The sequence below is a fragment of the uncultured Shewanella sp. genome (assembly GCF_947501665.1).
Taxonomy (GTDB): domain Bacteria; phylum Pseudomonadota; class Gammaproteobacteria; order Enterobacterales; family Shewanellaceae; genus Shewanella.
Genome location: NZ_CANMWS010000004.1, coordinates 115,344 through 173,014, shown reverse-complemented (window position 1 = coordinate 173,014; position 57,671 = coordinate 115,344). Strand labels below are relative to the sequence as shown.

Genomic DNA, 57,671 nt, shown 5'->3' with positions numbered 1-57,671 from the left:
ATCGAGTGGAGTAGAGCTTTAGAATCGACCTCATTTTCTTTGTCGAATAAAAACCAGCGAACTCAAAATTTTGCTGCGGATTTTGTTAATGAGGGGAACACAGGTGCTGGCGTAGTCGTTTATATGAAAGATGATGAAAACTTGGTGTATTACCGAGTGAAAACGTGGAATAGTATTAACCATCCCAATAGTGATAATGATGAAAATACTGATTTGAGTGAGGCTGACAACCTCTATACTGCTGCTTGGGGGCCTGAAAAATTCATAACAGGTAGTCAAAAAAGTTTACAAGCATTATCAATGGCTATTGCGCCTCACAGTATTGATGGTCAACATACGGTCATACTCACTGGTACGGGGAATGAAAATAAGCCAAAGTTATATTCTCAAGTGGGTTTATTAGATATCGCCAGTGGCATTGTAACTTGGTCAGGTCATTATATTGAGTTGGATGATAAAGAAAGTAATTTGAAGAAATACCCTAGTGTGACTATTTCTCCCTCGGGTCGACATGTTGCGTTAACTTATCGTACCAATGGCTATACGCGAGTAATATTAGGTAATATAAGTAGAGATGGTAATAGTCAGCCTAGTGTTAAGTGGTTTGATAGAAGCAAGGTGGGTTTTGGGAATACTTACAATGTGAATACGCGCTTTGTTTCTAATCAGCATGTTATCTCTGTGGGTACTGATAGTAAAGAGAGCAGTTCTTTATTTAAATTAAAGGTTGGATATATCAGAGAGGAGGACAATGACATCGATTATCAAGACAATACGATTGAGCAGGATAATATTAACGGACGCATACCGCATATTATTGCTGACAGAGTGAATCAGGTTGATGAAAGCTCAGGAGATAATTACACTCTTGGTAAGCTTATCTATACTGATATGGATTATACAACTGACAAAACATTTTCATTTAATGTCGGTTATGTTAGCCATTTATCAATGAAGCTTAATCAAAATCAGGTGAGCGATGCTTTTAGAGAGGTTGAAAGTGAATTAGTTATAAGAACCGAGCAAGCTCCTGAATTATGGCAAGAACCCAATGATACAGATATGATGCAAACAGTGAGTAATATTTCCTACTTTAATAAAAAAGGCGTTGAGTCAACTAGGCTTATTGTATTAAAGAAGGATTTGGAAAATATTATTAGGACCTATATTGGAGATTATGAATACTAATATTGGCAATAGGATGTTTGAGTTAGATGAATATGTGCCCTTTTTAATTGGCATTGATTAAATTAGTCAATGCCAATTTTTATGTAGAATCAACCTAAGCAGGCTCTATTCGTTAATTCATTAATATTATTTGCGCCCACTTGTTGCATGATTTGTGTGAGCTGGGCTTTGAGCATCGCAATGGCATGTTGACCGCCTTCATCGCCAAGGGCACAGACACTGTACATGAAAAGCCGACCGAGAAAGGTAAATTGCGCACCTAATGCGAGGCTTCCTGCAATGTCACTACCTAATTTAATGGCTTGCTGTAAATCATGTTCACTCATCACTCCTTTAATAATTAACTTTCCAGGCCAGCTATCTCGAATGGCTTTCAGGCTATCAAAATCGAGTCCACCCATAGTGGCTGTATTCATCAGTTCAGTGAGTTCTTGTTTTCGATTGCTAGTTTCCATATAAGGGCTTAAATTTTTAAATTGGGGAATGCCTTGTTTGAGAGTGTTGATGCTCCACATGGGCTTGATGGCGGCTTGATAGACATTTTTTAACGTCAGCTTGGGAGGCATAGCAAGGCCGTTATTAAAATCTCTAGGGCGAAAACCAAAAGTGGGCACATCAATGGTTACGACTAAGGTTTTGTATTGCATGACTTTGAGTCTATCAATGATGTCATCACGAATATGTGGTTCTGTGGGGTTATATAATTGATACCAAGCTTGGCCATGTGTGGCTTCGGCGATTTGTTCTAATGATTCCGATGACACCGTACTTAAAATATAAGGGATATTATGTTTGTATGCGGCTTTGGCAAGAATAATCGGTGCATTAGGCCACATTAGGCCTTGTAAACCAATTGGGGCGATTCCGAAGGGAGCGCTATAGGTATGGCCAAATAATGAGACTTGGGTATTAACGGTTTGATGAGGTGCAGAACTTGAAGTGATATAAGCAGGGGTAAAATGAATGTTTTTCATGACTTGTCGATTGCGCTTTAGCCCAATATCATCCACACAACCTTCGGTTAAATAATCATAGGCAAATTTCGGAATGCGTTGTTGTGTTTTTTGTTTCAGTTGTTTACTACTGGCGTAATGACGATTAAAACGTAAATCTATGGTTGATTTTGGCATTGCGCAACTCTCCCTGTAGACGACTAATTAGAGCAAAGGGTAGCACGGATTAATAGCGTTGATTGAAATCCTTCAGTGCAATATGTGGAAGGCGATTTAGAGGAGAGACACTCAGTATCGTTTTTTTTTGAGTTTTTCATGTTATATTATTGTTTCATAAGTTAATTTTTTAGGGTGTGGTTGATGTTAAGGTTTTTTGCGTTAGTTGCTGGTGTTGTTTGTTCTATGAATGGCTATGCGGGTTGGAAATCATCTGAGTATGTTAACATTCTTCGTCTTTATCCTGTTGATACTGGATTAGCATTTATTACGGAGCATGTGGATAAAGAGTTGTCACTTTGTGATTCTGGAACACGTTTTTTATTAGCGAAAGAAGATGAAAATTATCAAGTCAAAGTGAGTGCGATGATGGCTGCTTTCATGGCAAAAAAGCAAATCTTAATAAGATATGATGAGAACCAAGAGCCTGCTTGTGAAGCTAAGGTGAATCGCTTTCTCATTAAATAAGTATTGAGCGAACAATGAAGGGGTTGAGCCTTTTCATTGTTCGCTTGAGGATTCTGCGTTCATTATTTATTTACGCAATGAAATACTAGCTATTTATTTCATTGCGTAAATAAAGGCTAAACTCTTTAGCGGCTTTGGATTCATTGACATCAGGGTTTTTGGCGAGTTCTTTATGAGTTTGACGAACAAGTTGCCTGAGTTTTTGTCTCTCAAGTTGAGGATGCAGCTCAATTAATGATTGAATGGCTATGTCACCTTCAGCCAGTAATTGGTTACGGGTTTTATCGGCAACGTTTGTTTTAGCACTTTCGTTATGATTCTGGTTGAGAACATTTTTAAGTGCAATTTGCAATGCATCAATATCTTCATTGCGCATAATTTTACCAATAAATTGTAATTGGCGACGATGGGCTTCAGTATTGATTTTGATGGTTTTGGCTTTGAGTACATTATCGAATAATAGCTCATCTAGATCTAGCTTTTCTATTTGGCTTTTACTCAATGATACTAGGCGTTTACCTAGATCTTGATAAATGGTTATTTCACGCTTGGTTTCTGCGCGGCTGACATAATCGTCATTTTGATCATAAGGTTGTTTAAAGTGTTCGGAATCACCAACAATGTTCATAAAAAAAAATCTCTAGCTAAATCTACTTCCATTCTAGCATTTTTCCCTTGTTCAAACCAGTTGGCACGGGGAGTGTAAAAAATGAAAATGGGATTAATGAATGGGGTTTGTTATGCTAAAGGTATTTTCGCTAACTTATAGAGTACGTTTGTGTCTTCATCTAGCATTGATATTGAATTAGCCCCCCTGAAAAATGCCGTGTCTATGGCACTTGAATTTGCTGCCAGTTTAGGCACGAATGCCGCCGAAGTGGCGATCAGTAAACAACAAGGTTTATCGGTTTCGACTCGATTAAAAGAAGTCGAAACTGTTGAGTTTAATAAAGATGGTGCCTTAGGGATCACTTTGTATAGAGGCGGCTGTAAAGGCAGTTCGTCCACATCTGACTTAAGCCCTGAGGCGATAAAAGAAGCGGTGAAAGCGGCCGATGGTATTGCGCGTTTTACTTCTGAAGATGCGTTTAGTGGTTTAGCTGATGCCGATAGAATGGCCACCGAGTTTCATGATTTACAATTATATTACCCTGAAGATATAACACCTGAAGCATTAACTGAATTAGCCATTCGAGCAGAAGCGGCGGCTTTGGATGCTGATGAGCAAGTGAAAACCTCAGATGGTGCGAACGTCAATGCACATACGGGGTTTAAAGTGTATGGTAATAGCCATGGATTTTTGCAGGGAGAGGCGAGCTCACGATATAGTTTAAGTTGTGTCGCCATTGCTGAATCAGAAGGTAAAATGCAGCGTGATTATGATTATACCGTTGCAAGACAACTGAATGCTTTAGCTTCCCCTGAAACCGTAGGGCTGAAAGCGGCGCAAAAAACAGTTGATCGTCTAAATGCTCGAAAAATTGCCACCACGCAATTGCCTGTTTTATTTTCCCCAGAAATTGCGACCGGTTTAATGGGCCATTTAGTGAGTGCTATCAGTGGTGGAAGCCTGTACCGAAATTCCAGTTTTTTACAAGATGCAATCGATACTGATATTTTTCCTGATTGGTTTAGTATTGCTGAGCAACCTCATTTACAAGGGGGATTAGCGAGTGCTAATTATGATTCTGAAGGGGTTGCGACGGTTGAGAGACAGATTATTGATAATGGACGACTCGCCAGTTATTTGCTGACAAGTTATTCTGCTCGAAAACTCGGTATGACAAATACAGGTCATGCGGGGGGGATTTATAATTGGACCTTATCGAATACTGGCCAAACATTTACTCAATTAATTAAAGAAATGAATACCGGTTTATTGGTTACTGAGGTGATGGGCCAAGGAGTGAATGGCGTGACCGGTGACTACTCTCGTGGCGCTGCAGGTTTTTATGTCGAAAATGGTGTTATTTTATATCCGGTGGAAGAAATTACTATTGCGGGTAATTTAAAAGATATGTATAGCAATATGGTCGGTGTCGCAAAGGATCAAGATTTGCGTTCATCAATTCGGACCGGAGGAATATTATTAAGCGATATGAAAGTTGCCGGAAATTAAAATAATACTATTTTCTTATTAATATAATAAATACACTTATAAACTAGACTTTAGTGTGGCCATTTTTAATGGCCACTGTTGTTTATATATAATGTTATTTATTTTTTGTCATGTTTTAATAATGCTAATTAATAAAATTAAACTCTTTCTTTATTATAGGGTTACCGTTTTGTTTTTTATCTGTTATTAGTGAGGGTTATTATCATAAACTCAGTGTTTGTTATTCTATTTTATGTGTTTTTTTGTAATTAAATTCATGTCGTTAATTATTTTTCGTTCTTACTTTTAACTCGTTAGATAATTATTTTCTGATTATTTAATGATTGTATTTTCTTTTTCTTAAGTTTAAAGTCTTGGATTAGTGAGCGCTAAATAAGTCGGTTAGCTCCTCTTATATTATATTGATTTAGCGATATCTGTAATAAATAAACTTGCTCATTAGCGAGGTTGACTTGCTGTACCCTCATTTTAAATAGGTAAAATAAAATGAATCGAAGAGACTTTATTAAAAGTGCTTGTGCACTTTCAGCTTTACCTACTATTGGCTTTTCCAGTGAAATAAAGCCAATGGATAGTTCAACTTTCCCCACTTCAATAATGAATGCCAGTTTGTCAGCTCAATCGGGTGAGTTAGATATTTTATTCGGTCAATTACCCAGTGATCTTTATGGTCATATTTTTATGTGTGAAGGGATCCCTTTAGAAGTCGATCAGTTAACGCCTAATGGTAGAGGTGCATTGACTCGTATCGATTTTATTCAAGAGAATAATAGTGGCGTGTCTTTTACTCGAAAAATGATAGATACCCCGTCAGCGATTATGCAGCAGCATGTTACAGGGCTATTTGATAAGTTCTCTTTGTTAGGAGGGACGGTCTATTTTAGTATGAATTTAGGGTTTATGAATTATTGTAATACCGCGCCTAACTACATGGGAAATAATCGTTTTGCATTGAGTTATGAAGGCGGTATGCCATTTGAATTTGATGCAACAACCTTAGAGCTGGTCACCCCTATAGGTGAAATTTCAGAGTGGCGTACTAGTCTACCGCCTTTTGCCGATCTATTGGCACCTGATAAGTGGTTATTCCCACAAATTAGAACCACTGGGCACCCGTATTTTGATTTAAATAATCAAGAGTGCTTTACCATCAATTATGGGGGAAATACTGGGGATACGGGGACACGAAATGGTTTTATTCAGCTTATTCGCTGGGATGAGGTTGGCCCTTTTGAATCATGGCAAGTTAAACTGAGAAATGGTGATAACGCGTATATTTCTGCAACGTCACATTCATTAAGCGTGACTCGTCAATTCATTTTGATTTTTGAAACGGCTGCGCGAGTTGAGAATTCTCGTATTTTAGGGATTCGAAGTGTGACCCCACAAAAACATCGTACACCGGTATGGATTATTCGAAAAGCGGATTTAATTGCTGGGCAAAACGATGTATTGGCAGATTATCTTGAGCTTGACTTTGATACCTCTGACATCATGTGTAATTACAATGATGATGGCAATGTGGTGACATTATATGGCCAATACTTAGGAGCGATGGATAAATCTGAGCCACAGTTTGATTGGGAACAATTGTATTTTGGTGGACGAGTGGATGATGATATTGCAGGTTATCCGGCGGCACCAATGGATGTGGGGGGGCTCGTACGTGCACGTATTCAAGTGAATACATTAAGTGCGATGGAGATTAAAGCGGATTTCTCAGTGATCCGTGATGAGCAACTGTGTTGGGATATGAACGATCCGGCTTATCGTGGGCATTTTCAATTCCCTGAGACCTTTGAGCATATTTATTGGTCAGCCATTGGTTATCGCCCAGAACATTTGGTGAAAAGAGTGGCAAAAGCCTATGAAGATTATCCTAACCGCTATTATACCAATGATAGCTTACCGCAAGTGGCTATTCCGTCAGCACTAATCCATATGGATTGCAATAGTATGACCATCAGCGATAGTTATCAATTTCCTGAAGACTGCGTCATGCGAACGCCACAATTTATGTCTGCAATGGGGTCTAGTCAGCAAGATGAAGGATACGTGCTGACCTTTGTGGTCAGGAAACATCCAACACAAGTAGAAAATAATGGTAAAGAGCTGTGGATTTTTGATGCGAAAAATTTAAGCCAAGGCGCTATCTGTATTTTAGGGAGTCGAGATTTAAGTTTTGCAACAACTAACCATGCCCTATGGGTGCCCAGTATTGGTCCGCGTCCTGTTACGGCATATAAATCTAATATTGGTCAGCATTATTTAGATAAAATTTCCTGCCATTCTAATGAAGTGCAAGAAATATTGAATACTTATATTCTGCCTAAATTCACCTAATAGATAAATCATAAAAAGCGTGAAACGTTAAACATCAGCTCAAGGGAGATGAAAATGAAGTTGAACAAAAGTGTGTTGGGGATCCTTGGATTAGCCAGTGTGATAGGTTTATCTTTTGGTTTGTATTCCACAGAGGATCCAACTGAAACGCTATCAAATTATCAAAATACCTATGAATGTCATCCTGCTGTTATTCATGCTCCTCATTCTATTGAAGAAGTGCAGCAAGTGGTGATAAATGCACTCAATGATGGAAAAAAGGTTATGACAGGTAACCGAAAGTTTGCCAGTCAAATCGATGCGGCTTGTGCTGGGGATGGTCAGGTACAGATCACGTTAGAAAATATGAATAATCTCGTGGCGTTTGATGCCAGTAATCAAACGGTGACAGTACAAGGTGGAATGCGATTTAATGATTTGAATGACTTCCTTCGCAGTCAAGAACTCAGCGTGAATATGGTCACTGAACTGGGGATTTTTACCATTGGCGGTATGTTAGGCAGTGGCACGCATGGTTCAACATTAACCAAGAAAAGTAATATGTTGGCTGATTATATTACTGAGATGAAAATAGTCGATGGATTGGGGCAACTCAGAACATTGACTGGTGAGGAGTTGAACGCGGCTAGAGTGAATCTGGGGGTATTAGGGGTTGTGGTTGAAGCGACCATTCAACTTGAGTCTGGCTTTAAGGTGTCTGCTGATGTACAAGGTTATATGAGTGATGATGGCCTAGAAGACATTATTTTGGATCTTGCACGAGATAACTACTCGGCCAATATTGCTTGGTTCCCTGGCATTGGTCGATACGCAACGACTTTATATAATGAAGTGCCATTAGATACGCCCGGTAATGCTTACAATGCTCAAGCAGATGTGTCGGATATACAGGAATATTTCTTTGGTTTATTGTTTGATGCACTGCATGAGGTTCCTGGCTCTGGTTTACAATGTCTTGCAGCAAAAATTCGTTATGGTGCAAGGGATGAGTCGTATTTTAGGGATGTAGATTCTGGAAACGTATTATCCAGTCCTGTGGGCGAATCAGATCTCATGCAATATTTTGAGTGTAAGGAAACGGATGCTTGTGTATGGGATAAGTTGCCGATTGCGCTTCAAGAAATCGCCATTCCGTTAGAAGATTTACCCAATTGGATCCGTGATGTCAGAGAAGTGCTGGCCGCTCATGAAAGAACGTGTTTTCCACTTAACGGCATTTACTTTCGTTTTGGTAAAGCATCATCAAGCTATTTGGGGATGAGTGCGGGACGTGATACAGCCTATTTAGGTATTGAATATACGTTAAGGCAAGAAGGGAATGCGGTGCCTAAAAATTATTTTGTGAACCTTGAAATTGAGCAAATGTCTATTCGTAAATATGGAGGAAGGCCGCATTGGGGGAAAAACTCTGTGGCGATATTTGAGAATATGCCTGCAAAATTCGAAAAATGGGGTGACTTTTTAGCATTTAAAAATCAAATGGACCCGCATAATATATTTACTAATCCGTTTTGGGAGCGAGCGAAAGGAGAAGATGGGTTGGAGAATTATTTAACTCCAGGGTGTAATGCTAGAGGAGAGTGTTATTGCGAAACAGATGAGCATTGTGAAGCAGGCACAAGTTGTCAAATCGGTGCTTGGTATACACAAGCAAAAATTTGTCAGTAATGCGTTTGCTGTTAACGCTCTCTTGCTAAGAGAGCGTTAACAATATTAGATCGTTAATTGTGTTACGTACTTGTTGTTATTGGTGTTTATTCTGTATGGTTATAAATTATTCTATAAAATTGTGGCTTCTTTACAAAAGCTGACAGAGTGATATTTTATGGAAAGTTGAAGACGTTACCTAATGAGGTATTTGTTAATTTTTTCAATGTGTTAACTTTGTTTTTTGGCAGGAATATCTTGTGTTTGTGTGTGTCTTATCATGATGCTTTTTCTTTTTTTGTTTGTTTATAGTCCATAAGTAGGATTGTGTGGTGGATCTTGCCTAAAGTAGTATGCTGTGAATTCTTCTATTGAGTGATGATGTGCAGCCATGAAAATATCTTACATTTTAAGTGCTTTGTTTGGTTTATCATTATCTTCAGATCCTGTTTTGTCCAGTGAAGTTGAAGTTTACACATTGAATAATGGTTGTAATGCCTCTGCAGCGTTAGAGATGAGTTACAAAGGGACGTTAGAACTGCCCGCCAGTATTGAGGATGTGAATTTAAATGATGAAAAAGTAAAAAAAGGCAGTGCTTACGGTATTGACTGGTATGAAAATTTACCAATGTCACTTGAAGCTGGAAATCAATTAAGTATTCGTTGGCTTATGTCAAAAGATAAACGGACTCGTGCGAATAAAGTCGAGGTCAGTACGGCTTACTTTGAGGCTTATTGTGCCAATACCAATGAAAAGTTAGGTGAGTTTGAAATAGATATGGAAATGACTTATAACCCATTGGGAAAATTAGAGTCTAAAAATACTCGTTTTAGACATGTCAATTTTTATGGTAAGCAATGTGGTCTTTATAAGGTAACGGCGAGAAGTTATTCACCAAAAGCCTTACAAATTGCGTGTTTTTCCTCAAAATAGTTTCTTCCTTGTTTTATCAAAATATTGCACTTTTATCTTGAAGTATCACGGGGATAATACCACTTGTCATTCCTAACAACTTGAATAATAATTGCTTCTTCAATAAAGTATTGTTATTAATCAATAAGAAAAGGACGTCTGATGCTTGTGAGCTAATCTACCCGTTTAAGTTACTGTTTAATGGATGATACCGATGCTGAATTTTTATATCAATTAGATCTCGATCCTGAAGTGATGCGTTATATCAATGGTGGTAATAAAACCTGCCGTGAGGATATACAAAACATTATGCTACCTCGAATGAATCGCTATAAAAATAGCGTCAAAGGTTGGGGGATGTGGAAAGTGACGGTTATCGAAACACAGCAAGAGATTGGCTGGATTATTGTTAGGCCAATGGACTTTTTTTCAAAGGCCCCTCAATGGAATAACTTGGAATTAGGTTGGCGATTTTTTCAGTCAGCTTGGGGAAAAGGCTATGCAAGTGAAGCCGCAAAACATCTCATGCATGTGTTACTGCAGCAAGAGCCCAGCTTGAATTTTAGCGCCATAGCAAATGAATACAATGATGCTTCAATTAATATCATGAAGAAGCTGGGTATGACTTATGTGAAAACCTATTTACATCAAGATCCCTTAGGTGATGTTGATGTCGTGCTCTATCAGTTAGCGAGTTAATTTGTCAATGAGCGACTTAAAGCCAAATCAACAGCAGCTTGCACATGTTGTTGAGTCGTATCATATAATGGTACTTTTGTGTCGTTTGAATTGATGAGCAAGCCAATTTCAGTACACCCAAGAATAATGGCTTGTGCACCTTGCTGATGTAACTTGTCGATAATATTGATATAGTGCTGTCTGGCAGTATTATTTAGGATCCCTAAGCAAAGTTCTTGATAAATAATATTATGTACGGTTTGTCTGTCTGCGGAATTCGGTGTGATAACTTCAATAGCAAATTTTTCTGCTAGGCGTCCTTTATAGAAACGGTCTTCCATTGTGAATTGTGTGCCGAGTAGCCCCACTGTTGTGATGTTATCTTTAATGAGCTGCTTAGCGGTGGGATCGGCAATATGTAACAGAGGGATATCAATCGCGGCTTCTATTTGCGAGGCGACCTTATGCATGGTATTAGTGCAGATCAGTAAGAAATCTGCGCCGCTTGCTTCAACTTGCTGTGCAGCTTTAATAAGGATATTGGCTGCTTTGTCCCATTCCCCTAAACGTTGATGTGTTTCTATTTCGGCAAAATTAACGCTCCATAAAGCTATTTTTGCCGAATTTAATCCTCCCAACCTAGTTTTAATACCTTGATTGAGCCCTTGATAATAGCTCATGGTGGACTCCCAGCTCATACCGCCTAATAAACCGATGGTTTTCATTTTGGTGTATTTCCTTGATGGATTTTCTTTATATTAAGTAACCTGAACTCGGGATAAGCAGCGCCGCTTAATAGCGCTATTTTTGCCCCTATCTATGTTGTGTTTTCTACTAATAGTCCACTATTAGACACGAAATCCCGCCTTGATATAGACAAAAACAGCGGTATTTAGCCAAATTAAATAATAAAGAATAACGGGACTGATTTTAACCTATTGACTTTTAATGGATTACCAATGTTCTTTGACACTCATTATTCCGAGTTCAGGTTAAGTATCCAATAAAATAGGTTATACAGTATTGTATAATATTGACATCGTATTTTTTTGTGAGGGATATTATCTTGAAGGGGCTGTGAGGAGTATGACAGAAATTAATTTGAAAGAAATTGATGGGATATTAGTACCTGGGTATCAGGTCGCTTCTGGGTTGGCTACAGATAGCCCCTATACAGAAGGAACCATTGCGATACAAAGCCCTTATTTTTTGAAGGAAGGTTTAGATTTATCTTTTTGTTATTCAGGCACTTTAAATATTGATATTGAATATGAATTTTCGTTATCTTTTCCTGATTTTGAGTTTAAAGATATAAAATGGGCTGAGTACTTTCCTTCGGAGTCATTTTCTTTTTTTAAGTGCTTCGTTTTTAATGGTAATACATGGCAAATTGGATATATTTATTATCCTCATCCAGACACAAAATTAGGCCACTTTCAAAAAAGAACTGTGATTGAAATTGTAACGGCCAAGATTGAACATATTCATTATGGGGATCCGTTAACAATTAAAGTCGAATCTTCAACACTCACTTGGGTATAAAAGGTAGCATTATGACATCATCAGCTGATTTCGTCTCAAAACAGGATCAATATGATTATGTAGTGATTGGTGCTGGAATTATTGGCATGGCCACGGCATGTGAATTACAACAGCGTCAACCACAAGCCAATATTGTCGTGTTAGAAAAAGAAGCGGCAGTTGCTTTGCATCAGACAGGGCGTAATTCAGGGGTTATCCATGCTGGGGTCTATTATTCTCCTGGTAGCTTAAAGGCGAAATTTTGCACTCAGGGCAACCGAGAAACAAAAGCATTTTGCCGGCAACATGCTATTCCATTTGAAGAATGTGGCAAATTAATTGTTGCCACGAAAATGGAGGAACTCAGTCAACTGGATACGCTTAAGCAGCGCTGCGAGGCGAATGGCATTGCGGTTGATAAATTGGATGCTAAAAGCCTGAAGCAAAGAGAGCCGAATATATCGGGACTGGCTGCTTTATGGGTTGCTGACTCCGCTATTGTCAATTATCAACAAATCGTACAAGTCATGGCAAAAGAGTTTATATCTCGAGGAGGAGAGATACGTTTTGAAGCGAATATTTTGTCGATTAAAGAAGATAAGCGCGTACACGTACAATGGGAAGCTGGAAAAATTGAAGCTAAGCAATTGATCAGTTGTGCGGGGTTGATGGCGGATAACTTGGTTGCCATGAGTGGTATTAAAGCTGACTTTCGAATTTTACCTTTTAAAGGTGAATATTTTGTATTAAATGAAAAATATAATCAGGTGGTTAATCATTTAATTTATCCTGTTCCTGATCCTAGTATGCCATTTTTAGGTGTCCATTTGACTAAAATGATTGATGGCACTGTTACTGTGGGACCTAATGCTGTTTTGAGCTTGAAACGAGAGGGCTATGAAAAATGGGATTGGGAGTTCCAGGAATGCCTTAAAATAATGGGTTATGCAGGTTTTTGGCGTGTAATTGGTCGATATTGGCGATCTGTATTCAGTGAGGTAAAAAATTCAATATGGGCTAGAGGCTACTTAAAGCGAGTGAATCAGTATTGTCCCAGTATTACATTGAGCGATTTACAACCTTATCCTTGTGGTATTCGAGCGCAGGCCATTTCATTAAAGGGGGAGTTATTGTCAGATTTTCACTTTCAATCCAGCCAGCATACTTTTCATGTGTGTAATGCGCCTTCTCCTGCAGCAACATCAGCATTACCTATTGCGCGTTATATCGTCGATAAAGTTATGGATAAAGATTGAGTTTTGATTTTTTCAAATCTTTTTAGTATCGATAATTCATTAAATATATGGATATCCGTATATCCATATTGTATACTTTTTTATTCTCAGGTGTTCCTACCACTGTCATCAAAAGGTGAAATTAAGTGTCCCCAGTGTCTTTTTTTAAGGCGTTAAGCGATGAAACTCGTTTGCAGATTATTATGCTTATCGCGACGGAGAATGAATTATGTGTGTGCGAATTGATGGCGGCATTAAATCTTAGTCAACCCAAAATCTCACGCCATTTGGCCTTATTACGTCAACAAGGTGTGTTATTAGATAGGCGGCAAGGTCAGTGGGTTTTTTATCATATGGATCCTCAGTTACCTTCCTGGGCAAGCGAGACGATACAATCGATTTGTGCTGCACAATTGTCGAGTTCTAAAGAGAATATAAAACGGTTAGCTCAAATGGGGAGTCGCCCTGAACGCCAACTTGATTGTTGTTAATTTATTGATAATAAAAAGAAGAGTGGATTAAATTATGGCAATAAAAATAGGTATTAATGGTTTTGGCCGTATGGGGCGCTTGGCCTTGAGAGCAGGATGGGATTGGCCAGAGTTTGAATTTGTACACATCAACGATCCGGCTGGTGATGCCAAGACGTTAGCTCATTTATTAAATTTTGACTCTATCCATGGAACTTGGCAGCATCAGGCTGAAGGAATGGATAATCACATTTATATTGGCGATACGCAGCTTAAAGTAAGCCATCAGCAGAGTATTGCTGAAACAGATTGGTCAGAGTGTGATGTCGTGATTGAGGCATCGGGTAAAATGAAGACGCAATCATTATTAAGTGCTTATTTAAAACAAGGCGTGAAGCGAGTTGTTGTAACAGCCCCTGTCAAAGAGGAGGGAATACTGAATATTGTCATGGGCGTGAATGAATCTTTATATGATCCCAGCAAACATCCTATTGTGACGGCGGCATCGTGTACAACTAATTGTTTAGCACCTGTTGTGAAAGTTATTCATGAAGCTTTAGGTATCAAACATGGCTCGATGACGACAATCCACGATATTACCAACACTCAAACTATTTTAGATGCTCCCCATAAGGACTTACGTCGTGCTAGAGCATGTGGTCAAAGCTTGATCCCCACGACGACAGGCAGTGCCACGGCGATCACTCATATTTTTCCTGAGTTGAAAGGAAAACTTAATGGCCATGCTGTGCGAGTACCTTTAGCCAATGCCTCTTTGACAGATTGTGTATTTGAGCTTGAACAAAGTACGACCGAAAGCGAAGTGAATGTGTTATTTAAAGAGGCTGCTGCAAATGCTCTACAAGGGATCTTAGGTTTTGAAACGCGGCCTTTAGTATCCGTTGATTATAAAACGGATCCTCGTTCATGTGTTGTTGATGCACCTTCGACCATGGTGGTGAATGGCACTCAACTTAAGCTCTATGTGTGGTATGACAATGAATGGGGTTATATTAATCGCACCATTGAATTGGTTCGTATGATAGGACGGTTAGACCCTTGTTAGCTTATGTCAGAGGCTTGCCAGTAACGGTTAGGCAGTATTTGCTTATCACAGGCAATTATTGGTGTTTTACGTTGACTGACGGTGCATTGAGAATGCTGGTGGTGCTGCATTTTTACCAGTTAGGTTATGATGCATTGTCTATTGCTATGTTATTTGTATTTTATGAATTATTTGGCGTGATCACTAACTTAATGGGGGGCTGGTTAGGGGCACGAATTGGGCTCAATCGTACTATGAATATCGGGTTAGGCTTGCAAGTTGTTGCTTTATCGATGTTGTTGGTTCCATTAGATTGGCTTATTGTACCTTGGGTCATGGCGGTGCAGGCCCTATCGGGAGTCGCTAAGGATTTAAATAAAATGAGCGCTAAAAGCGCCATTAAAACCTTAGTGCCTAAAAATAGTAGTGGAGCGCTTTATCAGTGGGTGGCCTGGTTAACAGGATCGAAAAATACCCTAAAAGGTGTGGGCTTTTTTCTTGGTGGGTTATTGCTTTCTATCTTAGGGTTTACAGGTGCGGTTATTGTCATGGTCGTTACGTTGGCTTTTATCTGGGCATTGAGTATACGACTATTAAAAGAAGAGTTAGGTAAAACAAAAACAAAGCCTAAATTTAATGACGTCTTTTCCACCAGTCATTCGGTTAATTTATTATCCGTGGCGCGTTTATGTTTATTTGCCTCTCGAGATGTGTGGTTTGTCGTGGCTTTGCCTGTGTTTTTGTCGAGCCAATTAGGCTGGGCTCAAGTTGATGTCGGTACCTTTTTAGCAGTATGGGTGATAGTGTATGGCATAGTGCAATCTCAAGCCCCTAAGATTACTCAAGGAAAAAGAAAAGTAACCGATGGATTAACAGCTTTATTATGGGCATTGCTATTGGTCATCATCATGGCATTTATCGCGATTTCGATGGCATTACCGGCTTTGCCAACAGAATGGGTGATTGTTTCTGGGTTGGTTGTTTTTGGTATTGCTTTTGCTGTCAATTCATCTCTTCATAGTTATTTAATTGTAAGTTACGCCAAAGAGGAAGGGGCCTCTTTGGATATTGGTTTTTATTATATGGCTAATGCGGTAGGGCGATTGGTGGGAACAGTACTATCGGGTTGGCTTTATCAGATATCAGGTTTACAAGCATGCCTTTATATGGCTGTGTTTTTTTTAGTCTTGACGGTTATTTTGTCATTGTTCTTGCCGCGTGCAACACATTCTTCAACATAAATAAAGATGTTAACAAGTTAAAAATTTTTTATTAATGCGTTATTTATCAGCTTTGTTTTTCAATTTGACTTCATTCCATGTAATCTGTGTGGATTAGTGACACCTGTCGCGTAGCCCTTAAACAGATTGAAGATGCTAGCTTTAGCTGTTTTGGGGAGAATAATAAAAATGAATATCCATATTATCTGACTAAGTCGGTTATTCCTTCTATTTATGAAAACTCAAGGCTTCAAAGCACTGATATACAAAATACGTGAGATTTTTAGCTGTTTTTTACTGTTTTTGCTATGTCATTGTTGGCTGTGGGGTTGGATCTGAAGGGATGTAGTAACTTGGCAGAATATAACAACAAATTGAGAGGGTACAATGGAAAGGCTGAGCGAATTAATAAGTGCGATAAACGCCGTTGTCTGGGGAACGCCTATGCTTATTATGATTTTAGGCGTGGGATTGTTTTTATCTTTGGGCTTACGCCTAATGCCTATTTTAAAAATAGGCACTGGCTTTAAATTATTATGGTCTGGAAGAGCGTTAAGCAAAGACAGTAATGTTAAAGGTGAGATAAGCCCCTTTAATGCCTTAATGACATCATTATCGGCAACCATAGGGACTGGTAATATAGCGGGAGTGGCAACGGCTATTTTTATTGGTGGTCCTGGGGCGCTTTTTTGGATGTGGTGTACGGCATTAGTTGGCATGGCGACTAAATTCGCAGAGGCCGTTTTAGCCGTAAAGTATCGAGAAGTCGATGCTGAGGGCCACAGTGTGGGTGGTCCTATGTACTACATAAAAAATGGGTTAGGGAAAAAGTGGGCTTGGTTAGGCACCGCTTTTGCTTTATTTGGGTCTATTGCGGGCTTTGGTATTGGTAATACAGTACAAGCCAATTCTGTTGCTGATGCATTAACGACGAATTTTGGTATTCCTAGTTGGGTAACGGGCTTAGTATTAATGTTATTAGTCGGTGCGGTACTTATTGGGGGCATTAAACGTATTGCTGAAGTGGCAGGTAAATTAGTCCCTTTAATGACCATTTTTTATATTGGTGCGGGTCTTGCCGTGTTGGTGATGAACTTTTCTCAAATTCCAGCTGCTTTTACGTTAATCGTACAAAGTGCGTTTAGCCCCGTTGCGGCTCAAGGTGGGTTTGCGGGGGCGGCGGTATGGGCTGCTATTCGTTTTGGTGTAGCACGGGGAGTGTTCTCCAATGAGGCTGGTCTTGGAAGCGCGCCGATTGCTCATGGTGCTGCTAAAACCAATAATCCGGTTAAGCAAGGTTTAGTGGCTATGCTGGGCACCTTCATTGATACATTAATTGTTTGTACCATTACTGGATTGGCGATTGTGGTTTCCGGTGCATGGACGTCTGGTGAAACTGGAGCGTCTCTCACATCTTTAGCATTTTCTTCTGCTCTACCCGTTGGTCATTATGTGGTGGCTATTGCATTAAGTGTTTTTGCTTTCACGACTATTCTCGGTTGGAGCTTTTATTGTGAGCGGTGTGTGCAATATTTATTTGGTGTTAAAGCTGTTAAGCCTTTTAGAATTTTATGGATTGTTGTTGTACCTCTTGGGGCGATGAGTTCACTCGAATTTGTTTGGTTACTGGCCGATACGTTAAATGCCATGATGGCATTACCTAATTTAATCGCATTGGGTTTACTTAGTCCTGTGGTGTTTAAATTAACTCGAGAGTATTTTGATAATAAAGACAATACAGAAGTGGTTGATGGAGTGAATGAACCGCTATAGGTGGTAAAGCCATGACATAAAAAAACCTCCAAATTATTGGAGGTTTTTTATATCATAAAGACAACTTAGCTGTTAACGCTATCTTTTAATGTTTTACCGGCTTTAAACTTAGGAACGATTGCCGCTGGGATTTGAATTTCTTTACCCGTTTGTGGATTACGTCCTGTACGAGCAGCGCGGCTTGAAGTTTCAAAAGAACCAAAACCAACGATGGAAATTTTATCCCCGCTTTTCATCGCTTCTGCGACGGTTTCTTCGAAAGATTTAAGTGCACGCGCAGCTTCAGCTTTAGTGAGATCCGCTGATTCAGCCATTTTTGCAACAAGTTCAGTTTTATTCATTTGAATTGTCTCTTCTTTCCGTAGATTTAATAATTGCACTATGTAACATGCCATAAGCTCAAGCATATTAAAAGCAATTTACTTGATGAATTAACGATAAAAGTTAAAAATAGGCGGTAAAACGACATTTTGCTAATTTTATTCAAGTAATTGATAGATAATATTCTTAACAAGCCTAGGTTCAAAGGGCTTATCGCATAATGCATCGACCCCCGCTTGATGTACATTATTTAAGTTAGCATCATTTGCTTGAGATGACACCATTAGGATCGGAATATAAGGTTGTGGGCTCTGTAAACGGATAAATTGGGCGAGTGCTAAGCCATCGATAGAGGGCATATTGTAATCTGTGATGACTAAATCAAACATTTGTTGTTGCATGAAATGGATTGCTTCTTTGCCATCTTTCGCTTCGGTTATTTTGCTAATCCCTAAATTGTTTATGGTGCGCTTTATCATTTTTCGAGCTAAGTGGCTATCATCAACAAGTAATACTCTGATGTGATGTACATCGAAATGCGCTAACTCGATTTCATCATAGCTTAGTAGGTCAATTGTGGCGTTAATCGCTTTGCCTAAATGTAAGGAAGTAAAAGGTTTTGGTAAAATAGCGACCACACCTGATTGACGATAAATATCCAATTGTTCTTTTCTATTTTCACTTGAAACGAGCATAAACTGGATATTTTTCCATTGTGGAGTCGTGTTTATTTTAGTGAGCAAATCAAGGGCAGTTCCATCATTAAAATGCATGGCACTGACAATTAAATCAGGTGGGTGGCGTTCAATGATATGCAATGCTTGAGTCATGTTTTTTGCTGTTTGGAGCTGCTGTATATTTTCTTTATTTAAGTAACGGCTAATAATTTTTCTTTGTAGATCAGAGGCCTCAATGAGTAGTATTGATAAGTCACTGGGCAATAATTCATTCATGACATTTTCTCGTAATTTATTTTTGTTGTTTTATATTTTTGGGACTGTTGTTCTTTGGTGATTAAATTATGTTCGAGATAAACGTGTTCTATTCGCGGCGAAAGGTGTGATGCTTAGTCATTCTAAGCCCCTTTTTTAAATACAAGGGCTCTCAACAAAGAGTAAAACACGAGCGTTTATGGTGCTTTTTTACGGTGCTATTGTAGAATAACTTCACAGTATCAGCTCTGCCTTGTATAAATACGCCACAAATTGCTGCAGAAACAATTCCCAAAGATCAATATCCCCTAGTGTATTAAGTATTTTTTGGTTTGTCTTGAAAAAGCGACCCAATATTGAAAGGTTAATGCGCAAAAAATGGCGGGAATTAAATATTGCATGGGGATCAAACGATCATTAAAAATGACTTTGACATCTTCAGGCGTAACTTGATAGGCAACCAGAGCCGTAATACCGAAGGCGATAAAACCAAGCGTCTGAATAGCTAAGTAAAGTTTAAAAATAATACTGGCCCATGGTGTGCGTAATACTAACCCCACAATGACGGGGATAACTCCTAATGTGAATAAATCTACAGCCTGTATATTGATACTCCTAATAATCGCAAAAATGGCGACAATCAAATAGAGCGTGAGTAATAGCAATAAAGGCAGAGGAGGCTTTTTAAATGTGATATTCATGAGTTTATTTTTATAATTTAAAGGGAGTATAGTGCAAAGCCATAGTGTAAGAAATTGCATGGGTAAGATCTAGGGCTGATTTGTTTTGCGTATTACATAAAGAGTTAGATAAAATACATGGGTACCCACCTGATAGAGACTGACATGATAGAAGCTGATTTTTGGGCGATTGTAACGCGCACGACTGCTAACCAGACACAGGAGGATTTAGCTGAAGAATTGAAAAAAAAGCTATCCTTATTATCTGATCTAGAATTAAAAGCATTTGATAAGATTTTTGGGCAACAGATGCGCCGCAGCTATACTTGGACTATTTGGGGGGCTGCTTATGTTATTACTGGTTGTGATTCTGAGTATGCTTTTTCAGAGTTTCGTTGTTTTCTTATTTCTTTGGGTAAAGAATGGTATGAGAAAGTATTGAAAAATGCTGATGATTTGGGATTGCTTGAGCACTGGCCGATGAAAGATGGTTATGCTTATCCCTTTCTTGATGAGTATGACTTAATTGCAGGGCAAATTTATGAAGCACGAAATGATGATGAACTGCCTTTTATACCTTCAGGGTTAAGCCAACCTGATGGGAAGAAGTTTTCTCACAAAAAGAAGCACTTAAAATCTAATTACCCTTGTTTAAGTGCAATGTTCCCTTTTTAATGTTGTTTGAATGAGTGAATTAATCAGTATTTTTTGGCTCTAAATAGGGTTATTCAATAAACAGTAAGGATTATCTTATGAAATATAAGCATCTATTATGTTTAGTCTTGTTCTCGTTTATGCCATTTTCAATTTGGGCAATAGATGGTGTTGGAGCAGATTTAGTGACAAAGTCAGGGAATGTGACAATAGAGTGGGATAGTCCTCAAGACTATACAGATGTAAAATCAGTGAGTGGGAAGCAAGCGGCGTATGAGAAAAGGGTGTTTAAAGCACTGACTGATAATTTAGCCAAGGTGGCTCAACAAACATTAAGTCCTGATTTAAGATTAGAGTTGATTGTAACCAATCTTGATTTAGCTGGAGATGTTCAGTCAACATTTGGTGCAACGCCTAATGATATAAGAGTCGTTAAGCCCGTATTTCCACCAAAAATTGCGTTTAGTTATAGTGTACTTGAAGGAGATAAAGTCATCATGGTCGGGGATGAAAAACTGACTGACTTAAATTTCATGCATGGCTTAAAAAAGCCTAATGAGAAATCGTTGAGTTATGAAAATGCATTATTAAAATCGTGGTTATTAACGAAAGTCGAGCCTCATTTACCTAGCCCAAATTAGCTGACTATTGTCGCCATTAGAAGTGTGTTTCTTTAATGGCGACAAAAGTAGCATTTATTTTGTATTTTTCTTAAAGGCTTCTAGTGTTTGTAGTAGTAAGGCAAGCTTAGGCAGGAATTGGTTCAATGCTTGAGTGAAGGCCTCTTTTTCTTCTGGTAGTGCTTCCATTTCAGTTGCGAGTTCTTGAACATAAGGCTTGAATCGATCGCTTTGTGTGCTGAAATGTTGTTCTTTTTTGAAAATAGCCGAGAACTTTACATGTCCCGACTTTTTTAATTCATCTAATTTTTTGTCAGCATCGAGCGCTTGGCGATAAGCCGTTTGCAGATTGTTTTGCAGTTGAGCCTGCACTTTGGTATGCGGCATAACAGCCTCTAGTTACGGTATTTGTCGGAATTATAAAGTGTCATTGGAAAGGCAACAAGCCAAGAGGGTAAATTGGTCTAATTTTTATATTTTTTAAGCTGTTTAATGATAAGGATAAATAATAATGGCGTTTAGCCAAATGTATCGATTGATGTGTGTCGTGATCTTCAGCTTGAGCTTTGTCAGTGTACAAAGCATGGCAAAAGTAGGATATAACCCACTGTTATATCAGATTAATATAAAAGGTAAAACGGCATACCTTTTTGGCTCTATTCATATTGGGCAAGCCGACTTTTATCCTTTACCTTTACAGGTTGAGCGTGCTTTTTCTCTTGCGTCTGCATTGGTGGTTGAGGCAAAGCCTAATAATGATGAGATTTTACCTTTGATGTTGAAATATGGACGCAAGCAATACCCTATCAATAAAGAAGTGCAATCACTATTAACTCAATATTGTCAAAGTCGAGCTCAATTTTGTGCGCAGATCGCTGATTTTTCACCTTGGGTACAGGCGTTGCAGATAAGTTTGATGCGATACGGCTCTATGGGGTTATCGGGACAGTTTGGTGTGGATGTCACCTTGATGAGGAAAAATGGCGATAGACCCCTGTATGAATTGGAGTCAACGGAAGCACAATTAAGCTTGCTTGCATCTTTTTCTGGCAAGATCCAATGGAACATGTTGAAGGAGTCAATTCATACCAGTAGAGCAGACATGTTACTTTTAGTTGATGCTTGGCGGCAAGGAAATGAACCGCTTTTAACCACATTAATTGAAGGTCAACTAATTGAATCAAATGAGAATATAAAAAGAGACATTATGAAAGAAAAAACCGTTACTGACAGTGAAGGTTCTTTGACTGAATTAACGTCCAATGCAAAACCTTCGAGTTTAATTAGTCAACTACTTTGGCAACGCAATCAAACCATGGCCTTAGGCATTGAGCGGTTACTTAACAATCAAGATCTAGACGTTTTGTTTGTGGTGGTTGGAGTAGGGCATTTAGTGGGAGATAAAAATATTCAAAGTGTGCTCCTTAAAAAAGGAGCAACAATTAAAAATTGTTGGCAGCAAGATTGCTTTAATACTCAAGTAAAATGATTTATTGATTGAATAAATCAATACTGATAGCTGTCATTGATTTAACACCTGTCGTTAGGGCCAAAGGGTAATCTGGTGCGAATAATGATGAGTGTAACGATGGCAGTTGTTTTCCACTTTTTTGACTTTTTGTATACTGTTCTGGATTAACGGCCCCTAACCAAAAAAGAGTTATTGGGCGCTTTTCTGGCGTGAGCCCATATAAACCGAAGTCTTCTCCAGCCATAACCGGTGCAACGGTGAAAACATTAGCCTTTCCTAGCTCATTGATTAAGGCTTGAGTGATTTTTTTATTAAGATTTGGATCATTATAAACGGGCGGAACAGATGTTTCGGTGGCATTTACTTTTACTTCGGGCATTAAGTTGTTTGGTAAACCTGCACTTAGTGCAATGCCTTTTACGAGTCGCTTTAAAGCGGCAACTTGTTGTTTTTTCACATCGGGATTATATGAGCGTAATGTGAGTTGAAGTGTGACCTCATCGGGGATGACATTATATTTGCTGCCGCCGTTGATGGCGCCGACGGTCATAACATTGGGCTCTAATGGTGATATTTCCCGGCTGGCGATAGTTTGCAGCGCAAGGACAATACGAGAGGCAAGGACGATAGGATCTTTGGTCATTTGTGGATAAGCACCATGCCCGCCAATACCTTTAACAATAATATCAATAGAATCAACGCTGGCCATGGCAGCCCCTGAAATTACCCCCACAGTGCCTGCAGCCAGATCGGCACTGACATGCAGGGCTATAATGTCATCGGGTAAAGCAAATTTTTTAAAAAGGCCAGCTTTTAACATTGCATTGGCACCAGTTCCAACTTCCTCTTCGGGCTGGGCGACTAGCATGAGAGTCCCTTGCCAGTTTTGTTTAAATTTAATGAGTTGCTCTGCTGCGCCAAGTAATACCGTCATATGAATATCATGACCGCAAGCATGCATGACGCCCACGGTATTATTGTTTTTATCTAATGCTGTTTGAGTTGAAGCATAGGCTTTATTGGTTTGCTCTGTAATAGGAAGTGCGTCCATATCGGCGCGGATCATTATGGTGGGTCCGATTCCATTTTTATACAATGCAACGACCCCATATCCCCCTATGTTTTGAGTCACATCAAAGCCGAGCGTTAATAGTGTGTCGGCAATTATTTTTGATGATTGCTTTTCTTGTTGAGATAACTCTGGATTTTGGTGGAAATATAAATATTTCTTTTCAAGCTGGGGTAAAGCATCGGTTACCGAGGTTTGTAATGCTTCTTTTGAGAAAGGCTGGGCCATTGGAGCAGTGATTGGCAATAAAAAAAGCAAATAAAAAAAAGAAAGGATGAATTTAATCATAGTGAGTCCTTAATCATAGTGAGTCCTTAATGATATTGATGTTAGACAAAGAAAATGTTGCATGTAAATAACCTGAACGCGGGATAATGAGTGTTAAGCTGTTTAAATAATTGATATTTAATCAATGGAGTCATTCTTCATCCGTTCTTTAAGTCTAAGTTTGGCTGAATATTGATATTTTTGCCTATATCAAGACGGGATTTCGTGGCTAATAGCTGGCTATTAGCAGAAAACACAACACAGATAGGGACAAAAATAGTGGTATTAAGCGGCGTTGTTTATCCCGAGTTCAGATTAAGTTAATACTAGACTATAGTTTTAATATGTTTTTATTGATTCAATTGAGTCATGGGTCGCGTATTTAAGATAAAATGGTATGTATTATTAATCTTTTTATTCTTGCTTATTTCCTGTCGTCAAAATGATGGCCTGTATAGTGAGCAAAAACCTGTTGCGGTAAAGGCTAGTCAGTTTAAAAAACACTTCCCCAATTCGTTGGCTGATTATCAAGAACATGTCATTCAATATCAAATAACAGCACAACGTGGTGAAATGAATATATTAATTATAGAGGCAGACTCTCCTAGGACTGCTGATACCATCATATTTTTTAACGGATTATCTCAAATCCTCCCTGACTGGCCTCCTATTTTTATTAAGCAGCTTGTTGGTAAGTATAATTTGTTGTTTATGGATTATCCTGGCATTGGTGGTACTCAACCTATTGAAGACAATATGTTTAACTTTGTCAGTATTGCCCATAATATTAATGGGATATTGAATTTATTCCCTAATGAGTATTCCAATATCACTGGGGAAAAGGTTCATTTGGTGGGTTGGTCTTTGGGAACTTTAGTGGCCTTGAAGTCAATTAAGCCGTTGAGTAAGAGTCGAGAAGTTAATCATGTCATACTGTTTTCGACAAAACCGGGTGGTGAAGGAGCTCTACCTTTAGGAACTGCTTTTGGTAATGCATCGCCATGTGTGAAAAGTATTGCGGTTGAATTATCAACATTAGGTCAATATTGGTATGAGCATTTGGCAAGGACATTGAAAAAAAATTTATTTCAGCTGTTATTTCCCTATAAAGGGCAGCCGACTTTAGATAGCTCGAGTGCTTATATTGATTGTACTTTGAACACCAAGAGTGAGACATTAGAGGTTGAAATGGCCCCTGAGTTTAGCCATCAGTACGATAAAATTGGGTGGTTATTTTTGAAAAATAGAATAGGAGGTTTGTGGCATGGGGGGATCCCAAATAATGTTTATATTCAAGAAAGAAAAACAGTTGGGGATTGGGATAGATACAGTGAATTAGATAAGCACTATCATATTGACAATGCTTCAGGTAATGATGCGATTTGTCAGACAAAAAAAGTGACGCTTGATAGAGTGATTTCAATTTGTCCGAATTTATCGAAGCAAGTGAGTCATATCAAAGTGGTTCATGCTAAAAAAGATCTTTTTATACAGTATCGTTATGGCCAGTCATTGGTTGATGCGCTCAATATAGCAAGCCCAAATATTGCATCGTTAGCATTATATGATAATGCGGGTCATGGCTATTTTTTACAGGAGTCATATCAGTTAACGCCAAATATGTTCAAATGACTTACTCTTTTAATTCTATTATTCAGATGGTTAACCTTTAACTGGGTTTAATTTTATTTTATGTTGAGTCTCTGTTTTATCGGGGGACCTATTTACCTAAATAGGTTGAGTTTGTATCTGGTTAATTAACAGGTAGAATAACGAGCATATTCCCCTATTTTATTGATGGTTAGAGAGAGGTTTATGCATTTACATATTTTGGGTATTTGTGGCACCTTTATGGGCGGATTAGCCCTGTTGGCACGATCTAAAGGGCACAAAGTGACAGGTTGTGATCTCAACGTTTATCCTCCCATGAGCACGCAATTACAAGAGCAAGGCATCGATCTCACTCAAGGTTATGACCCACAGCAATTGGGGATAAATGAAGATGAATACCCAGATTTAGTGGTAATTGGCAATGCGATGAGTCGAGGTAATCCTTGTGTTGAGGCGGTGCTTGATAAAGGTATTCCTTATACTTCTGGTCCGCAATTTTTAGCCGAACATATTTTGATGGATAAATGGGTATTAGCGGTATCTGGGACTCATGGTAAAACAACCACTGCCAGTATGTTGGCGTGGATCTTAGAAGATTGTGGTTATACGCCGGGGTTTTTGATTGGAGGTGTACCACAAAATTTAGGTGTATCGGCTCGTTTAGGGGAGTCGCCTTTTTTTGTGGTGGAAGCTGATGAATACGATAGTGCTTTTTTTGATAAACGTTCTAAGTTTGTCCATTATTGCCCTCGTACTTTAGTGATTAATAACTTGGAATTTGATCATGCAGATATTTTTGATGATTTAAGGGCGATTCAAAAACAGTTTCATCACCTTATTCGAACGGTTCCTGGTCAAGGGAAAATTATTTGGCCTGTTAACAATCAAGCTGTATTAGATGTGATGGATATGGGGTGTTGGAGTGAGCAAGAAACCTTACTTCCTTCAATGAGTTTAGCAAAAAGCACTGCTCAGGATGATAAAGCTGATTGGCAGGGACGGGCAATGGTCAATGATGGTCACGCATTTGAGGTGCTTTTTAAAGGGCAAATACAGGGGAAGGTGCAATGGGATCTTATTGGGCAGCATAATATTGATAATGCTGTAATGGCAATTGCGGCCGCGAGACATGTTGGCGTCAGTCCGAATGCTGCTATTTCTGCGTTGGGCCGGTTTGAGTCACCGAAAAGGCGCATGGAATTATTGCAGACGGTTAAAGGTGTGGCTATTTTTGATGATTTTGCTCATCATCCTACTGCGATTGCCACATCGGTTGCAGGCATGAGGGCTAAAGTGGGCTCAGCTAAAATCACGCTGATTATTGAACCGAGATCAAATACAATGAAGGCTGGTGTTCATAAAGAAACACTTGTCAATTCCTTTGAAGGGGCTGATGAAGTGTTTTTATATCAACCTGATAATTTAGATTGGAATATGCAAGAAGTGATGTCTAAAGCGAGTATGCCTGTGCATGTGTTATCTCAATTGGAACACATTATAATGCAAGTCATCGCAAAGGCCCAACGTGGTGATACCATTATTATTATGAGTAATGGTGGCTTTGGTGGATTACATCAAGATTTAATTCAAGCTCTACAGTCCAGTGATAACGTTATGTCAGCATAAGCTGTTATAAGTACTTACTTTGAGGTTTTAGGAAATATCATGTCTTATACACGCTCCAAGCGTACAATTAGTCTCGCTTGGACTGGCGCCTCTGGTGCGCCCTATGGATTAAAATTATTATTTTGCTTGTTGCAAGCAGACTTTCAAGTGTTTTTGATGATTTCAAAAGCGGCGAGAGTGGTGCTGGCAACAGAGAGTGATTTGAAAATTAACAGCCAAGCTGATAAAGCTAAACAGCAATTGTTAGCACATTTTTCTGCTGTTTATGATATTGACTCGAGTGAGATTTTGGGGAATTTATGTGTGCTTGGGCAAGATGAGTGGTTTTCGCCTCCGGCATCAGGTTCTGCGGCTCCAAAACAAATGGTGATCTGTCCCTGCAGTACAGGTACTTTAGCCGCAGTTGCCACAGGAATGAGCAATCATTTACTTGAGCGTGCAGCTGACGTGGTGTTAAAAGAGCGGGGGCAATTGCTTCTAGTGCCAAGGGAAACACCGTTTAATGCCATTCATTTAGAGCATATGTTGTCGCTGTCAAAATTAGGCGCAACGATTATGCCGGCAGCTCCGGGTTTTTATCATGATCCCAAATCGGTTGAAGATCTGATAAACTTCATGGTCGCTCGAATATTGGATCATTTGGGTGTTGAGCATACATTAGCACAGCGTTGGGGTTACGAATCAGGGGGCCCTAACCCTAAATAATTCGCATAGCATTAATAAAGTTAAATCGAGAATTGAGAGAGATATGAAACACACGACTGAAGTAATGATCTCAAGTGATGAGATTGATCAGAAACTAGCATTATTAGCAGATAACATAAACGCGCATTATGCTAATAGTGAGCGTTTATTAATGGTAGGATTATTAAAGGGCTCAGTGGTTTTTATGGCGGATTTATGTCGTCGTATTAAAGGTCATGTTGAAATCGACTTTATGTCGGTATCGAGCTATGGTGATGCAATGACCAGCTCTCGAGATGTTAAAATTTTAAAAGATGTTCAGTCTGAAATTCAAGGTAGAGACGTGTTAATTGTAGAGGATTTAATTGACTCTGGTAATACGTTGAATAAAGTGCGTGAAATGTTGTTGCTTCGAGAGCCTAAAAGTTTGGCTTTGTGTACTTTACTTGATAAACCTGAACGTCGTGAAGTTGAAGTGCCTGTTGATTTTGTTGGCTTTACGATCCCAGATGAATTTATTGTAGGTTATGGTATTGATTATGCTGAACAGTATCGTAATTTACCTTATATTGCGAAAGTAGTGCCACTAGATTAAATTTTATTGGTCTTATTTATGATGATTGAATATTAGCATTTATTTTTTGTTAATATTATTATTAAACTCCTGTCTATTCAGGAGTTTTTTATTTTTGATAGTCCTTTGTGGATTAGGGTTATTCACAGGGGGAAGTTTTGCTAGTCAGTATTGCTTTTGATTTGGTAGGATTGATGATTGTTTGAGGCTTTATATTGATTTAGCTATATGTTTGACTCTCTGTCAACACTAGCCATTCATCTATTACTTTCAAAAGAACACTCTCCCATGTAGGCGTTTTTCTTTTTTATCGGATAAATATAATGGAAAATATTGAGTATGCTCTCGTCCTTGAAGAGGTGAAAAAAACCTACAAAGGTGGCGTTGAAGCCGTAAAGGGCATTAGTTTAAAAGTGCAAAAAGGGGACTTTTACGCACTATTAGGCCCCAATGGAGCGGGTAAATCGACTACGATAGGTATCATCAGCTCTTTAGTACAAAAAACATCTGGCCAAGCATCTGTTTTTAAACATAATATAGATTCAGAGTTAGAGTTAGCCAAACTGTGTATTGGTTTGGTTCCACAAGAATTCAATTTCAATCCCTTTGAAACTGTTTTGCAAATTGTGATGAATCAGGCAGGGTATTATGGCGTGCCTAAGAAAGAGGCACTGGTTCGAGCGCAGAAGTATTTAGGCCAACTGGATTTATGGGAAAAGCGAAATAGTCGTGCAAGGGAACTGTCTGGTGGCATGAAACGCAGGTTAATGATTGCGCGTGCATTGATGCATGAGCCTCAGTTATTAATCTTGGATGAACCTACTGCGGGCGTTGATATTGAATTACGTCGTTCCATGTGGACATTTTTAACAGAATTAAATGCACAAGGCGTCACCATCATTTTGACCACCCATTATCTTGAGGAGGCTGAAATGTTGTGTCGCCATATTGGCATTATTGATAAAGGGGAATTAGTTGAAAATACCACGATGAAGGCATTATTGAGTCGTTTACACCTTGAAACCTTTATACTGGATTTAGCTGAAAATAGAGAAACTGCGCCAATACTGGCGGATTTTCCAACGCGTTTAACAGCCCCTCATACATTAGAGGTGGATGTTGAGAAAGATCAAAGTATCAACCAAGTATTTTCATTATTAAGTGGGCAAAATATTGATGTGTTATCGATGCGGAATAAAGCTAATCGCCTCGAGGAATTGTTTGTGACGTTAGTTGAAAAGGCGAAAGGAAATTAAGCATGAATATGAGAGCATTATATTTTACGGCCTTTAAAAGTATATTAACAAAAGAAATCACTCGCTTTACTCGCATCTGGGTGCAAACGCTTGTGCCACCAGCGATCAGTATGACGTTGTATTTTTTGATTTTTGGCAGTTTAATTGGTAAACGTATCGGTGAGATGGGTGGCGTCTCTTATATGGAGTTTATTGCGCCGGGTTTGATTATGATGTCGGTGATCACTAGCTCTTATTCCAATGTGGCATCGTCTTTCTTCAGTGCAAAGTTTCAACGTAATTTAGAAGAATTGATGGTCGCACCCGTGCCTCATTACGTCATGATAGCGGGCTATGTCGGTGGAGGGGTGGTCAGAGGGCTTTTGGTGGGCTTGATTGTGACAACGGTAGCTTTATGTTTTGTGAATTTATCACTGCATAATTTACCTTTAGTGATCTTGACGGTTGTGATCACATCGATTCTGTTTTCTTTAGCGGGATTAATCAATGCGGTTTTTGCAAAAAGCTTCGATGATATCAGTATTATTCCGACTTTTGTATTGACGCCATTGACGTATTTAGGTGGCGTATTTTACTCGCTTTCTTTGTTGCCATCATTTTGGCAAGGAGTATCGACGTTAAATCCTGTAGTATATATGATCAATGCGTTTCGATATGGATTTTTAGGTATTGCTGATATGAGCGTGCCTTTTTCCATTGGAATAATGATTACCTTTTGCCTAAGCTTTTGGTTTGTGGCCTATTATCTAATTTCTAAAGGCATTGGCCTCAGAAGCTAAATGATTTAAATATTGAAAAACCGCCTTTTTTAGGCGTTTTTTTTTATTTATTTCATGGTGTCCATTTTGCGGCGGTATAATTAAGTTCATTACGGATCTCAACGGAGAATGCGCCGCTTGAATCCCAAAGTGTTTCGGCTTGATAGCCTGTTGCTTTTACTGCACTGGTTATAGCATCAGAGAAAAAGCTACCCGACTTCATGCGTATACCGATTCGAACACCGGCCGTAGCATAAGAAGTGGCGGCTTTTGATAATGCTCCATAAGTAAACACTCCCATCGCTTCCCCCACCTGACTGCCTGCAATACAACCATCAATTTGTTCACCCATATAAGAGCCAAGATAGCCGCCAACGCCACAACCAACGCTCGCCATAAGCGCTCCAACCCCCATTCCTGCTGCGATATCCTTAGAGCGATGAAGTGGCCAAGTGGTGTTGGGGCCGGCTTTTCCTGTGAGCATCAGGCTATCAAAGTTGGTCCCGACTGCACTGGGTATGATTGAGCCAAACATTTTGACATAGGCATTAGCATAGAGGGATTGGTCGAATTTATACTGGGCGTATTGTTTCATTATTTTGGTATCAAATACATTGCGGCCATTTTTTCTTTGTTTTACTACCATAGGAAAAATGATTGAGTGACCTCTTGATAGCCCTGCTTGACCGACAATCATACGCTCCTCTCCGGTATCTGAAGTACTGGCGCCTGATTTTGTATAGACTTGATCGGCGAGACGAACCTGTAATTTACCGACAGCAACAACGCAGGATGTACAAGTATTTTTGGGATCATAAGTATTTGCTGGAAGCCATTGAGGTGGATAATACCTGAGTTCAAGCATAGCTTTACTGTCAACACCTGAGCCGACTAATTTGCTTTTAAATGCCACTTGAGCACGTAGACGCCAGCGGAAACTCATATTTTTCTTCGCTAATGCTGTTTGCATATCTGTAATGCTAGGGAAGGTTTCATAATGTAAATCTCCGCCATTATTGCCTAAGGTGAAAACTTTAGGATTATTACTTTCATATTGGTTTAAGGTATTAAGTTGTGTGTTTAGATCTTCTGCGTCGAGTAAAGCGGCTTCTTGAAAACGCGCCCCAGCATCACCGATGACATCACAGTTATCCATAGAAATATCATTTAATTTACAACGCATGAAATTGAGATAATGCCCTAGCTCTTCAACATAGACTTCAACAATTTGTGACTTTTCTTCTTCCTCTAACCCTTCCATATTAAATAAGTTTTCGTTAAGTAAGATAATGCCGTCATCATCATTATAAATAAAAGCACCTGGCCCCCCATCGAGTAACTCATTACTCACTAAATATGGGATCCGCCTATCAATACCATCACTGAGGGGATCATTTTCATACATAGCTTGATTGAGCCTATTTGTCATATCATCAGTATTACCAGTTATGGATATGTTATCGAAGGCTTGTCCAAAACTGTGCTGCATTAATAATATAAATTGTGCTTTTCTTGTTTGTAATTCCGTATCGCTCAATCCAAATTCTTGCATATTAAAACGATTAAATTGGGTTGCTTTATCGGCATCATCACAAAGTCCGGGTAGTGCAATATTTTCACAAGCGCTGCTTAATGAAGCGATATAGCTGTTGCTGCTACCATTATCAAATGAAGAGCTATTGCGTATTTCATCAATAGTTGAAAATTGATCAAAGAACAGTTGTTTGTTCGCATCATTTGAGAGGGAATTATTCATGTTGAATTTAATCTTAAATGATCGGACTAATTTTATGGCATTGAGGGCTGATCTATCATCTAGTAATGTCAGTATTTCGGTTAAGTCGTCATTATGTTTACCGTTTGCGACTTGCCTGATATAGCGAATGACCTTTCGAATGGCGATGATGTTTTCTATCATCGCTTTCATCATGGTTGCAGCTTGAGAAAAACAAGTGAGTCCTTCAACCGTACCTTGTGCTGCATTATTGCTTGCTGTATTGGCAGCATTAGATAGGCAATCTGTAAATCCATTAATCACATTAAGCGCCATTTCTCCCCAAGCTTGTGCATCACTAATCGGGAGAGCCCCGAGTAATTGAGGAATGTCCATTGTATTTATGGTACTAATAAATGTTGTCAGTCCGGGGTCTAAATTTTTAATTATTTTAGCATCTTGTACTTGGTTGGTGATTTCCGTAATACCCGAATTTAAATAGTTGACAGTGCTGGCTGAGCCACTTTTAACGGCTGAGTTGGCAATATCTTTCACAAAATTTGTTGTGTCTTTAATGTAAGGGACTTTAGTGATGGTATTGATGCTTAAATAATTAATAAAAAAATTATTACTACTGGGATCAACAATGGATTTGACTTCTTTAATAATTTTATTAAAAAAACTTGCTTGTGATATAGTCGGTAGTAAACACAAAAAGAAGGTGATGAATATAACGGTGAGCTTTCTTGTTATTTTTTTTCCTGTTTTTATTATAATCATCACATCAAAATTATAAGTTTTTTGTTGGTGTCATTATATTTTTAATTGATGACAGCTATGTGACAAAAAGTAGAAATGTAAAAATAAGAGTATTTATTCAAAATAACAACAATACTTTGAATAATAAAAGAATTATTATTTTTTAATTTAATGTCGATGCGATGAAATTAACACTGTCTTTAATGTAAGGTATTTTTGTGACGGTATCGACACCTAAGTATTTGCTAATAGATGTAAATGAACTTGGATCAATAATGTTTTTTATCTTTATCTTTATCTTTATCTTTATCTTTATTTTTATCTTGGAAGAGTGTTATGTTTTTATCTATTCCTTTTGTCGGTGTTTATCTGTATGGAAATGGAATATTATGACACTGACTTAAATAGATAAGTATGTGATGTCATTACTTCTATTTTTTAGTCAAAAACCGTTAAAAGTTCACTAGGACAAGTATTAATTTGTCCGTCTTTATAGTGGCATAACGTACTCGAGTCGATAGCTAACACTTCAACCTTCATTCTTGATGTGTTCGATGCTAGTGCAGATATGATGATGTCTTTATCGGCAATGACATGCTTATTTAAACAAGACCCCGTTCCTTGGGATAAGCACTCTAAAGTACCTGTATAAGGGTTTTCGCTGACAATCCAAGCTTGACCAAGAGCACTAATGACATTTTTCCAGTTACGAGTGAGGTTATTCAGTTGAGAGCACCAACCGTTGTCACTATAGCCATCGGTTCCCGATTGCGTAAATAATGATGTATATCCTTGCTCAGCCTCATTGCCTGTTGCAGAGCCACAGCGTAGCATGGTCAAGTTTTCAAAATATTCATCGGTGCGTGTGATGGAGGCAGGAAAGACATTTTCTTCATCTGACGATGTTGCATTAAGACACTGACTTTCTCCTTTAATGGCGAGACAAGCGACACGATTTCCTGTTGATACATCATAAACAGCTGGCGCGCCGATAACTGCGGGAAAGCTCCATCCGCCAGGGATCACTGCCACATCATCGACGCCTGAAATTGTGATTGGGATCGCAACCTTACTGATGTCTTTAAAGCTGCCATTATTTCGCCTTATCATGGTGGCATAAAGGTTTACTTCTAAATCTAATACATCCTCGGTGATATCTAAGGTTTTACCTTTGAGTAAAGTGCTACCAGCAGGAATATTGACTTGCATAACGCCATCATATTGTGTGTCTAAGCCGGCATTTTTGGCATTGGCTCGCCAAGTGCTTAAGTCATCCCATTTGAAGACCTCAATACCGCCTTCTTTGATTGATCCCGAACCCGATTTACTTTTACATAATGATTTTACATTGTCATCTTCGTAGTTACTTTCACTCCAAGTGACTTCTTCTCCCGTTTCAGGGAAACCTGCAATAGAATCATCTTGATTAAGATCAGACCAATCCGTTTGACTATAATCATAGTCCCAAGAGATATATTTATGGATTATTTTGATGAAAGGGATTGCAATACAAACTCTACCATCGTTATCCCCTGTTAGCGTTAAGGTGACATTGATGCCACCTTTTCCATCATAAGTTGTCGAATCTGCCCCTAATACCATAGGGTCACTATTGGCATAAGTCACATTAGAGAGTAAGTATATAATTGAAAAAAAGAGTATCTTTTTATTTATCATGAGCTAACCTCTTTATAATCGTTATTATAGATCGAGACTTTATTGGGTTGTTTATTTTACTTTTTTATTTTTTACTTTTTTATATTTTACGGATGTTATTTTAATTATGTTCACCCTATATAACTTGTTATTATTTAATTTTTATTTAATTTTAATGTCATTATCTGTTATTTTATTATCTGTTATTTTATTATCTGTCCTATATAAATAATTTTTATTGTCTATGATATTAACTTTATTTAATACACCATATAATGGATGAAAGATTAATTTCAAGTTTTTATCCTTAATAGGCGTTTGTTTTAAATTAAATGGGCTAACCTTAATAATTAATGAACATTAATTTACATAAATCTTTTCACTTGCATATTTGTTGATCAATTATTGTGCAGTTTTGCTTAGGTAGTCATCTTTTATGTAACAAATGTTTTCTTTGTTTACGTTTACATGTGCGTTGAATTAAGGTGGACACAATGAGATTATTATTTTCAATTTGTCATGATTGTTTTTCGTTAAGGTTGGTTTTTTGGGGAGATGGTATTTTTGGATACATAAACATTAGGGGCTGTTGATCTTTGGTGCTCATTTGCTGCACCACAAGCGCTGTTCGAAGGATTCACTAAACGTATTTTACTCTTTGTTGTAGACCTCTTTTATAAAAGAAAGGGGTATAGAAGACTAGGCTGCACTCACTACGCCGTGATTAAAACACGTTTAGTTCGAATATCATTTGACCACGAAAGATCAACAACCCCTACGACTTATTTGAATTAACCTTGTTTATGTAAGGTTAATTATTATTAAAAATCATTGCTATGCATTAAATGATTGGTATTTTCTCTGGTAAAGCATAATTTATTATTGATATGATAAGACTGAGAAGCACAGGAGGTGCTGAGCGTCTTTTAAGGTTGGATTTCACACTATTTTAGATGTTTTAAAAAGGAACTTTTATATGAAAACATCAGTTAAAATCATATTATCTTCGTTTGTTGCTATTATTGTTGCCCTATTGCTGCTCTATTATTCCCCTGTTCATGGGTCTCATCATCGTCCTTTAGAAGGGCTTATCTATAAAGCGTGTCCATTGGTGGCTTTTGCTGTGGGGTATTTGGTTTATCAAGTATCTAGTGTGCTCGAAAAGCAGTAAGTCAGTGTAAACTTTTGCAAGAGTGGAATAGGCGAACTATCTTGGGTATAGCAATGCATTTTTAAGCAGAATGGATAAAGATGTTAAGCTGTCGCTGATGGCCTATTCTATGTGTGGCTTTGTAGTATCGAGTGGCTAAATGGTTTTGAACTCACTTGATGGTGCTTATGAATGCATTTTTAGCTCGGCTTATTTTTATGATTGTGAGCATTTCACTCTGCTTATTGATGGTACCTGTTAGCAAGGCTGCGCCCGCAGCCAGAGTGAAAACGCGTATTGACTTATCTCACTCAGTGGATAGAAAATTTCAAACGTTGGTGTTGCCTTATGCTTTTAGTACGGATTCTTTAGGGCTTAATCTGGGGATCGGAGGGATGCTTAAAGGGGCTTTTCAAGAGCAAATGACAATGGGGGCGACGGCTTTTGCTGGGGAAGAGAGTCAAGGTATAGGAGGTGGGGTTTGGAATTATCAAGTGGCTTCAACGGAGCGTTTTTATTTAAGTGCTTATGGTTTTTTTGGCTATTATCCTGATCAAAGAGCCTATACAGGAGGGAGTTTAGATTTTACGCCAGCCGATACGCCGTTACCGGGCAGTAATGCTTCTTCCAATGAGCAATATTTGCAGGCTGATGGTGCATCGAATTGGTTTGATGTGAAGTTGGAATATGTGTTGCCTATCGGTTCAGCTCAGAAAAATGCATTGATGTCTTATCAATTAAAAAATGGATTATTAGTCTCTTCTCCAAGTGGAGGTGGGCGATGGGATCCTTTGACTCGTGGTGTGACGATATTAATGCTAAGACAATTTAACCGCTACCAACGTTTTGAATTTGAAACTAACCCAGTTGATGGCAGCATTCGAGCGGCTGAATTGGGGGTGCTATATGACAATACCGACTTTCCTGTGAATCCAACTCAAGGGAGTCGACAATATATTGCTTACTCACAAGATATAAGTTGGCTTAATTCCGATTATCAATGGACATTTGTTGATTTTGAGATGAGTCAGTATTTTTCTTTTGGGGAGTCTGAGCATGCCAGTCAACGAATATTAGCATTGGACTTCTGGACGGGAAAGTCACCTTCATGGGCATTAGAGTATGATGCGCAAGGCGGGCGAAAAATTATTGATAACGCCCCTTATAATGAGGGCGCAACCTTAGGGGGTTTTTACCGTTTAAGAGGGTACGATCAAAATCGCTTCAGCAGTCAGTCTGTCATATATGGTACAGCTGAGTACCGTTATACGTTGAAGTACAATCCCGTTGAGGATGTTAATTGGCTGCGTTTTTTGCATTTAGATTGGTTTCAACTCGTGGGATTTGTTGAAGCAGGAAGAGTTGCTGAACACTATACTGCCAAAGATTTGTTATCGAATTTGAAAGTGGACTATGGTTTTTCATTGCGTGCATTAACGGCGGGGATCGTCGTTAGGGCTGATATCGCGCATTCTGATGAATCTACCAATGCATGGGTGATGATAGATCATCCTTTTTGACCTTGTTCGTGACAAGTAATACATTCAGCGCGATAGGAAAATCGCGCTGAATGTGTCAGGTTATGCGCTTTATTCTGGATCGTAATCAAGCACTGGCATTAGCCAACGCTCAGTTTCAGTGATGGTCATATTTTTACGTTTCGCATAATCTTCAACTTGATCTTTGCCAATATTGGTGACGCCAAAATAGCGTGATTTGGGGTGGGCAAAATACCAGCCTGATACAGCTGCCGTGGGAAACATGGCATAACTTTCAGTAATATTGAGACCAATGGTGTCATCAGGTTTTAATAATGCCCATAATAAGCCTTTTTCGGTGTGATCTGGGCAGGCAGGATAACCGGGGGCTGGGCGTATACCTTTATATTTCTCTCTAATAAGCTCTTCATTATTTAGGGTTTCATCGGCGGCGTAGCCCCAAAATTCTTTACGTACCCTTTCATGCATACGCTCGGCAAACGCTTCGGCAAGCCTATCGGCGAGACATTTTAACATGATGGCACTGTAATCATCGTGATCGGCTTCGAAACGGGCTACATGCTCATCAATGCCATGTCCTGCTGTCACGGCAAAGCCGCCCATATAATCGGCGACGCCGCTTTCTTTAGGTGCGACAAAATCAGCGAGACAAAAGTTGTCGTTGCCAACACGTTGAATTTGCATGCGTAAATGATGGGTGGTCATTTCAAGAGTATCGCGAGACTCATCGGTGTAGAGTTCGATATCATCATGGTTAACCGTATTGGCAGGGAATAAGCCGATGACAGCCTTAGCCGTTAACCATTTTTCATCAATAATTTTTTTTAGCATGGCTTGGCCGTCTGCAAACAACTTCTTCGCTTCGACACCGACGACTTTATCTTCAAGGATCTTAGGGTAGTGGCCATGAAGCTCCCAGCTTCTAAAAAAAGGGGTCCAATCGATACGCTCAACCAGATCGGTCAATGGATAATCATCAAATACTTGTCTGCCCAACTGATTAGGCACAAAAGGGGTATAGTTTTCCCAGTCATGAAGGCAGCGATTTTCTCGTGCTTTTTCAATGCTGGTAATGACTTTACGTTTAGTCTGTGCGTTACGTTTGTCCCTCATGGCTTGATACTCAGCGTAAGCTTCATCAATGGTCGCTTGGCGAGTGTCATTATTAATGAGTTTTGACACCATAGGCACAGCACGGGACGCATCGGCAATATAAATGGCGCCTGTGGGCGAATGAGGGGCGATTTTAACGGCGGTATGAATTTTAGAGCAGGTCGCACCACCAATGATGGAAGGAATAGAGAGCCCTGCTTTATAAAAGCTTTTGACGTTGTGTACCATCTCATCAAGACTTGGGGTAATGAGCCCTGACATGCCAATGATATCCACTTTTTCAGCAATCGCAGTGTCGATAATTTTCTCAACGGGCACCATGACGCCTAAATCAATGACTTCATAACCGTTACAGGCTAAGACGACACCGACAATATTTTTACCAATATCGTGTACATCGCCTTTTACTGTGACCATTAAAATCTTACCGTTAGACTGACCTTCGACTTTTTCAAGTTCAATATAAGGGTTTAAATAGGCCACGGCTTTTTTCATGACGCGAGCGGATTTGACCACTTGCGGTAAAAACATTTTGCCTGAGCCAAAGAGATCGCCAACAATGTTCATGCCATCCATTAGCGGACCTTCAATCACATCCAAAGGGCGACTGGCTTGTTGTCTTGCTTCTTCAGTGTCTTCATCAATAAACTCTGTTATTCCTTTTACCAGGGCATGAGCTAAGCGCTCATTAACGGGTAAGTTACGCCATTCTATATCTTCTTTCTTGGCGGCTTGGCTGCCATCACCTCTGAATTTTTCGGCAATCTCAAGTAACTGTTCAGTATTGGAGGAATCGGTTATGGGGCAAGGTAAGTTTTGCACCACGTTTTCAACCTGTTGCTTTAATTCACTGTCGATATCATCATAGATCGCGAGTTGACTGGCATTGACTATGCCCATGTCCATGCCTGCTTGAATGGCATGATATAAAAAGACGGCATGAATGGCTTCACGTACGGGATTGTTACCCCGAAAGGAAAAGGAAACGTTAGAGACACCGCCAGAGATCATGGCATGGGGCAATGTTTGTTTGATTTCGCGAGTGGCTTCGATAAAGTCAACCGCGTAATTATCGTGCTCTTCAATACCTGTGGCAATGGCAAAAATATTAGGGTCGAAAATAATATCTTCGGGGGGGAAGCCGACTTTATCAACCAATACGCGGTAAGCGCGAGTGCATATTTCAACTTTACGTGCTTTGGTATCGGCTTGACCGACTTCATCAAAGGCCATAATAATCGCCGCGGCGCCGTAGCGTTTGACCAATTTGGCTTGCTCAATAAATTTCTCTTCACCTTCTTTAAGGGAAATAGAATTGACGATCCCTTTACCTTGTATACATTTGAGACCGGCTTCGATGACTTCCCACTTTGAGGAGTCAATCATAATGGGCACGCGGGAAATGTCAGGTTCTGAGGCAACGAGATTTAAAAATTTATGCATGATCTCAACGCCATCAAGCATGCCTTCATCCATATTAATATCGATGATTTGTGCGCCATTTTCCACTTGATCGCGGGCTACATCTAAGGCGGTTTCAAATTCACCTTCTTTGATTAAGCGAAGAAAACGGGCTGAGCCTGTGACATTGGTCCGCTCACCCACATTTAAAAATAAAGAGTGCTCATCAATATTAAGCGGCTCTAATCCAGATAGACGGCAAGCTACAGGTAAGTCAGGCTTCTTTCGAGCTGGATGCTTTATAACGGCATCGCGGATTGTTTTAATATGCGCAGGTGTTGTGCCACAACAGCCACCCACGATATTAAGAAAGCCTTCAGCTGCCCATTCTTGAATAACGTCGGCCATTTCTTCAGGTGTTTCATCATAGCCGCCAAATTCATTGGGTAGACCGGCGTTGGGATGAGCGGAGACGAAACATTCTGCTATTTTAGATAACTCTTCGACATAAGGGCGAAGTTCTTTGGGCCCTAATGCGCAGTTAAGGCCAATAGAGAGTGGTTTAACATGGCGCAGTGAATTATAAAAGGCTTCTGTGGTTTGCCCTGTTAAGGTTCTGCCTGAGGCATCGGTAATGGTGCCAGAGATCATGATAGGTAAACGTGCACCTAAGGTGTCAAAAACAGTTTCGATAGCAAATAAAGCGGCCTTGGCATTGAGAGTATCAAAAATGGTTTCAACCATAAGAATATCTGCGCCACCATTGATGAGTGCGTTAATGGATTCAATATAAGCTTCCACTAATTCATCAAAACTCACATTACGAAAGCCAGGATCGTTCACATCAGGGCTAATCGAGCAGGTTCGATTGGTTGGGCCGAGTACACCTGCGACATAGCATTTACGGCCGGTTTCTGCCATCACTTCCGTCGCTGCAGCTTTGGCTAGACGGGCACCTTCAAGGTTAATTTCAGCCGATAATGCCTGCATGTCATAGTCTGCCATGGCAATACGGGTAGCATTAAAAGTATTGGTTTCGGTGATATCAGCGCCAGCGAGTAAATAATCTTTATGAATTTGTTTAATGGTCTCTGCTTGGGTTAGGACCAATAAGTCATTATTACCTTTGACATCACTCGGCCAATCTTTGAAGCGCTCGCCTCTAAAATCTGCTTCTTCAAATTTATAACCTTGGATCATGGTGCCCATTGCGCCATCCAGCATTAAGATCCCATTTTCAAGCTGAGTTTCTAGCTGAGCCGTTTTATCAACGATGGAAATAGTTGAATGGTTGGGATGGGGTAATGTTGAGGATTGTGCTGCCATGATTTATTCCTATTGTGTACGGGATAACTTTAGCCATTATCGATATTGTCTGTTATTGATTGCATTGAATACAGCTAATATAGATAAGTTTACTCGCTTAAATGCGGTTATACCGTAAAGACGACTATTTACTTTAGACATTTATACGTATAGACGGCCATACTACGTGAATTCATCCTTAAAGCGCAAGCCTTAACATCAAGGGTTATTTTTGTGTTTACAGGTGATATCTTCACTGTTGTTGATTTGTTTTTTTATGGTTTTTCATTGAAGATGAGTGATGGTTTAAGGGGCAATATGAAAACACAATTTTTTTTACTTAGGCATGGAGAATGTGAAGGGGGAAATATTTTAAGAGGGCGAGTGGATGTGCCTTTGTCAATGAATGGTTGGCAACAAATGCACACTGCAGTGTTAAAATTGCCTAATGTACCTGATGTTGTGGTGAGTTCACCTTTACGTCGTTGCGCCGAATTCGCTCATCAATTACAGCTGAAAATAGGTGTTGATGTGCATATTAATGATGGGTTACAAGAGATGGATTTTGGCGATTGGGACGGGCAAACTTTTAATGATCTTTATGCTAAAGCAGAGTCAGCTTTAGAGCGTTATTGGCAGAACCCTTGGAGTGAAACACCGCCTAATGGAGAGTCTATGCTGATGTTTGAGCATCGTATTGACCGTGTCTGGCGGCAGCTATCACATGATTTTATGGGCAAAGCAGTCTTAGTGGTTGCTCATGGAGGAGTGATTCGGCATATCATGTCACGGGTATTAGGCGTTAAACGCTGTGCAGGTATTTATAGTCAACTGGCTTTGGGGTATGGTGCTATGGTCAATGTTGAAGTTTATACTCACTGTGATGAAAAACATGACGTGAATGCCCATCAGACAGAGGGTGTTCAATTTTATTCTCGACTGCATTGGCCTATATTAGGCTGAGTTGAGCAAGGGAGAGGTTAAATGATGTTTATCCATTTATTTATCGTTAGGCTATTGTGAATTAATGAGCAATTTTACCCATCAAGAACCCAATGTATTATCGGTGCAAGGCCTTCATTGGCAGGTTAATACACGATCCATTTTATCTAATATTCATTTTAACCTTACAGCGGGAGAAGTCTTAGGCATAATCGGGCCTAATGGCGCGGGAAAGTCGAGCCTGTTGCGTTGTCTATATCGTTATTTGAAACCGACTTCAGGTCATATTGAATTATTTAATCAGAATATTTTGTCGTTATCGTCAAAGGTATTTGCTAGAAAAGTGGCTGTGGTATTACAAGATACGCCTCAGCATTTTGATATGACGACCCGTCAATTAGTGGCATTAGGGTTAACACCCCATAAGGGGGTATTTGATTCTCATAGGGCAACTGATGATGTCACTATTAATAGTGCATTAGTGAAAGTGGGGTTGCTGGATAAAGCATCCCAAGTGTTTGAATCTTTATCTGGAGGGGAAAAACAACGGGCGTTGATTGCGAGAGCGATAGTACAAGATCCTCAATTATTGATTTTAGATGAACCGACCAATCATCTTGATATTCGTTATCAAATTCAAACGCTGGAGTTATTACGCTCATTGAATATCAGTGTGATTATCTCTATTCATGATTTAAATTTAGCCAGTGCACTCTGTGATTCGTTATTATTATTGGAAAAGGGACAAGTCGTTGTTCATGGGACACCTGAGCAAGTATTAACAGAAGCGACGATATCTAATGTATTTGACGTGTGCTGTGAAGTTCATTCTCATCCACAGCATGGGAAACCACTCATTTGTTATTTTTATGGATATGATAATGACGATTCTTGTGAACATGATAAGGAAAATAATCCGCTAAATGTTATTACTTAGCCAATATTTCAAACGTATTTTGCGTTTTTCTGGGATCCCTTTAGGATTACTGTTTGTTATTTTTTCTCTGCTATGTGCAGCCAGTTTTGGTGCCGCAGACATTCGTTATACCGATGTTATTCATAGTTTAAATGTCCATTTGTTTGGTATCAATGAGCCTGTAGGGTTAAAAGATCGTATTATCATCGAGTTGAGATTACCTCGAGTGTTGTTGGCATTGATTGCGGGAGCAGGCCTTTCTATTGCTGGTAGCGTATTGCAAACGGTGACACGTAACCCTTTGGCTGATCCCTATTTGTTTGGCATTTCATCTGGTGCCTCTTTTGGGGCCGTTGTAGTACTGACATTATTAGGTCAAGGTGTATTGTCTCACTATGGACTAACTTGGATAGGGTTGCCAATCGGTGCGTTAATAGGGGCGGGCTTATCGGTATTTATTGTATTGAGCATGTGCGGTAACGATGTCGGACGGCAAGTCGAGCGTATGCTACTTTCTGGGGTTGCCGTGTCTTTTATGTTTGGTGCTTTGAGCAGTTTAATGCTGTATTTTTCTTCTCCTCAAGCGGCTGCTTCGGTACTTTTTTGGAGTTTAGGGAGTTTTGCTAAGGCCACATGGTCAGGACTCATGTTACCTGCTTTAGTTGTGGTATGTTGTACTGCCATTATATTGTTGTTCCAACGCTCTATTATCGCCATGAAAATGGGGGATGAAACGGCGCATACTTTAGGTATTAATGTTTCGTTATTAAGGCTTGGTATGCTAATCCTGTGTTCGGTGATTACGGCAACCTTGGTTGCTTCTTGCGGCGGGATTGGGTTTGTGGGGCTCATGATCCCACATATCATACGCTTATTATTTCCAGGGCAGTTGTCTTTGATATTAACGGGGGCACTTGGCGGGATTTTTATGATTTGGGTTGATGTAGTGGCAAGAACATTATTGAGTTATCAAGAGTTACCTGTAGGGATTATTACCGCCGTTATTGGCAGTATCTTTTTCTTGTTTATATTGAAAAGTCGTCAGCAAGAAGGGTAAATGTCAGTGTGATTGATTATTGATAAATGAGAGTATTTATGTTTGATATACCACCTGTTAGCCATGCTAGTGATAAGGACATTCAACGCAAAATAGATACGAAAACCAAGCCACCTTCAGCGTTAGGTCTGTTAGAGTTGTTAGCAATGCAGATAGCAAGAGTGCTTGGCAAAGATAATCCTATTATTGTTAAACCTCAGATGTTGGTTTTTGCGGCTGATCATGGTGTGAGTCAAGAAGGTATCTCTATTGCATCAAATGAAGTGACACAACAAATGGTGATGAACTTTATTAGTGGAGGTGCCGCCATTAATGTGTTTTGTCATCAGGTGGGTTTTGCCCTTGAAGTGATTGATTGTGGCATATTGTCGCCACTGGCGTCATGGCCAAGTTTAGTCCAGCAACGTCTAGGTGAAGGGACTCAGCCATTTCATCGAACAAAAGCAATGAGTATTGAGACCGTTTTTAAAGGGTTTGAATTGGCAAGCCAACGGGTTGAATTCCATTATCAGCAAGGCTGTAACCTGATTGCATTTGGGGAAATGGGTATAGGTAATACAGCGTCATCGTCAGCGATTATGGCCAGTGTGTTAAAGATGACAGCTAAGGAATGTGTTGGCCGAGGAACGGGGATTGATGATGAAAAATTTGCGCGAAAAATCCAAATTGTTGAACAGGGATTAGCGCTACACAAAAAAGATCTAACGGATATTTATCATGTTTTGGCATGTGTTGGTGGCTTTGAAATCGTACAAATGACAGGTGCCATATTAGCGGCAGCTCAACGAAAAATGTTGGTAGTTGTTGATGGGTTTATTGCAACTGTTGCTGCATTATCAGCTATTCAAATTAATGAAAATGCAAGAGATTATATGATTTTTGCACATCAATCTCACGAGCAAGGGCATAAAAGGTTATTGGATCACTTAGGGGCGAAACCTTTATTAAATCTTGATATGAGATTGGGAGAAGGATCGGGTGCTGCATTGGCTTTGCCGCTTATTCAAGCCGCGAGCAATTTCTATAACCAAATGGCAAGTCTAACGGATTTAGGGATCAAAATAGATTGAGTTTTAGTTTTAGTTTTAGTTTATCAACTTGAAATGGTTTTTAGTTATAACAATAATGAGAAAGCGATGAATTCCTGCAAAAAACAGTTGTGCTTATTTTTTATTGCAATGGGCTTTTTAACACGTTTACCTATTCCCGCGTGGATTGACATTGATACGGATAGATTAAATCAAGCGAGTCGATATTTTGGTTTGATCGGCTTAATTGTCGGGGGAGTCTGTGCCAGTGTTTTTGCTATAACGGCTTTTTGGTTACCGGTCTCGATTGCGATAGTACTGTCTATGATAACGAGTGTTGTGATCACGGGGGGATTTCATGAAGATGGCTTGGCCGATACCGCAGATGGATTTGGTGGGGCATGGAGTGCTGCTGAGAAGCTGAATATTATGAAGGATTCTCGTTTAGGCAGTTATGGCGCGCTAGCATTAGTCTTTGCGTTGTTGTTTAAATGGCAATTATTGACAGAAATTGCTTTGTTTGATCCAAATCGCGTTATGCTTGCTTTCATTATTGCTCATTGTTTAAGCCGAGTATTGGCGGCCAGTCTTATTTTTAGTGAAAAATACGTACGTAATGATAATGACAGTAAAGTGAAGCCATTGGCACAATTTCAAAGTTTCAATGAGTTATTGATTTTGTTATTGACAGCAGTGCTTGCCTTATTATTTCTTAACTTGTGGCAAGCATTGGTTTTAGTGTTAGCTTTGCTTATGGTACGAATATTATTAGTGGCTTTTTTTCGAGGTCAAATCGGTGGATACACGGGAGACACTTTAGGTGCTGCTCAGCAAGTGAGTGAGTTGACTTGTTATTTTGTTTTACTCATTTTTGGTATGCCCTTTTGATCCATTTCATATTGGGTGGCGCTCGTAGTGGGAAAAGTCGTTTTGCAGAATCCATCGTTGCAGATTTTAGCCAGAAAGGGTTAGATTGCACTTATATTGCGACAGCGCAGGCATTAGATGATGAGATGACGCAGCGGATAAATCATCATCAAACTATACGTAATAAAAGTGACTTGAACTGGCAAACGATTGAGTGTCCATTGAGGCTGAGTGAGTGTTTGATGGATCAAATGTCATCGAATACTGTCATATTGGTCGATTGTTTAACCTTGTGGCTATCTAATCAGTTATTGAATAATGAAGAAAATTGGTCACAAACAAAAGCAGACTTTTTAGACTTATTATCTCAAGCGAAAGGTGAGTTAGTGTTAGTGAGTAATGAAGTGGGCCTGGGTGTGGTGCCGATGGGAGAGATAAGTCGACGTTTTATTGATGAAGCTGGATGGTTACATCAAGATATTGCCCAACTTGTTGAACGGGTGACCTTGGTCACGGCAGGATTACCGCAACGGCTTAAAGGCTAGGGCTAATTTTATGTTAACACTAATAATTAGCTGTTATTGTAGCGGCTATTGGCATGCAATGATTTCAATTGACAGAGATGTATCGTGAACAAAACGGATAACGCTGGATCGGCAAAAATGTTAATGGTGCAAGGGACGACATCTGATGCAGGCAAAAGCACCTTAGTGGCAGGGTTATGTCGGGTTTTGTCGCGAAAAGGGCAAAAAGTAGCGCCTTTTAAACCACAGAATATGGCTTTGAATAGTGCGGTTACCTGTGATGGTGGTGAAATTGGACGTGCGCAAGCTTTGCAAGCCTATGCCTGTGGGCTTGAGCCTCACACTGATTTTAATCCTATTTTATTAAAACCCAATTCAAATACTTGTGCGCAAGTGATTGTACAAGGTAAAGCCTTGATGGCATTAGAAGCACAAGCTTTTTTTGGTCCAAATAGTCAAGGTTATAAAGCATTGGCCATGGAGGCTGTTCTCGATTCTTTTGCTCGGTTAACAGCGCAATATGAATGGGTGGTCATTGAGGGGGCCGGCAGTCCAGCTGAAATTAATTTGCGTGAGGGTGATATTGCCAATATGGGTTTTGCTGAAGCGGTTGACTGCCCTGTTATTATTATTGCTGATATCGATAAGGGCGGAGTGTTTGCTCATTTAGTGGGAACATTAGCCTTATTGAGTGAGAGTGAGCAAGCTAGAGTGAAAGGGTTTGTTATTAATCGGTTTCGCGGTGATATTAGCTTATTGCAATCAGGTATTGACTGGTTAGAAGCATATACAAAAAAGCCAGTGTTGGGGGTGTTACCTTATTTGCAGGATTTACACCTTGAAGCAGAAGATGCCTTGATTGACTCACCAAAGAAAGAAACTGCAAGGTTTAAGGTTGTCGTGTTAGTGTATCCAAGGATTAGTAATCATACCGATTTCGACCCACTACGATTACACCCTCATATAGAATTTTGTTATGTTTCTATCCAAACACCAGTTGATGTGTCTTCATTTCCTCAAGCTGATTTAATTATTTTACCGGGCAGTAAGAGTGTACGAGATGATTTAGCCTGCTTACAAACTCAAGGGTGGGATCGTTATATTCAGCAACATTTACGCTATGGTGGTAAAGTACTTGGGATCTGTGGTGGTTACCAAATGTTGGGACGGCATATTCGCGATCCTAATGGTGTAGAGGGGACTAAAGGCGAGAGCTTAGGCTTGAACTTGCTGCCAATAGAGACGCAATTAACAGACACTAAAACGTTAACTCAAATTATTGGACATATTGAGTTAAATGGTCAACAAGCGGAACTTGAAGGATATGAAATTCACTGTGGTAATACGCAATTAATCAGCCAAGGCATACAGCCTGTTTCTTTTAATGAAAAAAAGAAAGGGGTTGCTCAAGTTGATGACCATACTGCAGATGTTAAGCCGATTAAAGAGGGGTTGTTATCTCATGATAATCAAATTTTAGGTACTTATGTGCATGGACTTTTTGATAGCCCAAAGGCAGGAAAACTCGTGCTTGAGTGGGCTGGCATGACTGATGTCGCGTCCATCGATGTGGATGAAATTAAAGCCCAGCAGCTTGAACGTTTAGCCGATGTGTTAGAAACACATCTCGATTTATCGACGATAGTGACACTTTAATTTAGTTTGTGAAAATAATAAGGACACTGATGAAAAATCATCCAGAGGTAACCCCAGCGCAAAGTGATAAGCAACGGGATGAAATAAAAGCGGAGCGTCATAAAGCGAGGCAACAAAAAGTCAAAGCCAGTGTTGATGCTAAAATTGCTAAAGCGCAAAAAGAGCAAGGGATTTTGTTGGTTTTAACGGGGAATGGTAAAGGGAAATCGACCTCGGGTTTTGGCACTGTTGCTCGCTGTGTGGGCCATGGTAAAAAGGCTGCTGTGGTGCAGTTCATCAAAGGGAATTGGGCGTGCGGTGAACGAACTTTACTTGAGGGAGCTGGGGTTGAATTTCATGTCATGGGAACGGGCTTTACGTGGGAAACTCAGGATAAAGAGAAAGACACCCAAGCTGCAGTGGAAGCTTGGCAGGCCGCAGAAATGCTATTGAGCGATCCCACTATTGATTTAGTCATGTTGGATGAATTGACGTATATGCTGAGTTACCATTACTTAGATGTCGATCGAGTGATTAAGGCCTTACAAAATCGTCCTCCTATGCAGCATGTGATTGTGACGGGAAGGGCGTGTCATCGCCAAATTATAGAACTGGCCGATACTGTGAGTGAGGTTCAACCCATTAAACATGCTTTTGAGGCGGGTGTTAAGGCGCAACCTGGGTTTGATTATTAGTGATGAACTGCACTAAAAAAGAAATGAGCATATTAATGTATTTTTTTGGGTTGTTGAGTATGCTCGCCGTCTTGTCCATCAACCTAGCCGTGGCGTCATTGATAACGCCATTAGAAAAGTTGCCTGCGAAGCGCATTGTGGCTTTATCGCCCCATGCCGTTGAGATGTTGTTTGCTATTGGTGCGGGAAAGTTGATAGTAGGCACATCAGACAGCAGTGATTATCCTGAAGCGGCGAAAGCCATTCCTAGAGTGGGTGGTTATTATGGATTTCAGATAGAGAAAATCATTGAGCTTAACCCCGATCTTATTGTGACTTGGCAAGGGGAGAGTAACCAAGAGGGGCTAGCACGCTTGCGTGAACTTGGGTTTCATTTGGTCAATAGCGATCCTAAAACCCTTCTTGATGTGGCTGATGATTTAGAACGGTTAGGGGCATTGACAGGCCATGAATTACAAGCAAATAAACGTGCTGCCGATTATCGACAAGCGCTGAGTCAAATAAAGCAACAAAATTCAGCTAAAAAAGACATCAAAGTTTTTTATCAATTGTGGTCTACTCCGCTAATGACGGTAGCTAAAAATAGTTGGATCCAACAAATTATTACCGTGTGTCATGGAAAGAACATCTTTTATGATGCAAAAAATGAATATCCACAAGTGAGTGAAGAATCGGTACTACTCAAAGCACCAGAGGTGATTTTACAAAGCCAAGATGAAGGCAATGTGCTTGGTGTTGATTGGTCTCGATGGCCAGAAATCCCAGCGGTAAAACATCATCATATTTATCAATTAAATGCTGATTTATTACACCGCCCTTCACCACGTACGCTATTAGGTATTAAAGCCTTATGTGATACTTTGGATGATGCAAGGCTAATTAATGAGTGAATCATTGAATATATTGTTAACGGATAAATAAGTTTATTTCTGGTTTGTCCACTTATTGAAAGAAAATAATATTAATTATATCTAATATAAATATCAGTAGGTGATCTTAGTCATTTACTGATATTGAATAATATACGGTTTATTTTGTATGTTATTTATTCTACACCATTGTTTTACGATAAAGATTAATATGAATCATAGTGCTAAAAACATTTTAAATGAATGGATTTCTCGTTTAAATAAGGATAATAATACTCAGTTAGAATTTGAAGGTGATGTGTGCTTTATTCCTTTTGATGAAACGTTAATGTCGCTAAAAGTATTCTCCAATTCACCTGATTTTTATATTAATACTTGTGTGGCACCTTTGCCTGATAGTGATTACCTTAAATTAAAAGTGATGCAAGAATGTTTGAAAATAAATCAAAATCAAATTGAAACCTTAGGAGCCGCCTTAGCTATTGATGATGATTTAAGTGTCATCATGTTAAGTTTTCTTGATGATATCAATGCATATAATGTAGACAGCTTCAATAAGATTATTGAAGCTTTTTATTTTACGGCTTTACGCTTGAGGAACAGAATTAATTTTAATGATGATAAATTAGACTCGAATGATAATTCTATTCACTTAATTTAACGAGCTTTTTGTTAGTACCTCTACTGTTATAAATTTAGGAAATGTTGTGCCTGCTTTTTCAAATATTAAAAATATTTTTCGTTCAAATACTGTTCAAGATAATACGATTAAACCATTAGATAGCGATACTCTTTCTTGGTTTGATAATACAAATCATATACAAAACACGTTTAAAAAAAATGCTAAATGGTCGCTGATCCGTAGTCTTTGCACACCGAAGGGAATTGGGCGTTCGATGAGGGCGATAATTCCTTGCCCTATGGTAAAAAAAGCAATCAGTGCGTGTACTGTTAAAGTCTGTGATATGAAGCGGGCTTCCCATGATGGGATCTTGCCATCCCCAAAATTTGTCAGTATTCCAATGGGGGGGTGGGAAAAGCTGAGCCCTAAGCCCCAAATAGGTGATAAAGCACTTGCAAAAGACTATTTACGCTATGCAGCGGCGATGGATTATGTTGGAAAACCAAAAAATTATCAGGCTGTTAGTAGTAGCCGAGCATTGAGTAGTGATGTCATTGATCAAAGCTCTCAAGGTTGGCAGTATAAGGCGGTTAATCAATTAAACTTAAGTCGTTCTCCTATTATTAGTCGTTTTTTTTCCGCTTTACCTGAAGCGGTGAGAAATGGATTGGATGATAGTGGGACTTTTAAAGACAAAAGAACTGGAAACGTTATTTCACTTCTGTTTGATGAAAAAAGAAATGAGTTAGTTGTTTGTCATGGAGGAACAGCTTGTGGATTTGATGGGGCAAATGGAAAGAAACTATTACAAAGCCAAGTTATTGGTAATATGAGCAATTGGTGCGGCGCAATTCCTCCCAGTGTGGAGCAAGCGATAGCGTTTGGCAAAGTCGTTAAGCACACTGTTGAGAAGATGAATAAAGGTTTACTCGAAAAGAGTCATTTGAAAATGACACATGTCGGTCACTCTCGTGGAGGATTAATGGCTCAGGCGTCTGCATTAGCGAATGAGTGTAAAGGCGTGTGCTCTAACGCTGAGCCTATGGGGGCTGGAGTGCAACGGTTAGTTGGAATGGCTTATAATCAAATTAAGCCTCAAGGTACCGAAGTCATACAATTTAATCATCGTCATGATAGTTTATCAACACACAGCTATATGAAAGGTTTTGGGCAAGGAGTGATTAAGCATACATTAGGTTGGAATGTGCCTTTGAATGCTGGCGAGACATTTCGTATGGCGGGTCGCGGGGGCTTTGATAAACTGGATATTCGTGCCCATGAATGTCCGTATGCACAGATGTTATATGCAGCGACACATGAGTACAAAGAAATAGAAACCAAAGACACACAATGGGAAATCGATCGTGTGATGAAAGGGTCTGTATCATACATATAGTGGATGGAAGCGTTAAACAGTATTTAACCTGAACTCGGGATAAGCTGCGCTGTTAAATGTCGCTGTTTGGGATCTTATCGATGTTGAGCTTTCTACTCATCGCGGGCTTTTAGGCAAGACTCTGTGCCTTGATATTGACAAAATATCGGTATTTAGCAAACAGTAAAATAAATAAACCTCTTATTTAAGCTGTTTATTTTAATTGAAATTTAATTTATGCGTCGCACCCATTATGCTACGTTCAGGCTATTTACAGAAAATAGAAGAGCCATTGGCTCTTCTATTTTTTTATGATCATCGAGTGCCATACACCACAATGGTTTTTCCGTGAGCTTGGATGAGGTTTTGCTCTTCCAACATTTTTAAAATACGTCCCACAGTTTCTCGAGAGCAGCCAACAATTTGACCAATTTCTTGGCGAGTAATTTTTATTTGCATACCATCGGGATGGGTCATTGCATCGGGTTGTTTGGCTAAGTGCAACAAAGTCTGTGCGATGCGCCCGGCAACGTCCAAGAACGCTAAGTCTCCCACTTTTTGACTGGTACTGTGTAAACGGTAAGCCATTTGAGCGGATAGTTTCATGAGTATTTCTGGGTTGACTTGAATGAGTTGCTTAAATTTCTTATAGGATATTTCAGCAATTTCACAGGCCTGTTTGGCTCTTACCCATGCAGTGCGTTCCGCTTGATCTTCAAATAACCCCAGCTCGCCAATAAAATCTCCTTGGTTTAAATAAGAGAGGATCATTTCCTTGCCTTCTTCGTCTTTAATCAAGACGGCGACAGAGCCTTTGACAATATAGTAAAGGGTGTCTGAACTCTCTCCAGCATGGATTAATGTGCTCTTGGATGGATACTTGTGAAGGTGACAGTGTGATAAAAACCATTCCAAAGTTGGATCGGGTTTCGGCTTTCCAATCAGAGCCATGCCTAAATTCCTCGGCTTAACATTAAATGATAAAAACATGTTATTCCCTCATCATACGTCAATTACTCGAGTAAAACATTGATTAAGATCAAAATTTTATCTGCTTTTCGTTTGACAGAACAATGACAAGGAAAGATTGACTTATTCTAGCAAATTTTAGGGCGTTGTGGGTATGCAAGCTTAAGGCGTGTTTCTTTAGTGATGAGTTTTATTTTTAAATTAATGGATATTTGTATTGAGAAATAACCCAAAAGGATGAGTTGATGTTGAAAATGCAGTCATATGGCTAGGGTAGGTTTCATACTTGGGATTGATTTTTATTGTTTTGTCTCACGTTAACCTTTGTAAGGCAAGTAAAGTGGAATTGCTCTTGCTTTAGGGAATGTTTTAGGGAAGTGAATTCACTACAAAGACTAACCATGACTCAAAGAGATTAAGATGATGAAAAAATATGACTTTAATAAAATGTACATTCGAGAAGTTATTTTTATTTTGATTTGCTTCACTATGGTAGGCACAGCGTTTGCGATGTCTGAAAAAAATATTGTTAACAGTGACGGGGAAGTGGTTGGTCACATTCATTTTCCAACGGACAGTGGGCAGTCTGCTGATGGTGTGTCTTTGAGCCTGTATGATTACACTGAAGCTAACATTCTTACTGTGGATTGGGAATTGGATCCTGACACCCTGAATTTAATGACTTTCTCTTTACAGGCAGTGACAGGCACTTACCCTTGTAGTACTGCTGTGGGTCCTTGTTCATACACAAAATTGAAATTGACAGACTCCACGGTGGAGCGTAGCAACGGACAATGCGGTGCTCCCGCTACGACGACAGTACATGAGGATGGCACTGTATCCATGTCAACGAGCTCTTGCATGATGGGAATGACGGCTCCAGAAACGTTGACTTATGTTGAGGCGTTGGCGAGTTACACTTGTGTTGGATTTAAAACACCCGCAGACGGAAAACATCATAAGGTGATGAAGATGAATAAACATGGCGTATTACCTTTACGTGCAAAACTTGAAGATAATGAGGGTCATGAATTGGGCTCAGATGAGGTGTCGGCATCGCCTGTAGTGCAAGTGATGTATACCCCTTCAGTGAGTGATGTGCTTCAAGCGGAAGCGGTTGATGTCAGTGCGGAGGTTATGGGTGTCGGACAAGCGAATAAAGCCAAAAAAGATAAACAGTCAATGCAGCCATCAGTCGGTAATTCCTTTGTTTTTAAGGGCCACAAATGGGCATTTAATTTAAACACTACTCAGTATAGTGCTCCGGGTCTCTATACTGTGAGCTTAGTCTCTGGTAACAGCGATGAATACGCAGTTACTACGCCTTGCGAGACCGCTTTTGTTGTTGAATAAGCTGGCAATAACAAGTGGCATTGATAAGAATGCCATAGATAAGCTAACAGGGCGGGCTTTGTCGAGATAAGATAAACCAGTGATAACCTTTGTTATCACTGGCTCTTAGGTATTTAAAATAGGTGTTATTCACTAAAGGCACTCGATATTTGTTAAATCCCCGTTATTATTTACTCGATAACGTGAAAATCGGTTTAAGATGCGCTGTCGTTACACTTGAGTTTAGCCTGAATACACCCGTGTTAATGAGCCTTATTACTGGTTGATAAATAGACTCCCCCAATTACTGATGATTTAGCTATAATTAAAGTATTAAAACATAATTATAACTTAAGGTATTGAAATATATAATTAAGTTCCTTATTTTGGCGAGTGTAATCAATGTCCATATTGTCAATGCTCTCATATCAGAAAGTGGGGAAAAGCTGTTTCAACACAAAGGTATCGATGTAATTCATGCTTAAAAACATTCAATAATAAGACTAAAACTTCTTTCGCTCGCCTTCACAAACCTCACCTTTGGGAACAATATTTACATTGTATGTCGCTAAACTTATCTTTACGAGAAGCCGCAAAAGTGTGCAACATTAACCTTAAAACGGCTTTTTTATGGCGACATAGATTTATGGAAACAGCAAAAAATAACGACGTAATTAGCAAACCAAATATTTAAATCTAATCCTACCAGTGATAACGCCTGTTTATCACTGGTAGGGTTTTAACACAGGAATAGCTTTAATTATTTCACCTCACAATCAGCCTGAGATAAGACATAGATTTTATGCGACGCATTACGGGAAAAATACGCCTCATTTTTACACTCTTGGTAACCCAATTCTTTGACTTTTTCTCTAGTCATGGAGTCTAACACTAAGCCTATAACACCACCGATAATGGAAAATAACAGTAAAAAAGTGCCTATCGGCAGAGGAATAATTTTCTTAGTTATCAACCTATACAACAAACAAATAAATAAAAATAATAAAAATCCAGATAAAATCCAAGATGATATATTATTCAATAGTCCTGCAAAGCGAACTCTTTTTAAATCTCCTAATTGATTATATAAATCAATAGAATCTAAAGAACTTTTTACTGTAAATGCAAAAAGAACTAAACATATAAATAAGCTTATGATCATCTTTAAGTATGTGACTAATTTATTTTCCCTCATCAATTAACCCTTCAATTTGATTTAACATCTTATCGGTATACTGGTATTCATTCTCAAGTGCTGACACACCGTCACCAATATAAAAACAAGCAACAGCAAAAAGAAACACTTGTCCAACAACAGGAATGGTTAATCCCATGAAAGCAGCAAGTGTACTGATAGCAACAACGGATCCCTGAGCAGCTAAACCAGTTACCACCCCTTTAGCCACATCCGCAGAAAAACGTTTAACCACTTCTCTTAATGTCACCTCGTCATTCATCATGTAATCGGCTGCGTTCACCGCACCACTAAAGGCTATTTCAACAATGATATTTGACTTTAAAAACTGAACGTTGCCTTTTAAAGTATTTAAAGCGAGTCCCATCTTAAGCATTTGCGGGGTACTTCTTTGCCAACGTGTTCCTAAGTCTAAATACTTTGGTTTATAATTTTCGATGACAATATGCTCGACCCCATTAATCATTACAGCTCTGGCCGTCGCACCATAAGAATTAAGCGTCTTACCAAGAGAGTGAGCCGATTTTAAGCCCATCGCTAGCCCTGTGTAATTTTTACCTTCTGACATGTTGTCATAAGCACTATTTTGTTGCAGATTTTCAAGATATTCCTCTGCCTCTTCCAGCGTCAATAAGGCCAGTGAAACCGTCTCTTGATTAGAAAAATCCCATTCAATGTCATAGCGCTCTCTTGTGGTGAAATCCTCCGCTGGCCAGTGCATATTATTGGGATTCATCTTAACCCCAGTCTGACTTTTAGCTGCCACTGCAGTGCTGGCCGCTGTTAGACTAGCAGCAGACAACGCTGCCGCTGCTTTTTCGGCCTCCGCTGCGGCCTTCCCTTTAGCTAGTATCCTTTCAACATGAGCAGCATGCCTGGCATCATTCTCAGGATCAGGTTTGCTGTTCTCGTTCGCCTCCATCAACCTTTCTCTTTGCTGTTTTAGTACTCGCTCTTTGGGGCTTAATTGACACGGCGGATTAGGCGCTGGCTTAGCCCTTTGTGTCGGATTACAGAAATAACATTTACAACCCATTACAATCCCTTGTTTTCTTGGTTTTCATATTGGTGCGAAAAAAAGAAACAGCAATACAGCTAACACTTTGCTAATTCAAGGATTATTTATTGGTAATGATAAAAATGAGGGCTGTGTCTCAAAGTTGAGAAGCTAATTTCAGAAATGGAAAGCAGTGATAAGGCCAGTTATCACTGGTAGGCTTTTATTGTGCAAAAGCCATCATAAACCTGTCTATTTCTTTTTGTACTACCTAATGCATATCAACTGCTTACTTTAGCAATTAACGATTTTACAACAATGAGTTGTGAGTGTACCCTAGCGGCATAAAATAAAGCAGTTTAGAAGGTTATCCTGCTGCTATTGAATAAGCTGTTAGCCATCAAGGAGCTGTTGGTGCCAAAAGAACTATATATATTAGGATTACTATTTTCTTGTGTTGCCCTCATTATTTCAGCTTTTACTGCATGGGCGACATTTTTTAATAAAGGGAAGTTATTAATGACTCGCCCTGTATTGATATTTTTCGGACCCGATATATCACCGTTGAAAAGCAATAGAAATAAAGTATATTTGCGAACGTTGTTATATAGTTCGGCAAAACGAGGGAATGTTATTGAGAGTTTGTATCTTTCCCTGCAAAGAAATGAGACTAAGCAAAATTTTAATGTTTGGGCATATGGCGAACGCGGATCTCTAAAAGTAGGGAGTGGCTTATATGTTCCAGAGGAAGGTGTAACTTTTGATCATCATTTTGTACTTCCAGAAGATGGTGGGAGTTTTGAATTTATGCAGGGTGAATATAAATTGTGTGTTTTTGCCAAACTTGTGAATAAAAAGTCACCCCAGAAACTATCAGAGATAGAGTTAGTGATTTCTGAAAACCAAGCTGAAGAATTATCAAAAGATAATTCAGGTATTTTCTTTAATTGGGGGCCAGAAAAGCAGTCTTACCATTCATATATTGATAAAAGACCTACCCATATTTAATGTAAAAGGGATAACGAATAAGGATATGCCGCGCGCAGCCGCGATCTTATCCCAAGTGTTGTAACCAGTGATAAAACGAGCCTTATCACTGGTAGCGCGAATATGCGTATATTTCAAATATGGTTTAGCCTTAAAATGACAAGAATAATATGCATAAGGTGATACCGTTGAGAATTTCGAAGATTATATTAATACTAGTATTAAGTTTTTCTCCCTTTATTCATGCAGAAAAAACAATTTCAATCTCTAATGGGTTCGTTAGTGGCAATACCTTCATAGCATTAGATACTGTAGGTAAAAATATTTATTCCCAAGGTGTTATTGATGGAATGCTCATTGCTCCAATGTATGGTGCGCCTAAGCTTAATTTAGCTGTGTTGGAACAATGTACTAAAGGAATGACGGGGAAACAATTAGTCGCAATTTTCAATAAGTATCTAAAATCTAATCCCGAAATTTGGCATGAAAGTATGCATACAATTATATATCGAGCTATGTTTGAAGCGTGTAATAGTTATGCAAACTGAGGATTTCTCTATGGATCAAGCTAAGATTAAGGGGCAAATAGAATTGTTAGTTCAGATAGTACGTTGTATATGTTTAAAGAGAGAACTTTCTAAGCTCAATGCAACTAAAAAACTAAATTTCTGGCGTGTAATTCAAAGTAGTTTATTTGATCAGGCTGTTTTGGGGTGGACTAAAGTCTTTGGCTCAAATGCTGAGCCTTCCCA

At 39.3% G+C, this 57,671-nt stretch carries 53 protein-coding genes and 1 pseudogene (2 of these 54 cut by a window edge); 40 read left to right on the top strand and 14 right to left on the bottom strand.

Annotated elements, in window-relative coordinates; genetic code table 11:
• Positions 1-1,188: the 3' portion of a hypothetical protein gene (locus Q0976_RS04410; protein ID WP_299491379.1), read on the top strand. 1,113 nt of this gene lie to the left of the window's left edge; 1,188 of the gene's 2,301 nt are visible here — the last part of the coding sequence; its start codon lies beyond the left edge, outside the window; the stop codon is at positions 1,186-1,188.
• 89 nt (positions 1,189-1,277) lie between these two features.
• Here Q0976_RS04410 and Q0976_RS04405 read toward each other — a convergent pair whose 3' ends face one another.
• Positions 1,278-2,318, bottom strand: coding sequence for an alpha-hydroxy acid oxidase (locus Q0976_RS04405; protein ID WP_299491376.1), 1,041 nt, complete (start codon positions 2,316-2,318; stop codon positions 1,278-1,280).
• A 183-nt stretch (positions 2,319-2,501) separates the two neighbouring features.
• Between Q0976_RS04405 and Q0976_RS04400 the strand changes: the two genes are divergently transcribed.
• Positions 2,502-2,825 carry a hypothetical protein gene (locus tag Q0976_RS04400; protein ID WP_299491374.1) on the top strand — a complete coding sequence of 108 codons (324 nt, stop codon included), beginning with the start codon at positions 2,502-2,504 and terminating at the stop codon, positions 2,823-2,825.
• A gap of 85 nt (positions 2,826-2,910) precedes the next feature.
• Here the strand turns inward: Q0976_RS04400 and yjgA are convergent, their stop codons facing one another.
• A complete protein-coding gene (gene yjgA, locus Q0976_RS04395) occupies positions 2,911-3,453 on the bottom strand; it encodes a ribosome biogenesis factor YjgA (protein WP_299491372.1) in 543 nt (180 codons plus the stop codon).
• Positions 3,454-3,603: 150 nt separating this feature from the next.
• Here yjgA and pmbA point away from each other — a divergent pair, with 150 nt between their 5' ends.
• The 5 genes from pmbA (at position 3,604) to Q0976_RS04370 (ending at position 10,546) form a co-directional block, all read left to right on the top strand.
• Positions 3,604-4,944 carry a metalloprotease PmbA gene (gene pmbA / locus Q0976_RS04390; RefSeq protein WP_299491369.1) on the top strand — a complete coding sequence of 447 codons (1,341 nt, stop codon included), beginning with the start codon at positions 3,604-3,606 and terminating at the stop codon, positions 4,942-4,944.
• A gap of 486 nt (positions 4,945-5,430) precedes the next feature.
• A complete protein-coding gene (locus tag Q0976_RS04385; RefSeq protein WP_299491366.1) occupies positions 5,431-7,287 on the top strand; it encodes a carotenoid oxygenase family protein in 1,857 nt (618 codons plus the stop codon).
• Between the two features lie 54 nt (positions 7,288-7,341).
• Positions 7,342-8,955 (top strand): D-arabinono-1,4-lactone oxidase, encoded by a 1,614-nt coding sequence (locus tag Q0976_RS04380; protein WP_299491364.1) that lies wholly within the window; start codon positions 7,342-7,344, stop codon positions 8,953-8,955.
• A 370-nt stretch (positions 8,956-9,325) separates the two neighbouring features.
• Positions 9,326-9,868, top strand: coding sequence for a hypothetical protein (locus Q0976_RS04375; protein ID WP_299491362.1), 543 nt, complete (start codon positions 9,326-9,328; stop codon positions 9,866-9,868).
• Positions 9,869-10,048: 180 nt separating this feature from the next.
• Positions 10,049-10,546 (top strand): GNAT family N-acetyltransferase, encoded by a 498-nt coding sequence (locus tag Q0976_RS04370; protein ID WP_299491360.1) that lies wholly within the window; start codon positions 10,049-10,051, stop codon positions 10,544-10,546.
• Here the strand turns inward: Q0976_RS04370 and Q0976_RS04365 are convergent.
• A complete protein-coding gene (locus Q0976_RS04365) occupies positions 10,543-11,250 on the bottom strand; it encodes an aspartate/glutamate racemase family protein (RefSeq protein ID WP_299491358.1) in 708 nt (235 codons plus the stop codon). The two genes, Q0976_RS04370 and Q0976_RS04365, sit on opposite strands and share 4 nt — an antisense overlap.
• A 361-nt stretch (positions 11,251-11,611) precedes the next feature.
• Between Q0976_RS04365 and Q0976_RS04360 the strand changes: the two genes are divergently transcribed.
• The 6 genes from Q0976_RS04360 (at position 11,612) to Q0976_RS04335 (ending at position 17,789) form a co-directional block, all read left to right on the top strand.
• Positions 11,612-12,067, top strand: coding sequence for a hypothetical protein (locus Q0976_RS04360; RefSeq protein ID WP_299491355.1), 456 nt, complete (start codon positions 11,612-11,614; stop codon positions 12,065-12,067).
• Between the two features lie 11 nt (positions 12,068-12,078).
• Positions 12,079-13,302: an L-2-hydroxyglutarate oxidase gene (gene lhgO, locus Q0976_RS04355; RefSeq protein ID WP_299491353.1), complete on the top strand. Its 1,224-nt coding sequence runs from the start codon at positions 12,079-12,081 to the stop codon at positions 13,300-13,302.
• Positions 13,303-13,427: 125 nt separating this feature from the next.
• Positions 13,428-13,772 (top strand): metalloregulator ArsR/SmtB family transcription factor, encoded by a 345-nt coding sequence (locus tag Q0976_RS04350; protein WP_299491351.1) that lies wholly within the window; start codon positions 13,428-13,430, stop codon positions 13,770-13,772.
• A gap of 34 nt (positions 13,773-13,806) precedes the next feature.
• Positions 13,807-14,817 carry an ArsJ-associated glyceraldehyde-3-phosphate dehydrogenase gene (locus Q0976_RS04345; RefSeq protein WP_299491348.1) on the top strand — a complete coding sequence of 337 codons (1,011 nt, stop codon included), beginning with the start codon at positions 13,807-13,809 and terminating at the stop codon, positions 14,815-14,817.
• Entirely contained in the window at positions 14,811-16,037 is a 1,227-nt protein-coding gene (gene arsJ / locus Q0976_RS04340) for an organoarsenical effux MFS transporter ArsJ (RefSeq protein WP_299491347.1), read from the top strand. The genes Q0976_RS04345 and arsJ overlap by 7 nt, the downstream gene beginning before the upstream one ends.
• Positions 16,038-16,403: 366 nt before the next feature.
• Positions 16,404-17,789 carry a sodium:alanine symporter family protein gene (locus tag Q0976_RS04335; protein ID WP_299491345.1) on the top strand — a complete coding sequence of 462 codons (1,386 nt, stop codon included), beginning with the start codon at positions 16,404-16,406 and terminating at the stop codon, positions 17,787-17,789.
• Positions 17,790-17,854: 65 nt separating this feature from the next.
• Here the strand turns inward: Q0976_RS04335 and Q0976_RS04330 are convergent, their stop codons facing one another.
• The 3 genes from Q0976_RS04330 to Q0976_RS04320 form a co-directional block, all read right to left on the bottom strand.
• On the bottom strand, positions 17,855-18,130 hold the full coding sequence (locus tag Q0976_RS04330; RefSeq protein WP_248940100.1) for an HU family DNA-binding protein: 276 nt from the start codon (positions 18,128-18,130) through the stop codon (positions 17,855-17,857).
• 138 nt (positions 18,131-18,268) lie between these two features.
• Complete coding sequence (locus Q0976_RS04325) at positions 18,269-19,063, bottom strand: response regulator (protein ID WP_299491343.1); 795 nt, start codon at positions 19,061-19,063, stop codon at positions 18,269-18,271.
• Between the two features lie 287 nt (positions 19,064-19,350).
• Positions 19,351-19,743, bottom strand: a complete 393-nt coding sequence (locus tag Q0976_RS04320) for a hypothetical protein (RefSeq protein WP_299491341.1) — start codon at positions 19,741-19,743, stop codon at positions 19,351-19,353.
• A 144-nt stretch (positions 19,744-19,887) separates the two neighbouring features.
• On the opposite strand from Q0976_RS04320, the gene Q0976_RS04315 reads away from it, so the two are divergent.
• Positions 19,888-20,397, top strand: a complete 510-nt coding sequence (locus Q0976_RS04315; RefSeq protein ID WP_299491488.1) for a DUF4240 domain-containing protein — start codon at positions 19,888-19,890, stop codon at positions 20,395-20,397.
• A gap of 77 nt (positions 20,398-20,474) precedes the next feature.
• Entirely contained in the window at positions 20,475-21,017 is a 543-nt protein-coding gene (locus Q0976_RS04310) for a DUF3016 domain-containing protein (RefSeq protein WP_299491339.1), read from the top strand.
• 54 nt (positions 21,018-21,071) lie between these two features.
• Here the strand turns inward: Q0976_RS04310 and Q0976_RS04305 are convergent, their stop codons facing one another.
• Positions 21,072-21,383, bottom strand: coding sequence for a prephenate dehydrogenase (locus Q0976_RS04305; RefSeq protein ID WP_299491337.1), 312 nt, complete (start codon positions 21,381-21,383; stop codon positions 21,072-21,074).
• Positions 21,384-21,507: 124 nt separating this feature from the next.
• Here Q0976_RS04305 and Q0976_RS04300 point away from each other — a divergent pair, with 124 nt between their 5' ends.
• Positions 21,508-22,485: a TraB/GumN family protein gene (locus Q0976_RS04300; RefSeq protein ID WP_299491335.1), complete on the top strand. Its 978-nt coding sequence runs from the start codon at positions 21,508-21,510 to the stop codon at positions 22,483-22,485.
• Position 22,486: 1 nt separating this feature from the next.
• On the opposite strand, the gene Q0976_RS04295 is transcribed toward Q0976_RS04300, so the two are convergent.
• Entirely contained in the window at positions 22,487-23,764 is a 1,278-nt protein-coding gene (locus Q0976_RS04295) for an amidohydrolase (RefSeq protein ID WP_299491485.1), read from the bottom strand.
• A gap of 408 nt (positions 23,765-24,172) precedes the next feature.
• Between Q0976_RS04295 and Q0976_RS04290 the strand changes: the two genes are divergently transcribed.
• The 6 genes from Q0976_RS04290 to Q0976_RS04265 all read left to right on the top strand — a co-directional run bounded on the left by Q0976_RS04290 (position 24,173) and on the right by Q0976_RS04265 (position 30,333).
• On the top strand, positions 24,173-25,435 hold the full coding sequence (locus Q0976_RS04290; protein ID WP_299491333.1) for an alpha/beta hydrolase: 1,263 nt from the start codon (positions 24,173-24,175) through the stop codon (positions 25,433-25,435).
• 183 nt (positions 25,436-25,618) lie between these two features.
• Positions 25,619-27,040, top strand: a complete 1,422-nt coding sequence (mpl, locus tag Q0976_RS04285) for a UDP-N-acetylmuramate:L-alanyl-gamma-D-glutamyl-meso-diaminopimelate ligase (RefSeq protein ID WP_299491331.1) — start codon at positions 25,619-25,621, stop codon at positions 27,038-27,040.
• Between the two features lie 39 nt (positions 27,041-27,079).
• Positions 27,080-27,745 carry a flavin prenyltransferase UbiX gene (locus Q0976_RS04280; RefSeq protein ID WP_299491329.1) on the top strand — a complete coding sequence of 222 codons (666 nt, stop codon included), beginning with the start codon at positions 27,080-27,082 and terminating at the stop codon, positions 27,743-27,745.
• A gap of 43 nt (positions 27,746-27,788) precedes the next feature.
• On the top strand, positions 27,789-28,319 hold the full coding sequence (gene hpt, locus Q0976_RS04275; RefSeq protein WP_299491326.1) for a hypoxanthine phosphoribosyltransferase: 531 nt from the start codon (positions 27,789-27,791) through the stop codon (positions 28,317-28,319).
• A 302-nt stretch (positions 28,320-28,621) separates the two neighbouring features.
• Complete coding sequence (locus Q0976_RS04270) at positions 28,622-29,554, top strand: ABC transporter ATP-binding protein (RefSeq protein WP_299491324.1); 933 nt, start codon at positions 28,622-28,624, stop codon at positions 29,552-29,554.
• Between the two features lie 8 nt (positions 29,555-29,562).
• The gene (locus Q0976_RS04265; protein WP_299491482.1) at positions 29,563-30,333 is read left to right on the top strand and encodes an ABC transporter permease; all 771 of its coding nucleotides are present in this window, start codon (positions 29,563-29,565) and stop codon (positions 30,331-30,333) included.
• A 52-nt stretch (positions 30,334-30,385) separates the two neighbouring features.
• Here the strand turns inward: Q0976_RS04265 and Q0976_RS04260 are convergent, their stop codons facing one another.
• Complete coding sequence (locus Q0976_RS04260) at positions 30,386-32,809, bottom strand: hypothetical protein (RefSeq protein WP_299491321.1); 2,424 nt, start codon at positions 32,807-32,809, stop codon at positions 30,386-30,388.
• Between the two features lie 414 nt (positions 32,810-33,223).
• A complete protein-coding gene (locus tag Q0976_RS04255; protein WP_299491319.1) occupies positions 33,224-34,462 on the bottom strand; it encodes a hypothetical protein in 1,239 nt (412 codons plus the stop codon).
• Positions 34,463-35,417: 955 nt separating this feature from the next.
• On the opposite strand from Q0976_RS04255, the gene Q0976_RS04250 reads away from it, so the two are divergent.
• Both Q0976_RS04250 and Q0976_RS04245 read left to right on the top strand, forming a co-directional pair.
• Complete coding sequence (locus Q0976_RS04250) at positions 35,418-35,612, top strand: hypothetical protein (protein WP_299491317.1); 195 nt, start codon at positions 35,418-35,420, stop codon at positions 35,610-35,612.
• 167 nt (positions 35,613-35,779) lie between these two features.
• Entirely contained in the window at positions 35,780-37,111 is a 1,332-nt protein-coding gene (locus tag Q0976_RS04245; RefSeq protein WP_299491315.1) for a BamA/TamA family outer membrane protein, read from the top strand.
• 69 nt (positions 37,112-37,180) lie between these two features.
• On the opposite strand, the gene metH is transcribed toward Q0976_RS04245, so the two are convergent.
• Complete coding sequence (gene metH, locus Q0976_RS04240) at positions 37,181-40,930, bottom strand: methionine synthase (protein ID WP_299491313.1); 3,750 nt, start codon at positions 40,928-40,930, stop codon at positions 37,181-37,183.
• A gap of 297 nt (positions 40,931-41,227) precedes the next feature.
• Between metH and Q0976_RS04235 the strand changes: the two genes are divergently transcribed.
• From Q0976_RS04235 to Q0976_RS04185, 11 genes are all read left to right on the top strand, one after another.
• The gene (locus Q0976_RS04235; protein ID WP_299491311.1) at positions 41,228-41,872 is read left to right on the top strand and encodes a histidine phosphatase family protein; all 645 of its coding nucleotides are present in this window, start codon (positions 41,228-41,230) and stop codon (positions 41,870-41,872) included.
• Positions 41,873-41,936: 64 nt separating this feature from the next.
• Positions 41,937-42,788, top strand: a complete 852-nt coding sequence (locus Q0976_RS04230) for an ABC transporter ATP-binding protein (RefSeq protein ID WP_299491309.1) — start codon at positions 41,937-41,939, stop codon at positions 42,786-42,788.
• Positions 42,775-43,824, top strand: a complete 1,050-nt coding sequence (locus Q0976_RS04225) for an iron ABC transporter permease (RefSeq protein ID WP_299491306.1) — start codon at positions 42,775-42,777, stop codon at positions 43,822-43,824. Before Q0976_RS04230 ends, Q0976_RS04225 begins: the two co-directional genes overlap by 14 nt.
• A 38-nt stretch (positions 43,825-43,862) precedes the next feature.
• Positions 43,863-44,894, top strand: coding sequence for a nicotinate-nucleotide--dimethylbenzimidazole phosphoribosyltransferase (cobT, locus tag Q0976_RS04220; protein ID WP_299491304.1), 1,032 nt, complete (start codon positions 43,863-43,865; stop codon positions 44,892-44,894).
• Between the two features lie 66 nt (positions 44,895-44,960).
• Positions 44,961-45,740 carry an adenosylcobinamide-GDP ribazoletransferase gene (locus Q0976_RS04215; protein WP_299491302.1) on the top strand — a complete coding sequence of 260 codons (780 nt, stop codon included), beginning with the start codon at positions 44,961-44,963 and terminating at the stop codon, positions 45,738-45,740.
• A complete protein-coding gene (cobU, locus tag Q0976_RS04210; protein WP_299491300.1) occupies positions 45,737-46,264 on the top strand; it encodes a bifunctional adenosylcobinamide kinase/adenosylcobinamide-phosphate guanylyltransferase in 528 nt (175 codons plus the stop codon). Before Q0976_RS04215 ends, cobU begins: the two co-directional genes overlap by 4 nt.
• A 117-nt stretch (positions 46,265-46,381) precedes the next feature.
• The gene (locus Q0976_RS04205; protein WP_299491480.1) at positions 46,382-47,899 is read left to right on the top strand and encodes a cobyric acid synthase; all 1,518 of its coding nucleotides are present in this window, start codon (positions 46,382-46,384) and stop codon (positions 47,897-47,899) included.
• A 29-nt stretch (positions 47,900-47,928) separates the two neighbouring features.
• Positions 47,929-48,573, top strand: coding sequence for a cob(I)yrinic acid a,c-diamide adenosyltransferase (gene cobO, locus Q0976_RS04200; RefSeq protein WP_299491298.1), 645 nt, complete (start codon positions 47,929-47,931; stop codon positions 48,571-48,573).
• Positions 48,574-48,608: 35 nt separating this feature from the next.
• Positions 48,609-49,463 (top strand): cobalamin-binding protein, encoded by an 855-nt coding sequence (locus Q0976_RS04195; RefSeq protein WP_299491296.1) that lies wholly within the window; start codon positions 48,609-48,611, stop codon positions 49,461-49,463.
• 190 nt (positions 49,464-49,653) lie between these two features.
• Positions 49,654-50,103, top strand: coding sequence for a hypothetical protein (locus Q0976_RS04190; protein ID WP_299491294.1), 450 nt, complete (start codon positions 49,654-49,656; stop codon positions 50,101-50,103).
• Between the two features lie 46 nt (positions 50,104-50,149).
• Positions 50,150-51,460 carry a hypothetical protein gene (locus tag Q0976_RS04185; RefSeq protein ID WP_299491292.1) on the top strand — a complete coding sequence of 437 codons (1,311 nt, stop codon included), beginning with the start codon at positions 50,150-50,152 and terminating at the stop codon, positions 51,458-51,460.
• Between the two features lie 294 nt (positions 51,461-51,754).
• Here the strand turns inward: Q0976_RS04185 and crp are convergent, their stop codons facing one another.
• Complete coding sequence (gene crp, locus Q0976_RS04180) at positions 51,755-52,390, bottom strand: cAMP-activated global transcriptional regulator CRP (protein WP_299491477.1); 636 nt, start codon at positions 52,388-52,390, stop codon at positions 51,755-51,757.
• 438 nt (positions 52,391-52,828) lie between these two features.
• Between crp and Q0976_RS04175 the strand changes: the two genes are divergently transcribed.
• Both Q0976_RS04175 and Q0976_RS04170 read left to right on the top strand, forming a co-directional pair.
• Positions 52,829-53,761, top strand: a complete 933-nt coding sequence (locus Q0976_RS04175; RefSeq protein WP_299491290.1) for a hypothetical protein — start codon at positions 52,829-52,831, stop codon at positions 53,759-53,761.
• Positions 53,762-54,140: 379 nt separating this feature from the next.
• Positions 54,141-54,419, top strand: a pseudogene (locus Q0976_RS04170) (IS1595 family transposase); the annotation flags it as partial.
• 81 nt (positions 54,420-54,500) lie between these two features.
• Here the strand turns inward: Q0976_RS04170 and Q0976_RS04165 are convergent.
• Together Q0976_RS04165 and Q0976_RS04160 are read right to left on the bottom strand one after the other, a co-directional pair.
• Positions 54,501-54,935 carry a hypothetical protein gene (locus tag Q0976_RS04165; protein ID WP_299491288.1) on the bottom strand — a complete coding sequence of 145 codons (435 nt, stop codon included), beginning with the start codon at positions 54,933-54,935 and terminating at the stop codon, positions 54,501-54,503.
• The gene (locus tag Q0976_RS04160) at positions 54,922-55,971 is read right to left on the bottom strand and encodes a hypothetical protein (protein ID WP_299491286.1); all 1,050 of its coding nucleotides are present in this window, start codon (positions 55,969-55,971) and stop codon (positions 54,922-54,924) included. Before Q0976_RS04160 ends, Q0976_RS04165 begins: the two co-directional genes overlap by 14 nt.
• Before the next feature lie 375 nt (positions 55,972-56,346).
• On the opposite strand from Q0976_RS04160, the gene Q0976_RS04155 reads away from it, so the two are divergent.
• The 3 genes from Q0976_RS04155 to Q0976_RS04145 all read left to right on the top strand — a co-directional run.
• Positions 56,347-56,940 (top strand): hypothetical protein, encoded by a 594-nt coding sequence (locus Q0976_RS04155; protein ID WP_299491284.1) that lies wholly within the window; start codon positions 56,347-56,349, stop codon positions 56,938-56,940.
• 167 nt (positions 56,941-57,107) lie between these two features.
• A complete protein-coding gene (locus Q0976_RS04150) occupies positions 57,108-57,467 on the top strand; it encodes a Rap1a/Tai family immunity protein (protein WP_299491282.1) in 360 nt (119 codons plus the stop codon).
• A 10-nt stretch (positions 57,468-57,477) separates the two neighbouring features.
• On the top strand, positions 57,478-57,671 hold the beginning of the coding sequence (locus Q0976_RS04145) for a hypothetical protein (RefSeq protein WP_299491281.1). 361 nt of this gene lie beyond the right edge of the window; the window shows 194 of its 555 coding nt (coding positions 1-194); it begins with the start codon at positions 57,478-57,480; its stop codon lies off the right edge, out of view.

What these genes read in the sequence shown, in the direction of transcription:
- Q0976_RS04280 (WP_299491329.1), top strand. Translation starts at nt 27,080, where the DNA reads ATGTCTTATACACGCTCCAAGCGTACAATTAGTCTCGCTTGGACTGGC.
- Q0976_RS04375 (WP_299491362.1), top strand. Translation starts at nt 9,326, where the DNA reads ATGAAAATATCTTACATTTTAAGTGCTTTGTTTGGTTTATCATTATCT.
- Q0976_RS04310 (WP_299491339.1), top strand. Translation starts at nt 20,475, where the DNA reads ATGAAATATAAGCATCTATTATGTTTAGTCTTGTTCTCGTTTATGCCA.
- Q0976_RS04270 (WP_299491324.1), top strand. Translation starts at nt 28,622, where the DNA reads ATGGAAAATATTGAGTATGCTCTCGTCCTTGAAGAGGTGAAAAAAACC.
- Q0976_RS04345 (WP_299491348.1), top strand. Translation starts at nt 13,807, where the DNA reads ATGGCAATAAAAATAGGTATTAATGGTTTTGGCCGTATGGGGCGCTTG.
- Q0976_RS04370 (WP_299491360.1), top strand. Translation starts at nt 10,049, where the DNA reads ATGGATGATACCGATGCTGAATTTTTATATCAATTAGATCTCGATCCT.
- Q0976_RS04205 (WP_299491480.1), top strand. Translation starts at nt 46,382, where the DNA reads ATGTTAATGGTGCAAGGGACGACATCTGATGCAGGCAAAAGCACCTTA.
- Q0976_RS04265 (WP_299491482.1), top strand. Translation starts at nt 29,563, where the DNA reads ATGAGAGCATTATATTTTACGGCCTTTAAAAGTATATTAACAAAAGAA.
- lhgO (WP_299491353.1), top strand. Translation starts at nt 12,079, where the DNA reads ATGACATCATCAGCTGATTTCGTCTCAAAACAGGATCAATATGATTAT.
- mpl (WP_299491331.1), top strand. Translation starts at nt 25,619, where the DNA reads ATGCATTTACATATTTTGGGTATTTGTGGCACCTTTATGGGCGGATTA.
- metH (WP_299491313.1), bottom strand. Translation starts at nt 40,930, where the DNA reads ATGGCAGCACAATCCTCAACATTACCCCATCCCAACCATTCAACTATT.
- Q0976_RS04330 (WP_248940100.1), bottom strand. Translation starts at nt 18,130, where the DNA reads ATGAATAAAACTGAACTTGTTGCAAAAATGGCTGAATCAGCGGATCTC.
- Q0976_RS04225 (WP_299491306.1), top strand. Translation starts at nt 42,775, where the DNA reads ATGTTATTACTTAGCCAATATTTCAAACGTATTTTGCGTTTTTCTGGG.
- Q0976_RS04215 (WP_299491302.1), top strand. Translation starts at nt 44,961, where the DNA reads ATGAATTCCTGCAAAAAACAGTTGTGCTTATTTTTTATTGCAATGGGC.
- Q0976_RS04235 (WP_299491311.1), top strand. Translation starts at nt 41,228, where the DNA reads ATGAAAACACAATTTTTTTTACTTAGGCATGGAGAATGTGAAGGGGGA.
- Q0976_RS04405 (WP_299491376.1), bottom strand. Translation starts at nt 2,318, where the DNA reads ATGCCAAAATCAACCATAGATTTACGTTTTAATCGTCATTACGCCAGT.
- cobO (WP_299491298.1), top strand. Translation starts at nt 47,929, where the DNA reads ATGAAAAATCATCCAGAGGTAACCCCAGCGCAAAGTGATAAGCAACGG.
- Q0976_RS04300 (WP_299491335.1), top strand. Translation starts at nt 21,508, where the DNA reads ATGGCGTTTAGCCAAATGTATCGATTGATGTGTGTCGTGATCTTCAGC.
- Q0976_RS04230 (WP_299491309.1), top strand. Translation starts at nt 41,937, where the DNA reads ATGAGCAATTTTACCCATCAAGAACCCAATGTATTATCGGTGCAAGGC.
- Q0976_RS04250 (WP_299491317.1), top strand. Translation starts at nt 35,418, where the DNA reads ATGAAAACATCAGTTAAAATCATATTATCTTCGTTTGTTGCTATTATT.
- Q0976_RS04315 (WP_299491488.1), top strand. Translation starts at nt 19,888, where the DNA reads ATGATAGAAGCTGATTTTTGGGCGATTGTAACGCGCACGACTGCTAAC.
- Q0976_RS04360 (WP_299491355.1), top strand. Translation starts at nt 11,612, where the DNA reads ATGACAGAAATTAATTTGAAAGAAATTGATGGGATATTAGTACCTGGG.
- Q0976_RS04325 (WP_299491343.1), bottom strand. Translation starts at nt 19,063, where the DNA reads ATGAATGAATTATTGCCCAGTGACTTATCAATACTACTCATTGAGGCC.
- yjgA (WP_299491372.1), bottom strand. Translation starts at nt 3,453, where the DNA reads ATGAACATTGTTGGTGATTCCGAACACTTTAAACAACCTTATGATCAA.
- Q0976_RS04195 (WP_299491296.1), top strand. Translation starts at nt 48,609, where the DNA reads ATGTATTTTTTTGGGTTGTTGAGTATGCTCGCCGTCTTGTCCATCAAC.
- Q0976_RS04400 (WP_299491374.1), top strand. Translation starts at nt 2,502, where the DNA reads ATGTTAAGGTTTTTTGCGTTAGTTGCTGGTGTTGTTTGTTCTATGAAT.
- Q0976_RS04335 (WP_299491345.1), top strand. Translation starts at nt 16,404, where the DNA reads ATGGAAAGGCTGAGCGAATTAATAAGTGCGATAAACGCCGTTGTCTGG.
- Q0976_RS04380 (WP_299491364.1), top strand. Translation starts at nt 7,342, where the DNA reads ATGAAGTTGAACAAAAGTGTGTTGGGGATCCTTGGATTAGCCAGTGTG.
- Q0976_RS04320 (WP_299491341.1), bottom strand. Translation starts at nt 19,743, where the DNA reads ATGAATATCACATTTAAAAAGCCTCCTCTGCCTTTATTGCTATTACTC.
- Q0976_RS04175 (WP_299491290.1), top strand. Translation starts at nt 52,829, where the DNA reads ATGATGAAAAAATATGACTTTAATAAAATGTACATTCGAGAAGTTATT.
- Q0976_RS04190 (WP_299491294.1), top strand. Translation starts at nt 49,654, where the DNA reads ATGAATCATAGTGCTAAAAACATTTTAAATGAATGGATTTCTCGTTTA.
- crp (WP_299491477.1), bottom strand. Translation starts at nt 52,390, where the DNA reads ATGGCTCTGATTGGAAAGCCGAAACCCGATCCAACTTTGGAATGGTTT.
- Q0976_RS04160 (WP_299491286.1), bottom strand. Translation starts at nt 55,971, where the DNA reads ATGGGTTGTAAATGTTATTTCTGTAATCCGACACAAAGGGCTAAGCCA.
- Q0976_RS04305 (WP_299491337.1), bottom strand. Translation starts at nt 21,383, where the DNA reads ATGCCGCATACCAAAGTGCAGGCTCAACTGCAAAACAATCTGCAAACG.
- Q0976_RS04365 (WP_299491358.1), bottom strand. Translation starts at nt 11,250, where the DNA reads ATGAAAACCATCGGTTTATTAGGCGGTATGAGCTGGGAGTCCACCATG.
- hpt (WP_299491326.1), top strand. Translation starts at nt 27,789, where the DNA reads ATGAAACACACGACTGAAGTAATGATCTCAAGTGATGAGATTGATCAG.
- Q0976_RS04385 (WP_299491366.1), top strand. Translation starts at nt 5,431, where the DNA reads ATGAATCGAAGAGACTTTATTAAAAGTGCTTGTGCACTTTCAGCTTTA.
- Q0976_RS04295 (WP_299491485.1), bottom strand. Translation starts at nt 23,764, where the DNA reads ATGGCCCAGCCTTTCTCAAAAGAAGCATTACAAACCTCGGTAACCGAT.
- cobT (WP_299491304.1), top strand. Translation starts at nt 43,863, where the DNA reads ATGTTTGATATACCACCTGTTAGCCATGCTAGTGATAAGGACATTCAA.
- Q0976_RS04165 (WP_299491288.1), bottom strand. Translation starts at nt 54,935, where the DNA reads ATGAGGGAAAATAAATTAGTCACATACTTAAAGATGATCATAAGCTTA.
- Q0976_RS04245 (WP_299491315.1), top strand. Translation starts at nt 35,780, where the DNA reads ATGAATGCATTTTTAGCTCGGCTTATTTTTATGATTGTGAGCATTTCA.
- Q0976_RS04255 (WP_299491319.1), bottom strand. Translation starts at nt 34,462, where the DNA reads ATGATAAATAAAAAGATACTCTTTTTTTCAATTATATACTTACTCTCT.
- Q0976_RS04290 (WP_299491333.1), top strand. Translation starts at nt 24,173, where the DNA reads ATGGGTCGCGTATTTAAGATAAAATGGTATGTATTATTAATCTTTTTA.